General features: G+C 49.2%; 56 protein-coding genes and 2 tRNA genes (2 of these 58 running past the window's edge). 39 read left to right on the top strand and 19 right to left on the bottom strand.

Annotated features, from left to right (window positions below; genetic code table 11):
* Positions 1-99 carry the 3' end of a YaaC family protein gene (locus AXG56_RS14715; protein WP_026577624.1) on the top strand. Its footprint begins 618 nt before the window's first position, so only the last 99 of its 717 coding nucleotides appear in the window; its start codon lies off the left edge, out of view; the stop codon is at positions 97-99.
* A gap of 17 nt (positions 100-116) precedes the next feature.
* Here AXG56_RS14715 and AXG56_RS14710 read toward each other — a convergent pair whose 3' ends face one another.
* The 8 genes from AXG56_RS14710 to dnaA form a co-directional block, all read right to left on the bottom strand.
* Positions 117-1,214: an HD-GYP domain-containing protein gene (locus AXG56_RS14710; RefSeq protein ID WP_062515210.1), complete on the bottom strand. Its 1,098-nt coding sequence runs from the start codon at positions 1,212-1,214 to the stop codon at positions 117-119.
* Between the two features lie 74 nt (positions 1,215-1,288).
* A complete protein-coding gene (gyrA, locus tag AXG56_RS14705; protein ID WP_008636167.1) occupies positions 1,289-3,838 on the bottom strand; it encodes a DNA gyrase subunit A in 2,550 nt (849 codons plus the stop codon).
* 111 nt (positions 3,839-3,949) lie between these two features.
* The gene (gyrB, locus tag AXG56_RS14700) at positions 3,950-5,872 is read right to left on the bottom strand and encodes a DNA topoisomerase (ATP-hydrolyzing) subunit B (RefSeq protein WP_008636168.1); all 1,923 of its coding nucleotides are present in this window, start codon (positions 5,870-5,872) and stop codon (positions 3,950-3,952) included.
* A gap of 76 nt (positions 5,873-5,948) precedes the next feature.
* Positions 5,949-6,227, bottom strand: a complete 279-nt coding sequence (remB, locus tag AXG56_RS14695) for an extracellular matrix regulator RemB (protein ID WP_062515208.1) — start codon at positions 6,225-6,227, stop codon at positions 5,949-5,951.
* 9 nt (positions 6,228-6,236) lie between these two features.
* A complete protein-coding gene (recF, locus tag AXG56_RS14690) occupies positions 6,237-7,355 on the bottom strand; it encodes a DNA replication/repair protein RecF (protein ID WP_008636170.1) in 1,119 nt (372 codons plus the stop codon).
* 17 nt (positions 7,356-7,372) lie between these two features.
* Positions 7,373-7,594 carry a S4 domain-containing protein YaaA gene (yaaA, locus tag AXG56_RS14685; protein WP_008636171.1) on the bottom strand — a complete coding sequence of 74 codons (222 nt, stop codon included), beginning with the start codon at positions 7,592-7,594 and terminating at the stop codon, positions 7,373-7,375.
* A gap of 171 nt (positions 7,595-7,765) precedes the next feature.
* The gene (dnaN, locus tag AXG56_RS14680; RefSeq protein ID WP_008636172.1) at positions 7,766-8,905 is read right to left on the bottom strand and encodes a DNA polymerase III subunit beta; all 1,140 of its coding nucleotides are present in this window, start codon (positions 8,903-8,905) and stop codon (positions 7,766-7,768) included.
* A gap of 175 nt (positions 8,906-9,080) precedes the next feature.
* Positions 9,081-10,436, bottom strand: coding sequence for a chromosomal replication initiator protein DnaA (gene dnaA / locus AXG56_RS14675; protein ID WP_008636174.1), 1,356 nt, complete (start codon positions 10,434-10,436; stop codon positions 9,081-9,083).
* Positions 10,437-11,113: 677 nt separating this feature from the next.
* Here dnaA and rpmH point away from each other — a divergent pair.
* The 8 genes from rpmH (at position 11,114) to AXG56_RS14635 (ending at position 18,085) form a co-directional block, all read left to right on the top strand.
* Positions 11,114-11,248, top strand: coding sequence for a 50S ribosomal protein L34 (gene rpmH, locus AXG56_RS19195; RefSeq protein ID WP_081594803.1), 135 nt, complete (start codon positions 11,114-11,116; stop codon positions 11,246-11,248).
* A 138-nt stretch (positions 11,249-11,386) separates the two neighbouring features.
* The gene (gene rnpA, locus AXG56_RS14665; RefSeq protein WP_008636180.1) at positions 11,387-11,740 is read left to right on the top strand and encodes a ribonuclease P protein component; all 354 of its coding nucleotides are present in this window, start codon (positions 11,387-11,389) and stop codon (positions 11,738-11,740) included.
* 112 nt (positions 11,741-11,852) lie between these two features.
* Positions 11,853-12,614 carry a YidC family membrane integrase SpoIIIJ gene (gene spoIIIJ / locus AXG56_RS14660; RefSeq protein WP_008636181.1) on the top strand — a complete coding sequence of 254 codons (762 nt, stop codon included), beginning with the start codon at positions 11,853-11,855 and terminating at the stop codon, positions 12,612-12,614.
* Positions 12,611-13,225, top strand: coding sequence for an RNA-binding cell elongation regulator Jag/EloR (jag, locus tag AXG56_RS14655; RefSeq protein ID WP_008636183.1), 615 nt, complete (start codon positions 12,611-12,613; stop codon positions 13,223-13,225). The genes spoIIIJ and jag overlap by 4 nt, the downstream gene beginning before the upstream one ends.
* Before the next feature lie 253 nt (positions 13,226-13,478).
* Complete coding sequence (gene mnmE, locus AXG56_RS14650) at positions 13,479-14,855, top strand: tRNA uridine-5-carboxymethylaminomethyl(34) synthesis GTPase MnmE (RefSeq protein WP_026577627.1); 1,377 nt, start codon at positions 13,479-13,481, stop codon at positions 14,853-14,855.
* A gap of 57 nt (positions 14,856-14,912) precedes the next feature.
* The gene (gene mnmG / locus AXG56_RS14645; RefSeq protein WP_008638946.1) at positions 14,913-16,802 is read left to right on the top strand and encodes a tRNA uridine-5-carboxymethylaminomethyl(34) synthesis enzyme MnmG; all 1,890 of its coding nucleotides are present in this window, start codon (positions 14,913-14,915) and stop codon (positions 16,800-16,802) included.
* Between the two features lie 17 nt (positions 16,803-16,819).
* Positions 16,820-17,536 (top strand): 16S rRNA (guanine(527)-N(7))-methyltransferase RsmG, encoded by a 717-nt coding sequence (gene rsmG / locus AXG56_RS14640; RefSeq protein ID WP_062515206.1) that lies wholly within the window; start codon positions 16,820-16,822, stop codon positions 17,534-17,536.
* Between the two features lie 57 nt (positions 17,537-17,593).
* Positions 17,594-18,085 (top strand): metallophosphoesterase, encoded by a 492-nt coding sequence (locus AXG56_RS14635; protein ID WP_062515204.1) that lies wholly within the window; start codon positions 17,594-17,596, stop codon positions 18,083-18,085.
* 61 nt (positions 18,086-18,146) lie between these two features.
* Here the strand turns inward: AXG56_RS14635 and nei are convergent, their stop codons facing one another.
* The 4 genes from nei to AXG56_RS14615 form a co-directional block, all read right to left on the bottom strand.
* Positions 18,147-18,968: an endonuclease VIII gene (gene nei, locus AXG56_RS14630; RefSeq protein ID WP_062515202.1), complete on the bottom strand. Its 822-nt coding sequence runs from the start codon at positions 18,966-18,968 to the stop codon at positions 18,147-18,149.
* Positions 18,969-18,984: 16 nt separating this feature from the next.
* Positions 18,985-19,854: an SDR family oxidoreductase gene (locus AXG56_RS14625; RefSeq protein WP_062515200.1), complete on the bottom strand. Its 870-nt coding sequence runs from the start codon at positions 19,852-19,854 to the stop codon at positions 18,985-18,987.
* A 109-nt stretch (positions 19,855-19,963) separates the two neighbouring features.
* Positions 19,964-20,992, bottom strand: coding sequence for a spore photoproduct lyase (splB, locus tag AXG56_RS14620; protein ID WP_008638935.1), 1,029 nt, complete (start codon positions 20,990-20,992; stop codon positions 19,964-19,966).
* On the bottom strand, positions 20,986-21,240 hold the full coding sequence (locus AXG56_RS14615) for a transcriptional regulator SplA domain-containing protein (RefSeq protein ID WP_008638933.1): 255 nt from the start codon (positions 21,238-21,240) through the stop codon (positions 20,986-20,988). The genes splB and AXG56_RS14615 overlap by 7 nt, the downstream gene beginning before the upstream one ends.
* 197 nt (positions 21,241-21,437) lie before the next feature.
* Here AXG56_RS14615 and AXG56_RS14610 point away from each other — a divergent pair, with 197 nt between their 5' ends.
* The 8 genes from AXG56_RS14610 to AXG56_RS14575 all read left to right on the top strand — a co-directional run bounded on the left by AXG56_RS14610 (position 21,438) and on the right by AXG56_RS14575 (position 28,470).
* Complete coding sequence (locus AXG56_RS14610; protein ID WP_062515198.1) at positions 21,438-22,307, top strand: ABC transporter ATP-binding protein; 870 nt, start codon at positions 21,438-21,440, stop codon at positions 22,305-22,307.
* Positions 22,291-23,031: an ABC transporter permease gene (locus AXG56_RS14605; RefSeq protein ID WP_026577633.1), complete on the top strand. Its 741-nt coding sequence runs from the start codon at positions 22,291-22,293 to the stop codon at positions 23,029-23,031. The genes AXG56_RS14610 and AXG56_RS14605 overlap by 17 nt, the downstream gene beginning before the upstream one ends.
* 5 nt (positions 23,032-23,036) lie before the next feature.
* The gene (locus AXG56_RS14600; RefSeq protein ID WP_235601510.1) at positions 23,037-24,122 is read left to right on the top strand and encodes a sensor histidine kinase; all 1,086 of its coding nucleotides are present in this window, start codon (positions 23,037-23,039) and stop codon (positions 24,120-24,122) included.
* A 12-nt stretch (positions 24,123-24,134) separates the two neighbouring features.
* Entirely contained in the window at positions 24,135-24,743 is a 609-nt protein-coding gene (locus tag AXG56_RS14595; protein WP_026577635.1) for a response regulator transcription factor, read from the top strand.
* Positions 24,744-25,118: 375 nt separating this feature from the next.
* Complete coding sequence (gene noc / locus AXG56_RS14590; RefSeq protein WP_026577636.1) at positions 25,119-25,982, top strand: nucleoid occlusion protein; 864 nt, start codon at positions 25,119-25,121, stop codon at positions 25,980-25,982.
* A gap of 114 nt (positions 25,983-26,096) precedes the next feature.
* Positions 26,097-26,870 carry a ParA family protein gene (locus tag AXG56_RS14585; protein ID WP_026577637.1) on the top strand — a complete coding sequence of 258 codons (774 nt, stop codon included), beginning with the start codon at positions 26,097-26,099 and terminating at the stop codon, positions 26,868-26,870.
* On the top strand, positions 26,851-27,699 hold the full coding sequence (locus tag AXG56_RS14580; protein ID WP_026577638.1) for a ParB/RepB/Spo0J family partition protein: 849 nt from the start codon (positions 26,851-26,853) through the stop codon (positions 27,697-27,699). Before AXG56_RS14585 ends, AXG56_RS14580 begins: the two co-directional genes overlap by 20 nt.
* Before the next feature lie 66 nt (positions 27,700-27,765).
* A complete protein-coding gene (locus AXG56_RS14575; RefSeq protein WP_062515194.1) occupies positions 27,766-28,470 on the top strand; it encodes a DUF554 domain-containing protein in 705 nt (234 codons plus the stop codon).
* Between the two features lie 151 nt (positions 28,471-28,621).
* On the opposite strand, the gene yyaC is transcribed toward AXG56_RS14575, so the two are convergent.
* Complete coding sequence (yyaC, locus tag AXG56_RS14570; protein WP_008636576.1) at positions 28,622-29,248, bottom strand: spore protease YyaC; 627 nt, start codon at positions 29,246-29,248, stop codon at positions 28,622-28,624.
* Positions 29,249-29,337: 89 nt separating this feature from the next.
* On the opposite strand from yyaC, the gene AXG56_RS14565 reads away from it, so the two are divergent.
* The 7 genes from AXG56_RS14565 (at position 29,338) to rpsR (ending at position 34,039) form a co-directional block, all read left to right on the top strand.
* Positions 29,338-30,357, top strand: a complete 1,020-nt coding sequence (locus AXG56_RS14565) for a hypothetical protein (RefSeq protein WP_062515188.1) — start codon at positions 29,338-29,340, stop codon at positions 30,355-30,357.
* A 49-nt stretch (positions 30,358-30,406) separates the two neighbouring features.
* Positions 30,407-31,312, top strand: coding sequence for a mechanosensitive ion channel family protein (locus AXG56_RS14560; RefSeq protein WP_008636581.1), 906 nt, complete (start codon positions 30,407-30,409; stop codon positions 31,310-31,312).
* A gap of 15 nt (positions 31,313-31,327) precedes the next feature.
* Positions 31,328-31,522 carry a DUF951 domain-containing protein gene (locus AXG56_RS14555; protein ID WP_008636583.1) on the top strand — a complete coding sequence of 65 codons (195 nt, stop codon included), beginning with the start codon at positions 31,328-31,330 and terminating at the stop codon, positions 31,520-31,522.
* A 245-nt stretch (positions 31,523-31,767) separates the two neighbouring features.
* On the top strand, positions 31,768-32,865 hold the full coding sequence (gene ychF / locus AXG56_RS14550) for a redox-regulated ATPase YchF (protein WP_008636585.1): 1,098 nt from the start codon (positions 31,768-31,770) through the stop codon (positions 32,863-32,865).
* Positions 32,866-32,999: 134 nt separating this feature from the next.
* Positions 33,000-33,293, top strand: coding sequence for a 30S ribosomal protein S6 (gene rpsF / locus AXG56_RS14545; RefSeq protein WP_008636603.1), 294 nt, complete (start codon positions 33,000-33,002; stop codon positions 33,291-33,293).
* Between the two features lie 12 nt (positions 33,294-33,305).
* A complete protein-coding gene (gene ssb / locus AXG56_RS14540; protein WP_062515186.1) occupies positions 33,306-33,791 on the top strand; it encodes a single-stranded DNA-binding protein in 486 nt (161 codons plus the stop codon).
* A 20-nt stretch (positions 33,792-33,811) separates the two neighbouring features.
* Complete coding sequence (gene rpsR, locus AXG56_RS14535; protein ID WP_008636608.1) at positions 33,812-34,039, top strand: 30S ribosomal protein S18; 228 nt, start codon at positions 33,812-33,814, stop codon at positions 34,037-34,039.
* Positions 34,040-34,214: 175 nt separating this feature from the next.
* Here the strand turns inward: rpsR and AXG56_RS14530 are convergent, their stop codons facing one another.
* Positions 34,215-34,655 carry an Rrf2 family transcriptional regulator gene (locus AXG56_RS14530; RefSeq protein ID WP_062515185.1) on the bottom strand — a complete coding sequence of 147 codons (441 nt, stop codon included), beginning with the start codon at positions 34,653-34,655 and terminating at the stop codon, positions 34,215-34,217.
* A gap of 171 nt (positions 34,656-34,826) precedes the next feature.
* On the opposite strand from AXG56_RS14530, the gene hmpA reads away from it, so the two are divergent.
* Positions 34,827-36,044, top strand: coding sequence for an NO-inducible flavohemoprotein (gene hmpA / locus AXG56_RS14525; protein WP_062515183.1), 1,218 nt, complete (start codon positions 34,827-34,829; stop codon positions 36,042-36,044).
* Positions 36,045-36,108: 64 nt separating this feature from the next.
* Here the strand turns inward: hmpA and AXG56_RS14520 are convergent, their stop codons facing one another.
* On the bottom strand, positions 36,109-37,773 hold the full coding sequence (locus AXG56_RS14520) for a peptide ABC transporter substrate-binding protein (protein ID WP_008636614.1): 1,665 nt from the start codon (positions 37,771-37,773) through the stop codon (positions 36,109-36,111).
* A gap of 250 nt (positions 37,774-38,023) precedes the next feature.
* Between AXG56_RS14520 and AXG56_RS14515 the strand changes: the two genes are divergently transcribed.
* The 3 genes from AXG56_RS14515 to AXG56_RS14505 all read left to right on the top strand — a co-directional run bounded on the left by AXG56_RS14515 (position 38,024) and on the right by AXG56_RS14505 (position 42,459).
* Positions 38,024-39,208, top strand: coding sequence for an alanine--glyoxylate aminotransferase family protein (locus AXG56_RS14515; RefSeq protein WP_008636616.1), 1,185 nt, complete (start codon positions 38,024-38,026; stop codon positions 39,206-39,208).
* Positions 39,186-40,769, top strand: a complete 1,584-nt coding sequence (serA, locus tag AXG56_RS14510; RefSeq protein ID WP_008636618.1) for a phosphoglycerate dehydrogenase — start codon at positions 39,186-39,188, stop codon at positions 40,767-40,769. The genes AXG56_RS14515 and serA overlap by 23 nt, the downstream gene beginning before the upstream one ends.
* Positions 40,770-40,941: 172 nt before the next feature.
* Positions 40,942-42,459, top strand: coding sequence for an AbgT family transporter (locus tag AXG56_RS14505; RefSeq protein ID WP_008636619.1), 1,518 nt, complete (start codon positions 40,942-40,944; stop codon positions 42,457-42,459).
* Between the two features lie 253 nt (positions 42,460-42,712).
* Here the strand turns inward: AXG56_RS14505 and AXG56_RS14500 are convergent, their stop codons facing one another.
* On the bottom strand, positions 42,713-43,528 hold the full coding sequence (locus tag AXG56_RS14500; RefSeq protein ID WP_062515182.1) for a histidinol-phosphatase HisJ family protein: 816 nt from the start codon (positions 43,526-43,528) through the stop codon (positions 42,713-42,715).
* 155 nt (positions 43,529-43,683) lie between these two features.
* Between AXG56_RS14500 and AXG56_RS14495 the strand changes: the two genes are divergently transcribed.
* The 4 genes from AXG56_RS14495 to dnaB all read left to right on the top strand — a co-directional run bounded on the left by AXG56_RS14495 (position 43,684) and on the right by dnaB (position 48,578).
* Entirely contained in the window at positions 43,684-44,631 is a 948-nt protein-coding gene (locus AXG56_RS14495) for a YybS family protein (protein WP_026577643.1), read from the top strand.
* Positions 44,632-44,660: 29 nt separating this feature from the next.
* Entirely contained in the window at positions 44,661-46,634 is a 1,974-nt protein-coding gene (locus AXG56_RS14490; RefSeq protein WP_008635914.1) for a DHH family phosphoesterase, read from the top strand.
* Positions 46,631-47,077, top strand: a complete 447-nt coding sequence (gene rplI / locus AXG56_RS14485) for a 50S ribosomal protein L9 (protein WP_008635913.1) — start codon at positions 46,631-46,633, stop codon at positions 47,075-47,077. Before AXG56_RS14490 ends, rplI begins: the two co-directional genes overlap by 4 nt.
* Positions 47,078-47,216: 139 nt before the next feature.
* Positions 47,217-48,578 carry a replicative DNA helicase gene (gene dnaB, locus AXG56_RS14480; protein ID WP_008635912.1) on the top strand — a complete coding sequence of 454 codons (1,362 nt, stop codon included), beginning with the start codon at positions 47,217-47,219 and terminating at the stop codon, positions 48,576-48,578.
* Positions 48,579-48,679: 101 nt separating this feature from the next.
* Here the strand turns inward: dnaB and AXG56_RS14475 are convergent, their stop codons facing one another.
* Positions 48,680-49,534 (bottom strand): Cof-type HAD-IIB family hydrolase, encoded by an 855-nt coding sequence (locus AXG56_RS14475; protein WP_026577644.1) that lies wholly within the window; start codon positions 49,532-49,534, stop codon positions 48,680-48,682.
* Positions 49,525-50,307 carry a DeoR/GlpR family DNA-binding transcription regulator gene (locus AXG56_RS14470; RefSeq protein ID WP_062515181.1) on the bottom strand — a complete coding sequence of 261 codons (783 nt, stop codon included), beginning with the start codon at positions 50,305-50,307 and terminating at the stop codon, positions 49,525-49,527. Before AXG56_RS14470 ends, AXG56_RS14475 begins: the two co-directional genes overlap by 10 nt.
* Before the next feature lie 240 nt (positions 50,308-50,547).
* Between AXG56_RS14470 and AXG56_RS14465 the strand changes: the two genes are divergently transcribed.
* Both AXG56_RS14465 and AXG56_RS14460 read left to right on the top strand, forming a co-directional pair.
* On the top strand, positions 50,548-51,837 hold the full coding sequence (locus AXG56_RS14465) for an adenylosuccinate synthase (protein ID WP_026577646.1): 1,290 nt from the start codon (positions 50,548-50,550) through the stop codon (positions 51,835-51,837).
* A gap of 74 nt (positions 51,838-51,911) precedes the next feature.
* Positions 51,912-52,454, top strand: coding sequence for a TIGR00730 family Rossman fold protein (locus AXG56_RS14460; RefSeq protein ID WP_062515180.1), 543 nt, complete (start codon positions 51,912-51,914; stop codon positions 52,452-52,454).
* A gap of 30 nt (positions 52,455-52,484) precedes the next feature.
* Here AXG56_RS14460 and AXG56_RS14455 read toward each other — a convergent pair whose 3' ends face one another.
* Positions 52,485-52,967, bottom strand: a complete 483-nt coding sequence (locus AXG56_RS14455) for a hypothetical protein (protein WP_026577647.1) — start codon at positions 52,965-52,967, stop codon at positions 52,485-52,487.
* Between the two features lie 147 nt (positions 52,968-53,114).
* On the opposite strand from AXG56_RS14455, the gene AXG56_RS14450 reads away from it, so the two are divergent.
* The 5 genes from AXG56_RS14450 to walK form a co-directional block, all read left to right on the top strand.
* Positions 53,115-53,191, top strand: a tRNA-Asp gene (locus AXG56_RS14450).
* Between the two features lie 79 nt (positions 53,192-53,270).
* Positions 53,271-53,343, top strand: a tRNA-Phe gene (locus AXG56_RS14445).
* A gap of 317 nt (positions 53,344-53,660) precedes the next feature.
* The gene (locus AXG56_RS14440) at positions 53,661-54,959 is read left to right on the top strand and encodes a peptidoglycan DD-metalloendopeptidase family protein (protein WP_062515179.1); all 1,299 of its coding nucleotides are present in this window, start codon (positions 53,661-53,663) and stop codon (positions 54,957-54,959) included.
* 480 nt (positions 54,960-55,439) lie between these two features.
* Complete coding sequence (gene yycF, locus AXG56_RS14435) at positions 55,440-56,144, top strand: response regulator YycF (protein WP_008635039.1); 705 nt, start codon at positions 55,440-55,442, stop codon at positions 56,142-56,144.
* Positions 56,145-56,150: 6 nt separating this feature from the next.
* A protein-coding gene (walK, locus tag AXG56_RS14430; RefSeq protein WP_008635042.1) for a cell wall metabolism sensor histidine kinase WalK crosses the window boundary here: on the top strand, positions 56,151-57,671 show its 5' portion. It continues 306 nt past the right edge of the window; 1,521 of the gene's 1,827 nt are visible here — the first part of the coding sequence; it begins with the start codon at positions 56,151-56,153; its stop codon lies off the right edge, out of view.

Here is a 57,671-nt window from a genome sequence, read left to right as displayed (position 1 = left end):
GATTACGTCTTCATTCTGCATTTCCTCGAAACCGCTTCGGAAAGAATTCCGGAATTGATTTCTTTGTGGATGAAAGACCAGTGGTCATCGGTTCCATGACGTCACTGGTCTTTTCTTTATTCATAGACTTCTTCAATATATAAATCCAAGTGTTCTTTTAAATTTATAATGGAATCGTTACTTTGAACAATCGGTCTGACTGGATCCTGTTCATCTACAAAGAGAATATCCGCTTTACTGTTATCGGAAAGTCGTACCTTCGTACCAATTGAGTAGCCTGTCAGTTCTTTGGCTAAGGTTTGAATGACTTCCTGGTGATACCGTCCCATCTGCTTCTGCAGCATTTCCTCGAGTACTAGAAACGGAGAACGCCGTTCCCTGTAATGGCGCTCGGACGTCATGGCATGGTACATGTCACTGACGGCAAGGATTTGACTGAACATGTGAATCTTGTCGTGATGCAGGCCAAGTGGATATCCGGTCCCGTCCATCCGCTCATGGTGCTGGAGGATCGCAAGCTTGGACTCCTTGCTTAACGAAGCGATTTTCTCTGTCATTCGGTAGGATAAGGCGGGATGATTCTTCACCTGACTGTATTCCGTTTCGGTGAGTGCAGCTTCTTTACTGGTTATCCGTTTATCGATCCGGGCCATTCCTGCATCAGCTAGTGCCCCTGCAAGCCCTACCTGAATCCATTCTCCATAGCTGTATCCCATCTTTGAAGCCACATAGCCGGATAAGAGGCCGGTCGCCACTCCGTGATGATACATATAATCAACAGCTGTCGAATGATGATGAAGTGTAAAGATGTCCGGTTTTGATTCTACCGACTTCTCAAGCAGGGGCACCATGATCCGCCTTACTTCTTGAATATCGACGGCGGACCCGGCCTGCCAGGAATTGTACCATTCCTTATAGGATTGAACGGCATCCAAGTACTGCTCCTCGAAAGTATGCAGTATAACAGAAGAGGGAGAAGGCGTATTGGATATCGGTTGTTCTGTTTCTGTGTCTGTGTCTTGCTGAGGAATGAACGGTGTGCCGTCGGAACGCTTGTGGGATATTTCTATGTAAGGGATTTGAAACTTCTTCAAAACTTCGATATGAACCGGTTGAACGATGGTATTTTTCGGAATGATCGGTCGCTGTGTACGTCCTTTCACGTCTTGAACGATGATGCATCCCGGTGTCAACTGCCCTGGACTCACTCTCATACGTACTTCCACCTCTCTTGTAGAAATAAAAAAGCCGCCTGCCGCTAAGGAACGACAGGCGACGGTATTTAAGCTTACGACTCTTCTGTAGGATCGTTACCGGATTCAGATTCTGTTTCCGAAGCTTCCTGCTCCGCCTGCATTTCGGCTTCTGCTTCCATTGCTTCTTCCAACAGTTCTTCTTCCTCTTTCTCGGATTCAACCCGGGCGACAGTCGCCACTTCTTCTCCATCTCCAAGACGGATCAGGCGGACTCCTTGTGTGTTACGTCCTGTTTCGGAAATACTTTCCATCGGCATGCGGATCAAGACACCGCTTGCTGTGATGATCATGATATCCTCTTCACCGTTTACGGCTTTTGTTGATACAACATGACCGTTCTTATCTGTCAGATTACACGTGATGATTCCTTTACCACCACGGTTTGTAATTCTGTAATCACTCGCAGGGGTACGCTTTCCGTAGCCATTCGTCGTTACGGTCAATACCTGCAGGGAGTCATCAAGGATTTCCATGGAAACGACGTGGTCATCGTCACGGAGGGAAATTCCCTTCACACCAGCTGCTGTACGGCCCATTGGACGAATCTGGTCTTCATTGAACCGGATCAGATATCCGTTCCTTGTTCCGATCATGATATCCTTCGATCCATCCGTAAGACGAACGGAGATAAGTTCATCATCTTCCCGAAGACCGAGGGCGATCAGACCGCCTTTACGAATATTGGCGAACTGGGACAATGTCGTCCGTTTCGTAATCCCGTTTCTCGTTGTGAAGACGAGGTACCAGTCATCTACGAAATCTTCGACAGCGATGACGGCATTGATCCATTCATCCTGCTCGATATTCAGCATGTTGATGATCGGGATTCCTTTCGCAGTACGGCTGAATTCCGGTACTTCATACCCTTTTGCCTTGTAAACCTTCCCTTTGTTGGAGAAGAACAACAGCGTATTGTGAGTAGAAGTAGAAAGCAGGTGTTCCACGAAATCTTCTTCATGAGTGCCCATTCCCTGTACTCCGCGTCCTCCGCGGCGCTGGGAACGATACGTGGTTGCAGGAAGACGTTTCACGTATCCCTGGTGAGTCAATGTCACGATGACCGTCTCTTCCGGAATCAGGTCTTCATCTTCAATAAAGTCTGTACCGCCAAGGACGATTTCTGTACGGCGCTCATCATTGTAACGCTCTTTGATGTCGAGGAGCTCTCCACGAATTATCTCAAGAACCTTCTCGTCATCGGCCAGGATTGCCTTCAATTCGGCAATATGCTTGATAAGCTCCTGGTACTCTTCTTCGATCTTCTCTCTTTCAAGACCAGTCAAACGCTGAAGGCGCATATCAAGAATCGCCTGGGCTTGTTTCTCTGAAAGACCGAATCGTTCCATCAAGCCGTTTCTCGCAATGTCTGTCGTCTGCGATTCACGAATCAGCGCGATCACTTCATCCAGATGATCAAGTGCGATACGCAGCCCCGCCAAAATGTGGGCACGCGCTTCCGCTTTTTTCAGTTCGAATTCTGTACGTCGTCTGATAACGACCTTCTGGTGCTCTAAGTAATGCTCCAGACACTGCTTAAGGTTGAGGACCTTCGGATGGCCGTCAACGAGAGCAAGGATGTTGATGCCGAAAGTAGACTGCAGAGCTGTCATTTTATACAAATTATTCAAGAGGACGTTCGGATTCACATCTCTGCGAAGCTCGATAACGACACGCATTCCGTTCCGGTCAGACTCGTCACGAAGATCGGTGATACCGTCAATCTTCTTATCACGGGCAAGATCGGCGATCTTCTCTACAAGACGGGCTTTGTTCACCTGGTATGGAAGCTCTGTGACAAGCAGACGTGTTTTGCCGTTCGCCTGTTCTTCAATATCGACTTTGGCACGAACGGTAATCGAGCCTTTCCCAGTTTCATAGGCTTTACGGATACCGCTCAAGCCAAGGATCTTACCGGCAGTAGGGAAATCCGGGCCGTAAATATGATTTTCCATCAATTCCTGGATCGTAATATCCTCATCCTTACTCAAGGCAAGGACTGCGTCGATGACTTCCCCCAACTGGTGGGGAGGGATGTTTGTCGCCATACCGACAGCAATTCCCGCTCCTCCGTTCACGAGCAAGTTCGGGAATTTAGATGGCAGAACGGCTGGTTCACGCTCGGTACCATCATAGTTGTCATTGTAATCGATCGTATCCTTGTTGATATCACGAAGGATCTCCATCGAGATTTTGGACATTCGGGCCTCTGTGTAACGCATGGCGGCTGCGGCGTCCCCGTCCACAGAACCGAAGTTACCGTGACCGTCTACAAGCATGTAACGGTAGTTGAAATCCTGAGCCATACGGACCATCGTATCGTAAACAGCGGAATCTCCGTGCGGGTGATACTTACCGATAACTTCCCCTACGATACGAGCCGATTTCTTATAAGCTTTATCTGCGTGCATTCCAAGGTCATGCATGGCATACAATATTCTCCGGTGTACAGGCTTCAATCCATCCCTTACATCCGGAAGGGCACGGGCGACGATAACACTCATCGCATAGTCCAGGAAAGAGGTTCTCATTTCCTGACTGATATTGATTTCCTGCACGCGCGGGCGTTCGGGTTGATCGACCATTCTTTCTACCTCCTAGTTGCCTTTCAAAGAGAAGCAGCCGCAAAAGGCTGCTCCCTCCTCTTCCCTCCCATCCAAACTGGTGGAAAAGAAAAAGACTGCTGATCTATCTATTTACACATCAAGATTCTGTACATACTGGGCATTTTCCTGAATGAAGTTACGACGCGGTTCGACTTTGTCTCCCATCAGGATATCAAATGTTTCATCAGCGCCCATCGCATCTTCCAGATTCACCTGAAGCATCGAACGGGTTTCCGGATCCATCGTCGTCTCCCACAGCTGTTCCGGGTTCATCTCTCCAAGTCCCTTGTAACGCTGAATCCCTGGTTTCGGTGAAGCAGAAAGCTGGGCAAGCATGGAATCAAGCCCTTTGTCGCTGTAGGTATAGTACGTCGCTTTCCCCTGCTGGATCTTATACAGCGGCGGCTGGGCGATGTAAATATAGCCTTTTTCGATCAGAGGACGCATGTAACGATAGAAGAACGTCAGCAGCAATGTACGGATATGGGCACCGTCGACATCGGCATCCGTCATGATGACGATCTTATGGTAACGGGCTTTCTCTATGTCGAAATCTTCACCGATTCCCGTACCGAGCGCCGTAATGATTGTTCTGATTTCGTTGTTGGAAAGAATCTTATCCAGGCGAGCTTTCTCTACGTTGATGATCTTACCTCTCAATGGAAGAATAGCTTGGAAGTGCCTGTCACGGCCCTGCTTTGCTGAACCTCCGGCAGAGTCACCCTCAACGATGTACAGTTCTGATATTTTGGCATCTTTGGAAGAACAGTCTGCTAATTTACCAGGCAGGTTGGATACTTCCAATGCGCTCTTGCGGCGGGTCAATTCCCTGGCTTTCTTCGCTGCCATTCTTGCTCTTGAAGCCATCAGGCCCTTCTCGACAATCGTTTTCGCCATTTGCGGGTTTTCAAAAAGGAATCTGGAGAAATTCTCTGAGAACAAGGCGTCCGTCACGGTTCTCGCTTCACTGTTCCCAAGTTTCGTCTTCGTCTGTCCCTCAAACTGCGGATCCGGGTGTTTGAGCGAGATGATCGCTGTCAGTCCTTCCCGGACGTCGTCCCCGGTCAAGTTCGGATCGGTCTCCTTGAACATGTTGTTCTTGCGGGCGTAGTCGTTAATGACACGCGTCAGTCCTGTCTTGAACCCGGATTCATGTGTTCCACCTTCATAGGTATGGATGTTGTTCGCGTAGGAATAGATATTGCTTGCGAATCCATCGTTGTACTGCATTGCGATTTCGATGGATATTTCATCCTGCTCGCCTTCGATGAAAAAGGCATCATGCAGTACTTCACGCGTACGGTTCATGTGTTCGACGTAGGAAAGGATCCCACCTTCGAAATGATATTGGACCGGATCTTCATCCGTACGTTTATCATCGATCGTTATCGTCAATCCTTTATTCAGGAAAGCAAGCTCACGCAGACGGTTGGCCAGGATTTCGAACTTATACTCCTGCGTTTCTGAGAAGATCTCTTCATCAGGTTTGAATGTGATGCGTGTTCCAGTAATGTCTGTCTCACCGATCACTTTCAAATCATCCGCAGGTACACCGCGGTGGTAGGCCTGGTAATAAATGTTCCCATCCCGGTGAACGAATACTTCCAGCTTCGTTGATAAGGCGTTCACGACAGAAGCTCCCACCCCGTGCAGACCTCCGGACACTTTGTATCCTCCGCCGCCGAATTTACCGCCGGCGTGGAGAACGGTCAGGATCGTCTCTACGGCAGGACGACCGGTCTTTTCCTGAATACCTACAGGGATACCGCGCCCATTATCTGTAACCGTGATGCTGTTATCCTCTTCAATGGCAACTTCAATATGGTCACAGTAACCGGCCATCGCTTCGTCAATACTGTTATCGACAATCTCCCATACGAGGTGGTGAAGGCCCTTTTCGTTCGTCGATCCGATGTACATTCCCGGACGTTTCCGAACAGCCTCCAACCCTTCCAGTACCTGTATTTGACTCTCATCATACGCCTGTTGTTCTTCGATAATATCTTCCTTCATGGTACTCACCTACATTTCTCAAGTGGTTTTGCATTAAATCCTTTAGGACTGCTGACTGAATCTATCGCTTGTTTCTTTATGTTTCCTCCGAGTAATCCTCAAGCTTGCTTAAGGTCGTCATCATATTGGCACGTTTCTTCAACGTGAAAACAGACAGTGGACTGAAGTAGATCACATCGTTCGTTATGACGATAGACTTCGCTTGATGATCTTCTGTTTCAATAACCTGTCTGTTTTTTCGCTGATTGAAAATAAACTCCTCGATGATCGAAGAAGAAGAAATCAAGCTGTTATCGATGATCGCCACTACGTCTTCCGAATGAATCACATGGTCATCCCCGATGTGAATAAACATTCCTCCACCTCATTTCTCAACGTCTATCGTTCCTTCACGGACACGGAATATCGCAGCCTCCTCCAACGCCTCATGTTCGATCCCTTCAATGCTCGTCGTCGAAACGAACGTCTGCACTTTCCCTTGGATCGTATGAAGCAGGTGGGACTGACGGAAGTCATCCAGCTCGCTGAGCACGTCATCCAACAGAAGAATCGGGTATTCTCCCACTTCGCTGTGAATCAATTCGATTTCTGCGAGTTTCAAAGACAACGCCGTCGTCCGCTGCTGGCCTTGGGAGCCGTACGTCTGAACATCCTTCCCGTTAACATAGAACAAGAGATCGTCCCGGTGCGGACCGGCAAGCGTGGTGCCGCGTTCCACCTCTTTTGCTTCTATTTCCGCGAACTTTTCCGAATATGTCTTCTTTATTGTTTCCAAATTCATATCCTCTGATACTTTCACACTCGCATCATAGGAAATTTGTAATTGTTCCAGCTGTCGGCTGATCCCTTCATGGATCGGAGCCGCCCATGAACGAAGAAGCTGAAGGAACTTGAACCTCCGCTCGACGATCGTCGCTGCGTGTTCCATCAGCTGCTCTGTAAGGACGGCAAGCATCGTCCGGTCTGCCCCCGGCTTTCTCTGCAGGTCTTTCAATAAATGATTTCGCTGCTTGAGTATTTTTTGATACTGTCCGAGGTGATAAATATACCTTGGCTGGATCTGCCCGATTTCCATGTCGATAAACCGACGACGCACCTGAGGACTCCCTTTGACAAGATTGAGATCCTCAGGTGCAAACATGACGACATTCAAAGCGCCGATATAGTCACTCAAACGCTTTTGTTCCATATGATTCAACTTCGCTTTTTTCCCTTTATTGGAAATGATGATTTCAAGGGGAAAGCGTTGATTCCGTTTAGAAATACTACCTTTTATTTTACCATACTCTTGATCCCACTGTATCAATTCTTTATCTCTCGGCGTCCGGTGTGAACGAGTGAACGCTAAGACATAGATCGCTTCCATCAAATTGGTTTTACCCTGGGCATTTTCACCAATGATGACGTTGATCTTATGGTCGAAAGTCAGGGAGAGATCATCATAATTCCGGTACGACCTCAGGGACAGTTCCTTGATATGCATAAGTAAGGGGTATCCCGTTACCCTTCCTGGACAACGGTGTAGCTGCCGAATTGTTCTATTTCTACTGTATCTCCCAGGTACAGTTTGCGCCCACGGCGGTTTTCCGGTTCCCCGTTGACATACACCTCGAATTCTGCCAGAAAAATCTTCACCATTCCTCCGGATTCGACAATGTTCGCCAATTTCAGAAATTGACCGAGAGGAATGTATTCTGTCGTGATACCGATTTGTTCGCTCATTTTATCCACCCTATTCCATGAATTAACCTATTCTCCATTTTACTAAAGAAAAGTTTGTAAAGAAAGTACTTCCCGTTTCTTCCGGTTCCTATTTCAGGAAGGAAATAAAAAAAGGTGCCATTATGGAGTCCATAACCACACCTTTGTAAATACTATTCTGCCCCGGTCTGATCAGTATGTCCGTACCGGAAGGATCAGCTGGAGGATTTGATCATCGTCTACGGGACGGATCAAGAACGGACGCATCGCTCCGGTAAATTCGACCTTCACCTGATCATAATCCACCGCTTTTAAAGCGTCCATCATATATTTCGCACTGAACGAAATTTTCAAGTCTTCCCCTTCGACATCATTCGCCAAAACTTCTTCGACGACATTACCGACTTCCGGAGAATTCCCTGTAATTTCGAGATGATTGTTTTCTTTTGTCATCAGACGAACAACATTGTTGCGGTTCTCTTTCGCTAGAAGAGAGGCACGATCGACAGACTGAAGAAGTTCCTTCGTGTCGATTTGAACGATCGTTTTGCTGTGATCCGGAATGAGTCGGGATGTTTCCGGATAGTTCCCATCCAATAAACGGGACAAGAAGTACAGGTGCTTCGTCCGGAACAACACTTGGTTGTCTGTCACACTGATTTCAATGGTATCTTCCGAATCAGCCAGAATCTTGTTCAATTCCGTCAGGCTTTTCCCTGGAATGACAATGGGTGGAAGCGTCGTACCTGCCGGCTGCTCCAATGGAAGCTTACGAGATGCAAGACGGTGGCTGTCTGTTGCGATGAACTCAAGTTCCCCTTCTTCCATCCGTACATGTACCCCTGTCAAAATCGGACGCGTTTCGGAAGTGGACACAGCAAAGACTGTTTGACGAATCAAATTCTTCAACAGATCGATCGGCAGTTCAAAGCTGTCCTCTGTATGCAGCTGAGGGAGCTGTGGATATTCTTCCGGGTCTTGTCCGTTCAGATGAAATTCCGCACTTCCAGAGCGAATAGTTACGTTTCTTGAGTTATCACTTTCAATTTCCACCGTATTTTGTGGAAGCTTTCTTACGATGTCAGGGAAGTACTTCGCCTGAAGAACAATGCTCCCCGGTTCAATATTCTCTACATATACGATTCCGTCTTCTTCTTGTGGAATGAACGACTCAATTGAAATATCAGAGTTACTACCCGTCAATTTAATTCCTGCAGTACTCGCTTCTATTTTCATTCCTGTGAGTATCGGGATAGTTGTTCTTGAAGATATGGCCTTCATGACATTCTGGACACTCTCGATCAATTGATCCCTCTGGATTATAAATTTCATTGCATACACTCCTCCTAATGAGCATATATTTAATTATTATTATTAAAAAAAAGTAGTAATAGTACTAGTATGCGCTGTGGAAATGTGGATATCTTTATTAAACGCTTATGTGTCTAGGTTATCCACATGTGGACAGACTGTTGATGAACGTGCAACCGTTATTCACATTATCCACTTAATGAGACTTGAGCTGTTCCTTGATTTCTTCCAACTCTTTTTGGAGCTGCTGGTCATCTGCCACCATTCTGGAAATCTTCTCGTGGGCGTGAATGACTGTCGTATGGTCACGGCCTCCGAATTCTTCGCCGATTTTCGGCAGAGAGAAGTCCGTCAGCTCTCTTGATAGATACATAGCGATCTGTCGCGGGAATGCCACGGATTTCGTCCGCTTCTTCGCAGGGAAATCTTCTAATCTTACATTATATTTCTCGCCGACCATTTCCTGAATAGCTTCAATCGTAATTACTTTCGGTTTCGAGCTCGGGATGATATCCTTCAGCGCCTCTGCTGCCAGGGATGCATTAATGTCGCTGTTGATTAAAGAGGAATAAGCGACGACACGGATCAATGCTCCTTCCAGTTCACGGATGTTCGTATCGATCTGGTTTGCGATATAAAGCATCACTTCATTCGGTATGTCGAGCCCGTCTGCTTTCGCTTTCTTCCTTAAGATCGCAATTCTCGTCTCCAGGTCTGGAGGGGTGATATCGGTGATCAGGCCCCATTCAAAACGGGATCGCAGACGATCTTCCAATGTCGGAATCTCCTTCGGCGGCCGGTCACTGGAGATGACGATCTGCTTGCTTTCCTCATGGAGTGTATTGAACGTATGGAAGAACTCCTCCTGCGTCTGTTCTTTCCCCGCCAGGAATTGAATATCATCAATGAGAAGTACATCGACGCTGCGGTATTTATTACGGAAATTGACCGCTTTGTTATCACGGATCGAGTTGATGAACTCGTTCGTGAACTTTTCTGATGACAAATAAACCACTTTCGCATTCGGATTGTGGTCTAGTACATAGTGACCGATAGCGTGCATCAAGTGAGTCTTGCCAAGTCCTACCCCTCCATAGATGAACAGCGGATTATACGCTTTGGCCGGAGCTTCTGCTACAGCGAGCGACGCTGCATGGGCGAAACGGTTTCCGGAACCGATGACGAACGTGTCGAACGTGTATTTTGAGTTCAACATGCTCTGCGGAGACTCTTCATTGCCGTTATTCTTCACATTCGGAACCTTTTTAGAAGAGAGTTTTACATCTTCAAGCGAGTCGTCCTTCGATTCCGGAATGATGAATTTTGTATCTAATTCTGCTCCTGTCACTTCATATAACGTCTCCGTTATAAGACCTTCATATTGATTTTCAAGCCAGTCTCTGGCGAATTCATTCGGAGCAACAATAGTTAACGTATTTTCGTTCAAAGAGTCGGCTTTTGTCGCCTTCAGCCACGTCTCGAAGCTGGGCTTGCTGATTTTCTCTTTGATCTGATCCAACGTATTCGTCCATAATTCATCGATGTTCTCCAAAATGTTCACCCCTTTCTGTTTCATTGGAAAACAAAAAAACCTTTCGTTCTCTTTTTCGAACGTAGCAAAAGGATCGAAAGGCATTCGTATAAGATTTGTATAAAGTTTTTCGGGATCCAGTACTCTTTTGCATGTGGATATTTGAAAAGTTGATAGTAATAGGGTTCGAGCTTCTTATATTCACTATCCACATTCTTGTGAATAACTGCATAAACAAGTGTGTTAATAACTGTCCACACGTTATCCACAACCTGTGGAAAAGATTTTTCGTGTTTTTTAGCTATTCACGGTTGAGCACAAATATAATACCAGATAAAATAGTGTCTTGCAATGGTTCCACGGAACTTATCCACAATAGCTACACGTTGTAGATAAAAATAATCCACAGCACTATATTTTGTGATTTACTTGTCGATATTTGTTGTGGATAGTCTGATTTCCATGAAAAATTATACACAATACCTGTGAATGTTCGCCAGAAAAGTTGTTTTTTCGCTGTGAATTGGAAGAAGATTCTCCTGTTATAAGACAGCCTGTTATATAACGGGTGTCTGGATTTAAGGGAGAAGAAGTATGGAAATGGAAGTTGACAAAACAGGGGGGCATTGATTATACTAATCGGGACTGCCTTTTAGATGTATGTATTATTGGAATATTTCCCAGGAGGTGTATATATAATGAAACGCACATTTCAACCAAATAATCGTAAGCGTAAAAAAGTACACGGCTTCCGTTCACGCATGAGCACTGCAAATGGACGTAAAGTTCTTGCACGCCGTCGTCGTAAAGGAAGAAAAGTTTTATCAGCATAGGCCACTGAAAACAATCAGTGGTCTTTTTTTCAGTATAAGGGTCAGAAGAGGGGCGGATCTCTCGTCCCTCTTCTCTTTTAATTGCAGAGGAGGCGTCATCCCGGCGCTGCCTTTTTGTCTAGTTCTGGAGGGTGTTCGATGAAGAAAGCTTATCGGATTAAGAAAAATGAAGAGTTTCAGCAGGTTTTTCAAGGTGGGCAATCCTTCGCAAACCGACAGCTGGTCCTTTACTACAAAAAGAAGGCCGACCAATCCCATTTCCGGATCGGTTTATCTGTCAGCAAGAAGATCGGCCCGGCAGTCATGCGTAATCAAATCAAACGATATTTGAGACAAGCGTTCCTTGAACTGGAAGAACATATACATCCTCAATATGACTTGGTAGTGATCGCCCGCAAACCGACGAGTCAAATGGATTTCCACGAAATGAAGCGGAGTTTGACACACGTCCTTTCCCGGTCGAAGCTGCTTAATAAAAAAATTCAACGGTAAGAATATAGAATTATGAGGCGTACTAATGCTAAACTAATGTTGGCCGTATGTTTTACGTTTTCATAATTTTCTAATAGAACCTTGTAAGAGATTCATAAGGAGGAACGAAACGTTGCGGAATAAAATGATAGCGCTTCTAGCAATGGCTGGAGTGCTTACGTTCCTATCCGGGTGTACCCAGGTGAATCAGGATATCACTGCGGATAGTACAGGATTTTGGAATGAATATGTAGTTTGGCCTTTGTCACAGACCATCACGTTCTTCGCAGATGCGACCAGCGGAAGTTTCGGTTTGGCGATCATCATCGTCACCGTAATCATTCGGTTGATCCTCCTTCCTTTGAACATCAAGCAATTGAGAAGTTCGAAGGCGATGCAGGACATTCAGCCGGAATTGAAAGAATTAAGAGGGAAATATTCTTCTAAAGACCAGCAGACCCAACAAAAACTGCAGCAGGAAACGATGCAGCTTTTCCAAAAGCACGGCGTCAATCCTTTGGCAGGCTGTCTGCCGATCGTTGTACAGATGCCGATCTTGATCGGGTTCTATCATGCGATCATGCGGACTGCGGAAATTCAGACACACACATTCCTTTGGTTGGAGCTTGGTTCCCCGGATCCGTTCCTGGCTATTCTCACAGCTGCGACTACATTCTTGCAGCAGAAATTGATGATGGCAGGCGGCGCCGCAGCCCAAAACCCACAAATGCAAATGATGTTGTACATCATGCCGCTTATGATCGGTACATTCGCGTTCTTCTTCCCATCCGCGTTAGCGTTGTACTGGATCGTAGGTAACGTCGTGATGATTCTGCAAACCATTTTCATCCGTAAACCGATGATGAAAGATGCGACGGGAGGAGCAGGCGAGTGAAACAAGTAACTGCTACAGGTTCGACAGTTGATGAAGCGGTCCAATCAGCACTAGAGCAATTACGGACATCAAAGGATCAAGTAGATCTTGAAGTTATTGATGAAGGTAAGAAAGGATTTCTCGGTTTCGGTTCCAAACCAGCGATTGTGAAAGTATCGATTAAGAAAAATCCAGTGCAGGATGCAGAGACATTCATCTATGACGTAGCAGAACAAATGGGAGCTCCTGTTCAAATCCGTACAGACATTCGTCAACGGGATATTTATATGGAACTGCATGGGGACAAGATCGCTATGCTCATCGGCAAGCGCGGTCAGACATTGAATTCCCTTCAATATCTGGCCCAGCTGGTCGTCAATCGTGAATCGGACATCTTCTATACGGTCATGCTCGATGCCGAAGGGTATCGGGAGCGGAGGAAAGAGACGCTTCACCAATTGGCCCAGCGCCTTGCGGATAAGGCGGTTCGGACAAACCAGGAAGTCAAACTGGAGCCGATGCCTTCCTACGAGCGGAAAATCATCCATGCAGCACTGCAGAACCATAAGCGAGTGATAACGGACTCTGCCGGAAACGATCCGCGGAGACATGTCGTTATCAGGCCTTCATGATTCGAAAGCTAAGAATACTTCTGCCCCCGGCAGAGGTATTTTTTTGTTTCTGCTGCTTGTATTCCTGTCTCTGAATGAGGGAAATATGATAGAAACCGTTTATACACATGTGGATAACCCAAAAACAGCTGCGACGTGTTGATATCTTTTCAAAACGCGTGGGTGTGTGGTAAGGTAAGATGTTAGTGGTAACGAAAAATAACGATTGTGGATAACTATAGATGAACGATTTATTTTCAGGAGGTGAAGGCGTGTGGAAACGGATACGATAACGGCGATATCGACCCCTATGGGGGAAGGTGCGATTGCCATCGTCCGGTTGAGCGGGCCAGAAGCTGTATCGATTGCAGCGAAATTATTCAGAGGGAAAGATTTGAACGAAGCGGCATCCCACACGATGCATTACGGGAAAATCATCGATCCGGAAACGGGCGACGTGGCGGAAGAGGTTATGGTATCTGTCATGCGCGCGCCGAAGACATTTACAAGAGAAGATGTCGTTGAGATAAACTGTCACGGCGGCCTTGTCTCTGTAAATCGTCTGCTTGAAATCATCCTGGCAAGTGGTGCGAGACTTGCGGAGCCGGGAGAGTTTACGAAACGGGCGTTTTTGAACGGTCGAATTGATTTATCCCAGGCGGAAGCGGTGATGGACCTGATCCGTGCGAAGACGGACCGGGCGATGAACGTCGCATTAAAGCAGATGGACGGCCGTCTGTCGAAGCTGATTCAGGATCTGCGGCAGAAGCTTTTAGAAACGCTTGCCCATGTCGAAGTGAACATCGATTATCCAGAATATGACGACGTGGAAGAGATGTCCCATGAAATGATGAAAGAGAAGACGAAGGAAGTCCATGCGGAAGTGACGAGTCTTTTGGAAACAGCGCGCCAGGGGAAAATCCTGCGCGAAGGTCTCGGTACGGCGATCATCGGGCGCCCGAACGTCGGGAAGTCTTCCTTGATGAACGCACTTGTGCATGAAAACAAAGCCATCGTCACGGAGATCCCCGGGACGACACGGGACGTGATCGAGGAGTATGTCAACGTCCGCGGTGTACCACTCCGGCTCGTCGATACGGCGGGAATCCGGGAAACGGAAGACATTGTCGAGCGGATTGGAGTCGAACGATCCCGACAAGTATTGCAGGAAGCCGACCTCATTCTGTTTGTGTTAAACTATGGGGATGAATTCAATCAAGAAGATGAAGAGCTTCTGAAAGCCATTCAGGATATGAACGTCATCGTCATCGTCAATAAGATGGACTTAGAGAATCGGTTGGATCTGGAGCGGGTCAAGGAATTGGCTGGAGAGCATCCGGTTATTACGACAGCACTGATCCGTGAAGAAGGGATCGATCAGCTGGAGAAAGCGATCGCAGATACCTTCTTCGAGGGGGAGCTTGATGCCGGAGATATGACCTATGTGTCGAACGTTCGTCACGTACAGCTTTTGAAACAGGCGAAGCAGGCCCTGGAAGATGCCCGGGACGGCATGGAAATGGGTGTGCCGCTTGATGTTGTACAGATTGATGTAACGAGAACATGGGAGATCCTCGGAGAGATCGTCGGAGATACCGTCCATGACAGTTTGATCGACCAGTTGTTCTCTCAGTTCTGTTTAGGGAAGTAATTGTTGAGTAGGAAGTTTTTTTGAATAGATGTAGAACAAAAAAGGAGAGACACCCAAATGACATTTGATGCAGGGCATTATGATGTAATCGTAGTCGGCGCCGGTCATGCAGGAGTGGAAGCGGGGCTTGCTGCGGCACGCCGTGGTGCGAAAACCCTCATGCTTTCTTTGAACCTTGATCTGGTCGCTTTCATGCCATGTAACCCTTCCATCGGCGGACCTGCCAAAGGGATCGTCGTCAGAGAAATCGACGCCCTCGGCGGAGCGATGGGGAAAGTCATCGATAAAACGCATATTCAGATGCGTTTGTTGAACACACGAAAAGGACCGGCTGTCCGTGCACTGCGCGCTCAGGCGGACAAACCTCTGTATATTAAAGAAATGAAGCGCGTCCTTGAAACGCAGGATAATCTGACTTTGAAGCAGGCGATGGTCGAAAAGATCCTCGTGGAAGACGACGAAGTGAAAGGTGTCGTTACGGAAACCAATGCGGCGTATTACGCGCCGACGGTTGTCATCACGACGGGAACGTTCATGCGCGGACGCGTCATCATCGGCGACCTTTCCTATGAAAGCGGCCCGAACAACCAGCGCTCTACTGTATCGCTTTCCGAGCAGCTCGAAGAACTCGGAATCGACATGGTCCGTTTCAAGACGGGAACGCCGATGCGGGTCAACAGCAAGACGATCGACTATTCCAAGACGGAAATCCAGCCAGGCGAAGAAGAGCCGCGCTCCTTTTCCTATGAAACGACGGAATTCATCACGGATCAGATACCGTGCTGGTTGACGTATACGAACGAAGAAACACACAAAGTCATCAATGATAACCTCGGACTGTCTGCGATGTATTCCGGTGCGATCAAGGGGACAGGACCGCGCTATTGTCCGTCCATCGAGGACAAAATCGTTCGTTTCAATGACAAGCCGCGCCACCAGATCTTCCTTGAACCGGAAGGCCGTGAGACGGAAGAAGTTTATGTACAGGGAATGTCGACATCGATGCCGGAATCCGTCCAGCATGAAATGATGCGTACCGTTCCCGGACTTGAGAATGCTGAAATCATGCGGGCCGGTTATGCCATCGAGTATGATTCCGTCGTTCCGACCCAATTATGGCCGACGTTGGAGACGAAACAGATCTCCGGGTTGTTCACAGCTGGTCAGCTGAACGGAACTTCCGGGTATGAAGAAGCAGCCGGACAAGGGTTGATGGCTGGTATCAATGCCGCGGCCAAGGCGCTTGATCTCGAAACACTTGTACTCGATCGTTCTCAAGGCTATATCGGTGTCATGATCGACGACCTTGTCACGAAAGGAACAGGCGAACCGTACCGTCTGCTTACTTCCCGTGCGGAATTCCGTCTGATGCTGCGCCATGATAATGCGGATCTCCGCCTGACGGAAATCGGCTATCAGCTGGGACTCATCACGGAGGACCGCTACAAGCGTTTCCTTGAGAAGAAACGGTTGATTGAGGAAGAACAGAAGCGTTTGGATAAAGTCATCCTGAAAGAGACGGAGGAAGTCCAGGCTGTCATAGAAGAGGCGGGCGGATCCAAACTGAAGGATGCTATTCGTGCGACCGATCTTCTGAAGCGTCCGGAAATGAGCTACAGCCATCTGGAGCGTGTGACACCGAGTGATGTGAGGCTTCCGGAAGCGGTCAAAGAACAGGTCGAGATCCAGGTCAAATACAGCGGCTATATTAAGAAGGCGCTGGAACAGATCGAACGGATGAAGAAGATGGATAACAAGAAAATTCCTGAAAACATCGATTACGATGCGATCAACGGACTGGCTACCGAAGCGAAAGACCGCCTGAAAACGGTTCGTCCGCTTTCTGTAGGGCAGGCTTCCCGTGTGTCCGGGGTCAACCCTGCGGACGTATCGATTCTGCTTGTCTATATTGAGCAGGGTCAGATTGCACGCGTTTCAGGAGAATAAATCGAAGGGATGGACGTATGGATACCGCAACCTTTATACAAGCATTGAAAGAAAAAGGGATCGATCTTGACGAGAAACAGCAGCACCAGTTCCAGCGTTACTTCGAAATTCTTGTCGAATGGAACGAGAAGATGAACCTGACAGCCATTACCGATCAGGAAGGCGTTTATTTGAAACACTTCTATGACTCGCTGACCGCTGCATTCTATTACGATTTCAGCAAGCCGCTTCGCATCTGTGATGTCGGAGCGGGTGCCGGATTCCCGAGCCTGCCGCTGAAAATCGCTTTTCCGCATTTGAAAGTGACCATTGTGGATTCCTTGAAGAAACGGATCACTTTCCTGAATCACTTAGCTCATGAATTGGAGCTTGACGATGTCGCTTTTTATCATGACAGAGCCGAGAATTTCGGGAAAAACGCCAACTTCCGTGAAAGCTATGACCTGGTCATGGCAAGGGCTGTTGCACGCATGTCCGTACTCAGTGAACTGTGTATCCCGCTCGCGGCCAAAGGCGGTCGTTTCCTTGCTATGAAGGGGCCGAACCTGATGGATGAGATGGAAGATGCAAACATCGCCGTTCAAACTGTCGGTGGTGAAGTCATCGATGTGCACACGTTTGAGCTTCCACAAGAAGGAAGCGAACGGAACATTGCCATTATTGAAAAACGCCGGAAGACTCCGAAGAAGTATCCGCGTAAAGCAGGAACACCGAACAAAACACCGATTCAATGATGAGAAAGCCCCCTCTGTCTCCGGATAGAGGGGCTTTTTTGGTAGAGGAGGAGAAGCATGAAGATTGTGGTCACAGCAGATACACATATGCCGAAGAAAGCGAAAGAGCTGCCGGAGCGGTTAATGAAGGAGCTTCCTTCTGCCGATGCCGTCTTCCATCTCGGAGATTTTCAATCGCTGGATGTCTATGAAACATTGAAGGAAAAATCCGCGCTGTACGGCGTTTATGGAAACGTGGACGGCGGGGAGATCAGAGAATTGCTTCCGGAAAAGCAGGTAGTGACACTCGGGGGTGTGCGTTTCGGTCTCGTTCATGGACATGGGGAGAAGAAGACGACAGAACGCCGGGCTTTGGAGTCGTTTGAAGAGGGGGAGGTCGATGTCGTTCTCTTCGGCCACTCCCATATTCCGTATCTTCGTTACCATAAGAAGACGCTGCTGTTTAATCCGGGCTCGGCGACGGATAAACGCAGCCTTCCATTCTATTCTTTCGGAATACTGACGCTGTTGGAGGGCGGCATTCACGCAGAGCATATCTTTTATTCTTAAAAAAGGCCAGGCCGCACGTAACAGTGCGGCCTGGCCTTTTGCCGTCATACGGACTCTGAACTCATTCCTTTTGACAGGTCGGGCAGTAATAGCAGCGCCTGGAGCCGGCGCGGAATTTAACAATGGGGGTGCCGTCGATGCGGCACGGACGGCCTTCGCGGTTGAACACCCAGTGACGATAATCCTTCCGCTTCACACCTTCTTTTTTTAAGCGCTCTGCCAGGTCGAGGTCGTTTGTGATTCCCTTATGGCGGTAGGACTGCCACATCAAATCAATGGTCGCTTCGGCTGCTTTCCTTTTTTGTTCTTCGGTACTGTCGACAGGCCGTGTTTCCGGAGAAATACCGGCAGCAAACAGGATTTCACTGCGGAGGTAATTGCCGATTCCCGCGATGAACGCCTGATCCAAAAGGAGGGACGTCCACCGTCTGTTCCGAAACCGTTTCTCTTCAAAGCGAGCGGCTAATTCATCGGGGGTTACGGTCTCACTTAAGATGTCGGGGCCGACTTTAGCGATGAATGGATGCGCCGGTACTTCTTCATCGCGCAGCACTTCAATGTCCGATGCGCTGTATAACAATGCGGACTTCTTCTCATTATGGATGGCGAGCCGGAGCTGCCGGTTCGTTTTCGGGTAGTTGTAGGCGTTACGGATCATCCACTTCCCGTACAGCTGGTTGTGCGAGTAGATCGTATAGCCGTTGTTGAAGCGGATGAGCATCGCTTTCCCCTTTGTGTCCACTCTCCGGATGCCGGCCCCTCTCAGAATCTCTTCATACGGCTTCAGCTGTTCAAAAGCAAAGAAGACATCGATCACTTCTCGATCCATCAGTGCCTTTTCGACTTGGTCGGCGGCACGGCGGATTTCCGGTCCTTCTGGCATGGTTTCTATTCCTCTCTCAGCTTGATGTGTACATTCCTCCGTTGATATGGATGAACTGACCTGTGATGTAGGTGGAATCATCAGAAGCAAGCAGGACGTAGCTTCCGACGTGTTCGACCGGCTGCCCCGGGCGGCCCATCGGCGTACTGGTACCGAATTCTTCGACGTCTTCTTTCGGGAAAGTCGCTGGAATGAGCGGTGTCCAGATCGGTCCCGGAGCGACTCCGTTCACGCGTATTCCTGTGTCGACGAGCTGTTGGGCCATGGAACGGGTGAAGGCGACAACGGCCCCTTTCGTCGCTGTATAATCGACAAGCTGCGGGTTACCTGTATATGGATTAATGGAAGCGGTGTTGATGATCGCACTTCCTTGTTTCAAATGTGGAATCGCTGCTTTCGTCAAATGGAACATAGAAAAGATATTCGTGCGGAACGTGCTTTCCAGTTGTTCTGTAGTAATATCCAACAAATCGTCCTTCGGATGCTGTTCCGCAGCGTTGTTGACGAGAATATCCAGCTGTCCCAGCTTATCCACTGTTCGCTGAACCGCCTGCTTACAAACATCTTCATCACCGACATCGCCTGCAATCAGAATCGCCCGGCGACCTTCTGCTTCGACGAGCTGCTTCGTGTGCTCGGCATCCTCATGCTCCTCCAGATACGAAATGGCAACGTCTGCCCCCTCCTTTGCGTATCCAATAGCGACAGACCTTCCAATTCCGCTGTCCCCGCCGGTGATCAGGGCGACTTTTCCTTGTAGTTTATTTCCGCTTTGGTAATCTGTATCCGCTTGGAGCGGCAATGGCTGCATTTCACTCTCCATTCCGGGCTGGCTACCTTGTTCCTGTGCCGGCTGTCCATCTGTCTGTCGATTATATCGTGTCATGCTTCATCCTCCTCTGTGGAATGTTTTGTATGCTCATTCCACCTTTTTGGAAAAATAAAACACGGACGATGTTTTTCAGGCAGACAAAAAGGCGCACAAGGCGCCCTGATCAAGTAAAGTATTCGAGACTTGCTTCCGGGAAGTACTGATTAATATACCCGCCGAGCGTCTTCTTCATATCTTCCTGTTCGTCGGTCTGGTACACGTATTTCCCAATTCCGTATCGACCCCATTTGTACTTTCTTTTCTCCTCATCCATCTCAAGCTTTGTCATCGGATAATTTTTCTCAATGACGCGCTTGGCAGGCTTCGTAAAGCGGTGCTGGATCAGTTCGAACGTCAAATCCTTCGTGGCGTAGTCCGGGAGTTTGTCGTGTAGCTTCTCAAACAGCACCCGGTACCCTTCCTTCCAATCGTCGTACAGATAAATCGGTGCGATGATGAACCCGAGAGGATAGCCGGCCTTCGCTACTTTGGCAGCTGCCTCGATCCGCTCGTCCAGGCGGGACGTGCCGGGCTCTAAGTACTTGATGACATAGTCCGCGTTCATGCTGAAGCGGAAGCGTGTCCTGCCGTTATGCTTCGCGTCCAGCAGATGATCGACATGAGCGAACTTCGTCACGAACCGCAGCCTTCCGTGGTCGGATTCCCCGAAATATTCAATTGCCCGTTTGAGGGAATGGGTCAGGTGATCGATGCCGACGATATCCGACGTACAGGACGCTTCGAAACGGGTTTCCTCCGGCATTCGTTCCTTCATATACTGCTCGGCAGCATCAAAGACCTCCTCCACGTTCACATAGGTCCGAATATATGGTTTGCTCCCCATCGTCGTCTGCAGGTAGCAGTAATGGCAGTGCCCCATGCACCCGGTCGCTAGCGGGATCGCGTATTCAGCCGATGGTTTAGACGTATCGAATTTGAGCGTTTTCCTTACACCGACGACGAGCGTCGATTTCGCCATCCGGTATTTTTGGAAATCGTTCTCTCCGGGGAGGTTCCTGACCTGATTATGCGACGTCGTTTGACGAATTTCGATGCCCATGTTTTCGAATTTCTCTTTTAATTCCCGGCCTAAGGGGTAATCGAGCGCCCGCGGCTCGATATAGACCAGTTCCGGTACGAATGGTTTTACCACAGATCTCCCTCCGATTCCACACCGCCGAACGCATCATAGTAGGCCCGCTCCGCTTCCCCTTCGGATGCATAGACGGCTATGCTCTCATCCAGTGGAAAATACGTTTCATACAAAAATAATGCCAGGGAACCCGGGTTTTCCGGGTCGTTCACCACGGCCGCCTCCTGTACATTCGCTACATCATACGTATGCGGATTGCGGTAAACGACATAGACGACATCGCCTGCTTTATAACTGCTCCCATCCATCCAATCACCTGCTCTCTTAGTTGTTGTGCTCATTTTTCCACAAAACCCGCCAATTATTACAAGAGAGGATGCTTGTTTCATGTGAAACGAATAAAAGATGACAATTGTCATCTTTCATCATGACAATGCTTTCTAATTATTTCCTCCGCATCCTGATACGATAGATGTAACGAAAGACCTGGAAAGGAAGAGGCGGGATGTTGAAGCTATCGAATGTAACGAAGAAATATGGAAAAACGACGGCGCTGGATGACGTATCCATGGAACTTTCGGAGGGGGAATGTGTCCTGCTTCTCGGTGCGAACGGGGCTGGGAAAACGACGCTGCTCCAATGGATCATGGGCAATATCCGTGCAGAGAGCGGAAGGTTCGACTGGAGCGATGGAACCCGGCAGGTCGGTTATGTCCTGCAGGATGCTTCGCTGATGGATCGTGTCACGATAAAAGAACTCATCCAGTTCACAAGGAAGATGTATCAGGATCCGCTGTCGTATGAAGAGGTGCTCCAATTGTCCGGTTTGACGGAGCAAGCGAAGGTGAAGACAGACCATCTCAGTATCGGCCAGAAGCGGAAGCTGATCTTCGCTCTTGCTCTTGTCGGTCGTCCGAAGCTCTTGATCATGGATGAACCGACAGCGGGGATGGACGTGTCGGCAAGAAAGCATGTGTATGAACAGATCCGACAGTTGAAACAGCAGGGAATGACGATTCTGATGACGACACATTTGCTGCAGGAAGCATCCTTACTTGGAGATCGGGTGCTGTTTATGGAAAAGGGACGGCTCAAATCCGACCAAACCGTATCTGATATCGAACAGACGCACTCCTGGATCCGGTTCGACTTAAGCGGATCAACGCCGCAAGGCTTATTGGAAGGCGCCGGATTTCAGAGAAACGGCCTGACATTACGGTGGGAGCTCAAGACGGACCGATCGGACGAATGGATTACATGGCTCGTCCGGGAGGCGGTGCCCTTCCGGAATTTGACGGTAGAGAAGCATACAGTCGAACATTTTTATGAAGAATTGCTCGGAAAGGAAGGAATTCACAATGAAAACATGGTATAACGTTATGAAGATTGAGCTTTTACGTATGGGAAGAAATCCGTATTTCATTATATTCTCGATGTTGATGCCGCTTGTATTCTATGCGATATACACACAGACGGTCGATGATACAGTGATGATCGACGGAGCGGAGTGGAAAGCGTACTTTCTCGTCTCGATGACCTGCTTCAGCATGATGAGTGCCTCGGTGACGACAATGGGGATTCAGCTGCTTCATGACCGGAGACAGCCGTGGATGTCATGGGTGAAGTCGCTTCCGATGAAGCATTGGCAGTATTTTCTTGGAAGACTCTCTGCTTTGATGGTATTGAATCTGGCCGTCATTCTGTTTATGTTTATCATCGTTGCGAACTGGAAGGATATCGATTTGGGTTTCTATACGTGGGTTAAAATCGTTGCATGGGTGTGGCTTGCGATCCTTCCGTTCCTGGCACTTGGAACGTGGGTGTCTGTCTTCAAAACAGCGGAGACGGCGGCCGGGTTCGCTAACTTGATTACACTTGGACTCGCGATCATCGGTGGCCTGTGGATGCCGCTCCGCCAGCTTCCGGTCTTCGTCCGGGAGGTCGGTGCGTGGACGCCGGGGCACCTGTATGCGGACGGGGCATGGTCGATCCTTGCAGGAGAATCGATATCCGCTTTGACAATTATTGTGCTGGCCGGCTACTTCCTCTTTTTCCTCACGGGATCCTTGTGGACGTACCGCCGTTTTCAGGAAGGATGAATGTCATGAGATTGTTTCCGGAGAAATACGGGCGTGCCCCGTTGTTCTGGCTGATTTATATGCTTGTTCCGCTTATTGCATTGATAGCGACGGGTGGCTGGGAAGGAGGCTTCGGCCTTCTTCTTTTGCTTGTCTTCTTCCTTATGTTCCGGGATATGTACTGGCATCCTTCCCGGGCTTTCCTTGATGCTCTCGGTATGACGGCACTTCTTGCTGTGCTGCTCTTCTTCTTTCATGAGACATTCATTTATTTATCGATTTATACGACTTATTCGCTTTATTTCATCCATAAGCGCTGGAAGATCATTGTCGTGTATATGCTTGCTCCGCTTTTATTCTTTGAATTATATATGCTGACTCTGTATTCGTCGCGAGTCATCGATTTCTCCACTATTGTAGCTGCTATGATTCTTGTTGCGGCCATTCCGGTCGGGATCCGGAACGAGGTCAAATCGTGGAATATGAAAGAGCAGCTCTCGAAAGCGAATCGACGCATCGAAGAGCTCGTCAAGCAGCAGGAACGGGAACGAATCGGGCGCGATCTGCACGATACGGTCGGCCAGACGCTGTCGATGATTACATTGAAAAGCGACATTGCCAGGCGCTCTCTGCCTGATAAAATCGAACAGGCAGAGAGAGAAATCAAGGAAATCCACACGATTTCACGTACTGTTCTGAACCAGATCAGGGAGATCGTTTCTGATTTGAAGCAGCTGTCGTTCCGGGAAGAACTGATCCACGCAGAAAAGCTTTTGCGGGAAATGGAAATGGAAGCGGTCGTTGATGCTCCTGTTCCTGTCCATGGTTTGAATCCGCTCTATGAGAATATCCTCGCCTACAGTCTGCGGGAAAGCATCACCAACGTGATCCGTCACAGCTTCGCGAGCAGATGTACGATCCGCGTGGAAGATTTACCGGAAGAAGTGCGGATGACGATCAGCGATGACGGAATCGGGTTTAAGGGTGAGGCGGGAAACGGGTTGCTTGGGATGGAGGAGCGGCTGCATATGATCAGCGGCCGTATGAATATAGAATCCGCCAAACAGCGCGGGACCGTGTTGGTCGTTCATGTGCCCAAAGTTCAAAAATAAGGAGGAATGCGTATGCTTTCGATCATTATCGCAGAGGATCAGACGATGCTCCGCAGTGCGCTGCGGACGCTGCTTAGTATGGAAGCCGATTTCGAAGTGATCGGAGAGGCTGCCGATGGCAGAGAGGCGCTCCGATTGATGGAGACGAAGCGGCCGGATATCGCCCTGCTCGACATCGAAATGCCGCTGATGACGGGAGTCGAAGTCCTGAAAGAGGCGAAAGCTAATGGTCTGGAGACGAAGATCCTAATTCTGACGACGTTTTCCAAAAGGGGGTACTTGGAGGATGCCTGGAAAGAAAAGGTCGATGGGTATTTATTAAAGGATACCCCGAGTGAGGAACTGGCCGATTACATCCGGCAGGTGATGAACGGAAAGCAGGTCATCAGTCCGGAGTTGATCCATCAGATGTTTACGACGGAAGCGTCGCCTCTCAACGACCGGGAAGAGGAGATTCTCCGTTGTGTGGAGAAAGGCTGCAGCACGAAGCAGATCAGCGAATCTTTGTATTTATCAAGCGGCACCGTCCGGAATTATTTATCGGAAATCATGAGCAAGCTGGATGCGCAGAACAGGACGGAAGCAGCCTTCATCGCAAGACGAAAAGGATGGCTGGACTAAAGAAGCACATGTAGGGCGTTTTGCGCATTTTCGCCCGGAGGCATTCCAAGATTACGTTCCGGATGTTAAATTCATAGGGTTAAAGAAAATATATCGACGGTTTTTGCCATCATCAGCCAACGATGGGATGCGTGGAAACCGCGAAAAATAACCCTTTCCGTAGTGATCGATGGGAGAATTCGACAAAGGAGTCACACAATTCTTCCACCTTCTCGATACTTTTACGGAAGCAAATATGATAAAATGTAGGAAAGAAATGAAAAACGGCATACGTACGCGCAGCAGCCAACAAGCCTGCGGCGCTTTTTATATTTCAAAATACAGCAATCTATGATGAAATGCGTATGCTCGATCGTATAAAGGTGGTGTCTGATCGTGTTACATCCTTTTGGTCGTTTATTCGGGCTAGGGGACAAACCGGATTCGGATAAAGGCAGCAATGAAGAAGAAGGCTACAGTCCCGATGAAGTTGTGCAGGTTCCGGTCGAACGTGTACAGCCGAACCGTTACCAACCTCGAGCGATATTTAACAACGAGAAGATTAGCGAACTCGCCCAGACGATACATACGCATGGGATGATTCAGCCGATCGTTCTTCGTCGGTTAAACGAAGAAGATTATGAACTGATCGCCGGTGAACGCAGATGGCGGGCCGTCCAGTCGCTCGGCTGGGAAGAGGTTCCTGCGATCATCCGTGAGATGAATGATTCCCAGACGGCATCGGTGGCCCTTATTGAAAACCTGCAGCGGGAAGAGTTAACGGTCATTGAAGAAGCGGTAGCGTACGCACGTCTGATTGAACTGCAGGAACTGACACAGGAAGCGCTGGCTCAACGATTAGGTAAGAGTCAGTCGACGATTGCGAATAAGATGCGGTTGTTAAAGCTTCCGGAAGTCGTACAGCAGGCTGTCATGGATAAGCAGATTACGGAACGGCATGCGCGCGCCCTGATCGGATTGAAAGATCCGGAACTTCAGGAAAAGATGCTTGCCGAAATCATTGAGAAACAGTTGAACGTGAAACAGACGGAAGAACGGATCGCCAAATGGATGGATCCGAAACCGAAGAAGAAGAAACCGAGGATGAAAGGTGTCAACAAGGATATGCGGATCGCGATGAATACGATTCGACAGTCTTTGACGATGGTGACAGATACCGGCATCGATCTCGAAACGGACGAAGAAGATCATGATGACTATTATCAGATCACAATTAAAATACCGAAAAAGAAACCATGATCGTACGGGGACCCATCTTGACGCTTAGTGAAGATGGGATTTTTTTAAGTCCTTCTGCCTATGTCTGCTAATAAATGGTAAGATGAAAGAAAAGCGAAAGAGGCAGGTGACACCATGGGTAGAGTGATTTCCATCGCTAACCAGAAGGGCGGCGTCGGGAAAACGACGACGGCGGTCAATGTCAGTGCAGGGCTGGCGCATCTTGACTATAAGGTTCTGCTTGTCGATATCGATCCTCAAGGCAACGCTACAAGCGGTGTCGGTGTAGAAAAAGGCGACCTCGACCACTGTATTTACAATATACTTGTCGACGATCTGGATCCTGCACGGGTCAGGACATCCACGCTTGCTCCACGTCTTGATATCATCCCCGCCACGATTCAGCTTGCGGGTGCAGAGATTGAGTTGGTCCCGATTATTTCCCGGGAAGTAAGACTGAAAAAAGCGATCGACCGCGTAAAAGATGAGTATGATTATGTCATCATCGACTGCCCCCCTTCTTTAGGGTTGCTGACGTTGAATGCTTTGACGGCCTCCGATTCTGTCCTTATTCCGGTGCAGTGCGAATATTATGCGTTGGAAGGGCTGAGCCAATTGCTTAACACGATCCGTCTCGTCCAGAAGCATCTGAATAAGCGGCTTATGATCGAGGGGGTCCTTTTGACGATGTTGGATGCCCGTACCAACCTGGGTATAGAAGTGATTGAAGAAGTGAAGAAATATTTTCGGGAGAAAGTCTATCGGTCTATCATCCCGCGCAATGTCCGGCTGAGTGAAGCTCCGAGCCACGGACGTCCGGTGATCCTCTATGATGCCAAAGCCAAGGGAGCAGAAGTCTATCTAGAATTAGCGAAGGAAGTGATCATAAATGGAGAGAGGGTTAGGTAAAGGTCTTGACGCTTTAATTACCAACACAGAGAACATCGATGACAAACAACTAGAAACGATTGCGATTAAAGATTGCCGTCCCAACCCTTATCAGCCCAGGAAGTATTTCGATGATGAAAGCTTAAGCGGGTTGAAACAATCCATAGAAGAACACGGAATTCTTCAGCCTCTTGTCGTGAGGCAGAGTATTAAAGGCTACGAGATCGTGGTCGGAGAACGCCGGTATCGTGCAGCGAAACTTGCCGAACTGGAGACGATCCCTGCGATCATCCAGCCGTTGACGGATGAGCAGATGATGGAACTTGCCCTCTTGGAAAACCTGCAGCGGGAAGATTTGACGCCGATCGAGGAAGCGAAATCCTACGAGCAATTGATCAGAGAACTCGATGTCACACAGGAGATGCTTGCGAATCGTCTTGGGAAAAGCAGATCTCATATAGCGAATCTGATTCGTCTGCTCGCACTTCCCCGACAGGTGACGGCGAAGATTAATGACGGAACGTTGTCCATGGGGCACGGACGGGCTCTGCTGGGGTTGAAAGACAAAGATGTCCAGTTAAAGCTCGTTGATAGAATCGAACGGGAATCGTTGAATGTCCGTCAGGTAGAGCAGATCATTCAGGAAATAAACCGAAACGGCAGGAAACAAAAGCCGAAGCAGGAAGCACAGGATATTTTCCTGAGGGAGCAGGAGACTTCCTTGAAGGAACGTCTCGGTACCGGGGTGAAGATCCATAAAGGTAAGCGTAAAGGGAAGATTGAGATCGAATTCATGAATGAAGATGATTTAGAGCGGATTTTAGCATATTTTGATAAAGAAAAAGAGTGAAGGCAGGAAAAGGAGGTCACCCGGCCTCTTCTTTTTTTGTGAAAAAACAACATTGGAGAGAATGTCATGGTTTTACTTGGTACTTTAATCAATGGTTTATGTATTCTTGTCGGAACCTTGCTGGGATTGATCTTTACTAGGATTCCGGAACGTTTTAAAGAAACGGTCATGTCGGGAGTCGGACTGGCGGTGCTGCTCATCGGGATTCAAATGGCGCTGGAGTCGGATGATATCGTCATCGTCCTATTGAGTATTCTGAGCGGGGCACTGATCGGGGAAGGCCTGCAGCTGGAATCAAGGCTTGAATATATCGGACGCTGGATCGAACGGAAATTCGCAAATCCGGAACAAACGGTGAGCATCGCCCAAGGGTTCGTGTCGGCTTCGCTTATTTTCGTCATCGGAGCGATGGCCGTCGTCGGGGCTCTGGACAGCGGCCTGCGTAATGACCATGAAATATTGATTACGAAAGCGATTCTCGACGGGTTTATTTCTCTCGTCCTGACGTCGACACTCGGAATAGGGGTCTTGTTTTCCCTTTGTCCTGTCGTCCTGTACGAAGGATCGATTGCTCTTTTGGCGACACAAATTCAACGGTTTGTCCCTCAGGAGGTATTGGATACTTTCATCGTCGAGATGACGGCAACCGGCGGTTTGTTAATCGTGGCAATCGCTTTGAATATGCTGAAGCTGACGAAAATACGGGTAGCGAACCTGCTCCCTTCTCTAGGCACCGTCGGCCTGATTCTCGCGGTCGTTCACTGGTTCTAATACATATGTTCAAATCAACTTTTATCGGAATCGAGCGTTTTCGCCTATATATAAACGTCCCCCCTATACTGGAATGGTCCTTCCACCAATAGGTTCAAGCAAGACAAGGATGAAAAGCCCCAACCACATTGGTTGGGGCTTTTTTTTATGTTCAGCGGATTTCCTTTTTCATCGGGTTGATGTTCGTAGTGAACGGGTGATAGGGTGATGTTTCTAATTGGTTCTGTCTGCGCTTCGCGTCCGTCAGCTGAAGGGCTGCCGCTACTTTTGCTGCCATCTGCATGACAATGTGCAGCCGTGTATTCTGCAGGACGACGTGCTCCATGAATCCACTGACATTGACCATGCCGCTGATATGCATATGGCCGACCGGAGGCAGATCCTTCTTTAAGGCCGAACCGGGTGTCAGGGAACCTTTGCCGAGAACGACAGATCCGACAGACGCTGATTTACCAAGGCAGGCATCGACGGCCAGGATATAGGGGTGATGGTGGGTCTTGCTGATCCACGTCAGCCGCTCTTTTAAGTTGAGGGCATGGAGCGGTTCTTCGAGCGTACCGTAAATATGGAAGGTTTCCAGATTCTGATCATTCAGCATCGAGCCGACGAGCGGACCGAAGGCATCTCCTGTGGAGCGGTCGGTTCCGATACAGGCGATGACGATTTCCTGAGAGGACGGAAGCCAATCGTTCAGGTAGGTGGCTAACGTATCGCTCATGGCCGGATCGTCGGTGCTGACACGTTTCTCTTCTTTGGAAAACTTGTCCTTGAAATTCATAGCTTCTCCTCCAGACACATAGTAGTAACAGTATATAAGGTTGTCCGTCGTTCTATACGTGACAAATACATAGAGGTGGAGGAACCGTCATGATAAAAGCAGGTGTCAAGTGGATGTTCTTGATAGTAGGAACGATGATCGGTGCCGGGTATGCTTCCGGGAGGGAGCTCTGGCAATTTTTTGGACAAGACAGCAGCCTGGCCATCCTGCTGTTCGCTCTCATGTTCATCTTCTGTTGTGTGGCGATCATGGATATCAGCTTCAAGAAACAGTCCGGCCATTATCTGCCGGTTCTCCGGGCCATCGTCGGAAAGCATTTGACCGGGGTGTACGATTGGATGATCATCATCTATCTGTTCACGACGACTGTCATCATGCTGGCAGGATCGGGTGCAACGTGGCAGGCATTCCATTTCCCTTACAAGTTCGGGGTGCTCATTATCATCCTTCCACTCATTCTCTTGTTCGTGTGGGATGTAAAAGGGATCGTACTCGTCAACAGCTTCGTGCTTCCCCTTTTGATTGCGGGGTTGTTGTTCGTTCTGATTCTGTTCATCAGCGACCAGCATCTGTCTCTGTTCGGTCATGTGATGGAGAACAGTAATTGGATGGCGGCATTTCCATTCACCGCGCTGAATATCCTGCCGCTCATCGCCGTGCTCGGGGCGATCGGCAATCAAGTGAAGCGCAGAGGGGAAATATGGGTGGCAAGCGTCGGGAGCGGTGTCATTCTGGGTGTTGTATCCTATCTCTATAACAACAGCCTCATCCAAATTGCGGAGGACATCATTTTGTATGAGATACCTCTATTTGCGATTTTGAAACATTATCCGTATGCTATGATGCTCTTCATGTCCCTGATGCTGTGGATCGCCATCTTTACGACAGCGGCTTCCGGAACGCTCGGGCTCGTCACACGATTTCGTGAATACGTCCGGCAGCCGCTTTGGATTCTGGCGATGGGAGTGATTGCGGTAATGCTCCCATTCACATCGTTCGGCTTCTCCACGTTGATTGAATATTTGTACCCTCTATATGGCATTCTGAATTTATATGTGCTTGCCTCTCTTCTCTTATACCCGATTCTTTCCCGATTCAAAATTCGGTGAAAACCTGTTAAAATGAATGTCATATTCATGTCGTACAGGAGGGGACAGGGTGAGCAATCCCGCAACAGTTGTAGAAGATGCGAAAACGAAATGGGATGAGGTCGTTGAGTATGTAACCGGGCCGGATTTATGGATGACGATTGCACTCGGAGCGTTACAGATCGTTCTTATTCTGCTTGTCGCTTTTTTGGTCATTCGTATAGGAAGAAAAGTGGTGACGAGGTTCTTTACCAATCAACGGAGAGGGCCTTTCCAAATTACCCAGCGCCGGGAAGCGACGCTGAACAAATTGATTTTGAACACGTTGTCGTATGTGGTGTACTTCATCGCTTTCGTCATGATTCTGGATACGTTCTCGCTGAACGTCGGGGCATTGCTTGCCGGTGCCGGGGTCGCCGGTCTCGCCATCGGTTTTGGCGCACAGAACCTTGTCCGGGATATCATTTCCGGCTTCTTCATCATTTTCGAAGATCAGTTCTCTGTCGGGGATTATATCCAGACGTCCGGAGTGGAAGGCTTTGTAGAAGAAGTGGGTCTTCGTACTTGTAAAGTGAAAGCCTGGACGGGTGAAGTACATATTCTTCCGAACGGAAATGTGACACAGGTGACGAACTACTCGATTCACAACAGTATTGCTGTCGTCGATGTCGGTATCGCTTATGAACAAGACATTGACAGAGCGGAGAAAGTGATTCTCGAGCTGTTGGAAGAAATGCCGGAGCGCTATGATTCCATGATCGGAGTGCCGCAGCTTCTCGGTGTCCAGAACTTCGGAGCGTCCGACGTCGTTATGCGTATCATCAGTGAAGTGAACCCTATGGAGCACTGGGTAATTGCCCGTGCGATGCGTAAAGAAATAAAGGCACGCCTCGACGAAAGAGGAATCGAGATTCCGTTCCCCCGCATGGTCATGTACTCTCGTGACGAGAACGAAGAACGTAAGGAAGAAGAATAAGAGGAGGAAGTTCCCTTGGCGGAGAAAAATTATGAACTGAATGACGTCGTTCAAATGAAGAAGCCCCATCCATGCGGAGAAAACCGCTGGAAGATCATCCGGATGGGTGCGGATATCCGGATCAAATGTGAAGGCTGCGGCCACAGTGTGCTCGTCCCGCGCCGCAAGTTTGAAACGAAGCTGAAGAAAGTTTTGGAAACAGCAGAATGACGTGAAACCCTCCTTTGTATCAGGAGGGTTTCTTCTCGGTTCGGGACCGGTAGTGGATGATGAACTTTCATTTTCTGATATGAATTGTTCCCGACTGCTGATTTTCCTTTCACGAATATGGTAAGAATGAAGAGAGAATAACGCCTGATTACGGAATAGCACCGGTTGTTATTTTCAAGTACAAAATCTATAATTGAAATGACTAACATGCATGTATGTAAATCCTTAAGGAGTGAAAGTCTTATATGGCACTAACAGCAGGAATCGTAGGTTTGCCGAACGTAGGGAAATCTACGTTATTTAACGCAATAACACAAGCGGGAGCATTGTCCGCCAACTATCCGTTCGCTACCATCGACCCGAACGTCGGGATCGTAGAAGTTCCGGATGAGCGGCTGGACAAGCTGACAGAGCTTGTAAATCCGAAGAAGACCGTTCCGACAGCGTTTGAATTCACGGATATCGCCGGTATTGTCAAAGGCGCAAGTAAAGGTGAAGGACTTGGAAACCAATTCCTTTCCCACATTCGTCAGGTGGATGCCATTTGTCACGTCGTCCGCGCTTTCGAAGATGAGAACATCACCCACGTATCCGGCCAGGTCGATCCGATCACCGATATCGAAACGATCAACCTGGAGCTTATCCTTGCCGATCTTGAAACCGTCACGAAGCGTCTGGACCGCGTCGCGAAACTTGCCCGTCAGAAGGACAAGGATGCCGTAGCGGAGCAGGCGGTATTGGAGACGTTGAGAGAAGCATTGGAAGACGAAACGCCGGCCCGTGCCGTCGAATTCGGCACAGACCAGCAGAAGATCGTCAAAGGTCTGCACTTATTGACGGCGAAACCGATCCTTTATGTCGCGAATGTAAGCGAAGAGGAAATCGGGGAAGGCGACAACGATAAGGTCAAACAAATCCGCGAGTTCGCAGCGAAAGAAAACGCGGAAGTCATCGTTGTTTGTGCGAAAATCGAATCAGAGATCGCCGAACTGGACGGCGACGAAAAAGAAGAATTTCTGGAGGATCTCGGAATTGCAGAGTCCGGCCTCGATCAGCTGATCAAGGCGACTTACAACCTTCTGGGTCTTGCAACGTACTTCACAGCCGGGGAGCAGGAAGTCCGTGCCTGGACGTTCAAAGAAGGCATGACAGCCCCTCAAGCAGCAGGAATCATCCACACGGACTTTGAGCGCGGGTTCATCCGTGCCGAGACGGTGTCTTATGATGACCTGATGGAAGCGGGTTCGATGGGAGCAGCACGCGACCGTGGACGCGTTCGTCTGGAAGGAAAAGAGTATATCGTCCGTGACGGGGATGTCATCCATTTCCGTTTCAACGTGTAAGCGCACGAGCTTTCGCCGAAGGCTTGTAAATGAGGGACAAGTTTGTTACAATACTATATTGTGAGTAATTATTGATTACTCCTTGCCCCTTCGATAGAGAAGGAGCCGTCAAGTCCATAAGGAGGTGAAAACGGATGAACAGAAAATACGAAATCATGTATATCATCCGCCCAGACATCGAGGAGGAAGCTAAAACGGCTGTCAAAGATCGTTTCAGCGCAATCCTAACTGATAACGGTGCGGAGATCGAACAAGTTAAAGAAATCGGTAAGCGTCGTCTTGCCTATGAAATTAACGACCACCGTGATGGTATCTATGTAACGATTGATTTCGCTGGTACAAGCGAAGCAATCAACGAATTCGACCGTCAAGCGAAGTTCACGGATGATATTATCCGCCACATCGCTGTACGCGAAGATGACAAATAAGGAGTGGTTCTGATGTTAAATCGTGTCGTATTAGCCGGCAGATTGACGAAGGATCCTGATTTACGCTATACGCCGAACGGAGTAGCTGTCGCCAACTTCACTGTCGCTGTAAACCGTCCTTTTTCCAACAACCAGGGAGATCGCGACGCCGATTTCATCAACTGTGTCGTTTGGAGACGTCCAGCAGAAAACCTGGCTAACTTTATGAGTAAAGGAAGCCTTATAGGTGTTGATGGACGCATACAGACAAGAAGCTTCGACAACCAAGAAGGTAAGCGTGTATTCGTTACAGAAGTTGTTGCAGACAGCGTACAGTTCCTAGAATCCAAAGGTGCTTCCCAAGGCGGAGGAAACCGTGGAGGTTCAGGATTCCAACCAAATCAGAATCAACAACCATCAGGAAACAACTTCGGTTCTAACAACAACCAACGAAACGATGACCCATTCGCAGATAATGGGGAACCTATCGATATATCAGATGACGATCTACCATTCTAATGAGAAAGGAGTGAATGCACATGGCACGTCGTGGACGCGGTAAACGTAAAAAGGTGTGTTTCTTCACAGCTAACGGAATTACACACATCGACTATAAAGATGTTGATTTGCTGAAACGTTTCATCTCTGATCGTGGAAAAATTCTTCCTCGTCGAGTAACTGGAACTTCTGCTAAATACCAACGTAAATTGACAAAAGCGATCAAACGCTCTCGTCAAATGGCTCTACTTCCATACACTACTGAATAAGTGGATGGGTAGCGTCGGTGGAAACCCCGGAATCTTTCTTAGATTCCGGGGTTTCTTTTTCGTTTCCAGGGAAAGGGGTTTCTTCCCCAATTCTATTTCTCGAAAGCTCATAAAAAAACCACGACAGCCATTGTCGTGGTTTTTTTATGGAATCGTCAGGTCGTCCGCCTGCTGATTATCCGTTCAACCCCATATAGTCACGGAGTTCTTCTTTGTTTGTCAGCAGGTCTTCAAGTGTGTACTCTTCCAGTACGGCAAGGAATGCGCGTAATGCTTCGTGGAGGGCGTGCTTCAATTTGCAGGCGGGAGTGATGACACAATAATTGGTGGCGCAGTCGAAGCATTCCAGTAGATGAAAGTCGTCTTCCATCGCGCGGACGACATCGCCGACGTTGATGTCTTTCGGTTCCCGGGCCAGCCGGATGCCGCCGGAGCGGCCCCGGAGTGTTTCAATCAGCTGCATCTTATTGAGCTCATGTATGATTTTAGCCAAATGGTTTTCTGAGATGTGGAAGACTTCGGAGATCTCTTTCTTTCGTGCGAGCTCTCCGTTCCTTTTCGATGCTGTGAAAATCAATACCCTTAAGGCATAGTCCGTGTACTTCTTTAGTCGCATCGTCGTAACCCTCATTTTCTGTTTTTTTCATGATACCATACTCCGTTTATAAAGTCTTAGGAATGAGACGTTCTCACAATTGTCATAAAAGATGTATTTTAAATATTGCTTTAAATTTTCTTCGTTTTATAATAAAGATGTATTAAAAATATATCTTTTGGAGGCTTTATTATGGTGACAAAGGCTGAAAAACCACTAGATGAAAAGACAGTACGGACGATTAAAGCGACGGTTCCTGTCCTGGCGGAGCATGGCGGTACGATTGCAGGCGTTTTCTACCGGAACCTCTTTCAAGAGCATCCGGAACTGAGAAACGTCTTCAATCAGACGCACCAAAAGGTCGGCGAGCAGCCGAAGGCCCTGGCGAATGCTGTGTACATGGCGGCAGCACACATCGATGAGTTGGAAACGATTCTGCCGATGGTCAAGCAGGTCGCGGAAAAGCACCGCAGCCTGCATGTGAAACCGGAGCATTATCCTATTGTCGGCGAGCACCTGCTTGGCGCAATCCAAGAGGTGCTCGGTGACGGTGCGACAGAGGAGGTTCTAGGAGCCTGGGAGCGTGCTTACGGAGTCATTGCGAGTGTCTTCATCGATATCGAATCCGACCTCTATGAGCAGGCGGAGAATCAGCGTGGAGGCTGGAGCGGATATCGCACGTTCCGGATAGCGGAAAAGGTGAAGGAAAGTGACACGATCACTTCCTTCTACCTCCAACCCGTCGACGGTGGCGCCCTTCCACAGTTCAGGGCTGGTCAGTACGTGACGATCAAAGCGGACATCCCCGACCAGCCCGTCAGTCATTTGAGACAATACAGCTTATCCGATGCACCCGGAAACGATTATTTCCGCATCAGTGTGAAGCGAGATCGTGGCATAAACGGAAATCCTGCCGGAATTGTTTCCTGCTGGCTCCACGACAAGGTCGAAGCAGGCGATACGCTGCCGGTCAGTGCGCCTGCAGGTGATTTCACACTGGATGAAGAAGTGGAACGTCCGCTTGTGCTGATCAGTGGAGGCGTCGGTGTTACACCGCTTATGAGCATGTGGAAGGACGCGGTTCAACGTCAAAAGAATCGGGAGGTACATGTCATCCACGGAGCGAAGAACGGCGCCGTCCACGCCTTCCGTGACGACATGACGGCTCTTCCCGCTGCATCTACGCATATCGTCTATTCCGAACCTCGAGCAGAAGAGGGAACGTTCGATCAATCAGGATACGTAGATAGAGCGTTTTTACAGGAGAAGGTGCCATCCGGTGCCACTGTGTATATCTGCGGCCCGGAAGGCTTCATGACAGCGGTGCATGAAGCGCTTGCTGCGATTGGTGTGAAGCAGGAGCAGATTCACTATGAATTTTTCGGAACCAAAGGGGTGCTGGAGGTCTGAGCGATCTCCTATTTTGCCAAAGAAAAAAGCGGCCGGGGATTAAATTCCCGGCCGCTTTTTTTGTTTATTCTTCTACATAGGCCCACTTAAATTCAAATTCAGGACCTGTTGCTGTGGAGTAGACTCCTTTGATCGATGGACGGAAGAGCTGTGCCTTCGCATCCTGGTAGATCGGAGCTACGGCTGCATCTTCTTCCAGAAGGAGGCGTTCCGCTTCCATGAATGCTTCGAAACGCTTATCCGGATCCTGGGCGAATTCATTGTTCGCTTGTTCGATGAGGCTGTCATACTCTTCACTGGAATAACCCATGTTGTTGTTCTGTCCGTCTGTCAGATACATGTTCAAGTACGTGTTTGGATCGACATAGTCCGGTCCCCACGTCGCTGCCTCCATTTCGAATTCTGCTTCGTTGTCACGGCGGACACGCTCTTTGAACGGCACTTCCATCACTTTAATCGTCAGGCCTTCCAAATTCTCTTCCAATTGGCCTTTGTAATAGGCAAGGGTATCTTTCGATGTACCTGTGTCATCTCCAAGCAGCTCGATTTCCACTGTGTCGGTGCCGAGTGCTTCCAAGCCCTTCTGCCAATGTTCCTTCGCTTTCTCGACGTTTGTCTCTACGAGGTCGCCCTGCGCTTCCCGGAAGTCTTCTTCACTGTCCGGCATCGATACGAAGTTCGATGGTACATATCCTTTGGCCGGCACGGATCCGTCATTCAAGATGACGTCGACGAGTCCCTGGCGGTCGATAGCCATGGAGATCGCTTTACGGACATCGGCGTTGGCCAATGCTTCGTTGTTATCCTGGTTGAACTTGAAGAAATATAAGTATGGTTTCTCGACGACCTGGAACGCTTCGTCCGAGCTGTATTGATCGACGAATTCGGCATTCAATTCGGTTTGATCGATTTCGCCGGATTCATATAAGTTGACGCCTGTGGAAACTTCTTTCACTACTTTTGCGTGGATCTTGTCCAACTGGACGGTATCGGCATCCCAATAGGAATCGCTCTTCTCAATCGTCCAGCCTTCGCCGTGGCTCCAGTCCGTCATTTCGAAAGGACCGTTCGAAATTGTGTACTCGGCCTCGGTTGCAAACTTGTCTCCCTGTTCTTCTACATACTTTTGGTTCAAAGGCATGAAGGTGATGAACACGGTCATCGATTCAAAGTATGGAACAGGCTTTTCCAATTTGACTTCCAATGTCTTATCATCAACCGCTGTCGCGCCGAGTTCTTCCGGCTCCATCTCTCCGTTGCTGATTTCCTGGGCGTTATCAATGATGCCGCCTAGGAAATAAGGGCCGTATTCGGATGCTGTATCCGGATCGACCGCCCGCTGCCAGGCGTAGACGAAGTCATTTGCCGTTACAGGATCGCCGTTCGACCACTCGGCATCACGCAGTTTAAATGTCCAAGTAAGTCCGTCTTCACTTACTTCAGAGTCTTCTGCCATCCCATCGACGAGCTGGCTATTTTCATCCAAGCGGTACAACCCTTCATAGGTTTCACCGGCCCATTGGAAACCGACGGAATCGGTGATCAAGGACGGGTCCATGCTTGGGATTTCACTTTTTGCTGTTACTGTAATCTCTTGTTCTCCGGAAGCAGATCCTTCATCGGATGTACTGTCCCCGTCTGATTCTGATGATGTCTCGCTGCCTCCACTACACGCTGCGAGTACAAGGACGAATAAGAGTGAAAATAAAACCCACCACTGTTTTCTCAAAAAGAACTCCCCCGTTTTCAAAGTTTTTAGAAAATAATTACTTTTTGAATTATAACGATAATTTTCAGAAAAATCAAAGGGATATCAGGAAAATATGCACAAGAAATGTAGACATTATAACTGAATTTTCTAATTTGATTGACAACATCCTACCATTTGATAGGATTAGAGAATATCATTTCTTTTTCTAACGTGTTAAAGACATTTAATAGGAAAAGGGTAAGAGAAAATGAGGAGGTACAAGTGGAAAATGAAGCGTGAATGGGATTTGCTGCACACTCCGGGACCGACTCCGACACCACCAAGTGTGGAGAGAAGCATGAGCCAGCCGATGATTGGTCACCGTGGTGAAAAATGTAAGGAATTGATGAAGGAAATTGCTCCGAGGTTGAAGCCGGTCTTTGGCACTTCCGGAGATGTTTTGGTCATGACAGGAAGCGGAACGTCAGCACTTGAGGCCGCTGTCGTCAATACGACGAAGCCCGGGGAAGAGGTCATCGTCGTTGTCGCCGGTGCCTTCGGAGATCGTTTTGCCCAGATTTGCCGCACGTATGAATTGATCGTCCATCAGCTTGATGTTCCTTGGGGAGAAGCGGTGACACCGGATCAGGTGGAAGCGGCCCTTCAATCCTACCCGAAAGCGAAAGCCGTCTTCCTGACGCACAGTGAAACGTCGACAGGGGTCATGCATCCGGTCGAAAAAGTCGCCGAACGCGTTAAATCCGTAAGCTCTGCCCTTGTCATCGTTGACGGAGTCTCCTCTGTCGGTGGCGCCGGTCTCGATATGGATCGTTATGGAATCGATATCGTAGTATCCGGTTCCCAGAAAGCGTTGATGCTCCCGCCCGGACTTGCGTTCGCCGCTGTCGGAGAAGCAGCCTGGAAAGTGATTCACGAAAATCCACGCCCGCGCTTTTACCTGGACTTGAGATCTTATAAAAAACAGCTCGACGCAGGACAGACACCATTCACTCCGGCCTTGTCGCTGCTGTACGGATTAGAACAGGTGTTGAACCTGTTGGAAGAAGAAGGTTTGGAAAACGTGTATGCACGTCATACGTTAATGAAAGATATGACTCGGAACGCCTGTCTCGCTCTCGGTCTTCCGCTGCTTGTAAGCGAGGCGGAAGCTTCCACTACCGTGACATCGATCCGCCCGGATACCTTCGAGGCAGAGCAGTTGAGGAAGCTTGCCAACGAAGAATTCGGCTTGATCATGGCAGGAGGACAGAAGCATATGAAGGGCGAGATTTTCCGCATCGGCCATATGGGTTACTGTCGCCCGGCAAATGTCCTGCAGTATATCGGCATCATCGAAATCGTCCTGAAGCGTCTCGGACATGAATTCGAACCCGGTGCAGGCGTCGCAGCAGCACAGGAAGCATACTTGAAGCACACAAGGGAGGATCATCATGTACCGCGTATTAATCAGTGACCCACTTAGTGAAGACGGAATCAGACCATTATTGGATGCAGAAGATGTAGAAACGATCAATACTCCTTCTCTCTCCAAGGAAGAGCTGCTGGAGGCGGTCGGTTCTGCCGACGCCATGATCGTCCGCAGCCAGACACAGGTGACAAGGGAAGTCATCGAACATGCCCCTCACCTGAAAATCATCGGCCGTGCCGGTGTAGGCGTCGATAACATCGATATCGAGGCAGCGACGGAGAACGGTGTGGTCGTCGTCAATGCGCCGGATGGAAATACGATCTCTACGGCGGAACATACGATGGCGATGCTCATGTCGCTTGCCAGGAACATCCCGCAGGCGTATCACAGCTTGAAGCAGCAGCGCTGGGACCGGAAGAAATACGTCGGTGTCGAGCTGAAGGATAAAGTGCTCGGTATCGTCGGCTTCGGAAGAATCGGTCGGGAAGTTGCTTCCCGCGCCAAAGGCCACCGGATGAAAGTCGTTGCCTTCGACCCGTTCTTGAACGAGGAAAAGGCGGCGAAGGCAGGCGTAACGTGCGGAACGGTCGACGAAGTGATCGCGCAGGCGGACTTCCTTACCGTCCATACGCCCCTTATTGAGAAGACGAAACACTTGATCAATGAAGAGGCGATCAAGAAGATGAAAGACGGCGCGCGCATCTTGAACTGTGCCCGCGGCGGTATTGTGGAAGAGAATGCCCTCTATGAAGCTATTAAATCCGGCAAGATCGCTGGAGCAGCTCTCGACGTTTTCGAGGAAGAGCCGGCGACGGAGCATCCGCTGCTTACCCTTGATGAAGTCATCGCGACTCCGCACCTGGGTGCGAGCACGATCGAGGCGCAGGAGAATGTAGCGACAGACGTCAGCTATGACATCATCGAATCTCTGCGCGGAGGTACGGTGAAAAACCCTGTCAACATTCCATCCGTTTCTTCAGAAATGATGGAGAAGCTGTCTCCTTACTTCCTATTATCCGAGCGTCTTGGGGATTTCCTTTCCAAGATCGTCGACGGCACGCTTGAAAGTGTGAATGTCACGTACAGTGGAGAACTGCTGGATGTCGATACGATGCCGCTTACTCGTATCGCTGTGAAGGGTATTCTGAAGCGTCATATCGGCAGCCGTGTCAACGACGTCAACGCCTTTAAGACGGCATCAGATAAAGGAATTACGATCAACGAGCAGAAGTCGACATCTACAAAAGGCTTCACAAACTTGATCACGGTGGAAATCGAAACAGATAAAGAGAAGCGCAGCATCCGTGGAACGCTTCTGAACGGATTGGGACCACGCATCGTCCAGTTCGATCACTATCCGATCGACGTCGTTCCGGAAGGGCATCTCATCGTCATCCACCACAAAGACCAACCAGGTGCGATCGGCCGTGTCGGTAGCCTTCTTGCCCAGCATCAAGTCAACATCGCCACGATGCAGGTGGGACGGACGAATGAAGGTGGAGAAGCTGTCATGGTGCTGACGGTCGACAAAGAAGTGACGGAAGAATCCGTCGTCAAGCTGGCAGAGCTCTCTGATATCCAGAAGGTCCAGAGCCTTACTCTCTAAGCCATTATTATAGATATCTTTAAGAAAAAGCAGGCGTTTGCCTGCTTTTTCTTTATTTGTTGGAGAAGTGGGAAGATCGTGCGGCTGAAGAAGGAGCATGTGCTTTGACAAAAGGGAGGGTCCTTGGTACGTTTAAATCCGACTAAAACGATACACATTGGAGGGATAAAGGTTGGAAGAATCAAGAGAATCCATTTCCAAGTTCAGGAGAGGCTTGTTCCGGATCTTGGACGGGATTGAGTGGCTTGGGAATAAGCTGCCGTCCCCGCTCTTATTATTTGCCATATTAGCTTTGTTGGTTATTGTTCTATCAGGCATTTTCTCCGGCGTCGCCGTTACCAACCCGACGAGTGGAGAAGTCGTGGAAGTGAAGAATCTGCTCAGTCTGAGTGGACTGGAGTATATCTTCAATAGTGCCGTCGAAAACTTCATCGGTTTTCCGCCGCTCGGAGCCGTGCTTGTTACGATGCTTGGGATCGGCCTTGCTGAACAGACGGGACTGATCCATACGTCGCTGAAGGGGATCGTGTTCTCCTTCCCTAATAAGCTGTTGACGGCCGCGCTTGTGTTCGCAGGTGTGATGTCCAGTTTAGCGGTCAATGCCGGCTATGTCGTTCTTCCGCCGCTTGGAGCGGTTCTGTTCCTCGGACTGGGACGTCATCCGCTCGCCGGTCTTGCTGCTGCGTTCGCCGGGGTATCGGGGGGATTCGGCGCAAACCTTGCTCTGACTTCGACGGATGCGATCCTGCAGGAGTTGACGGCAGATGCTGCCCGTACCATCGATCCTGCTTATGCCGATACGATTACCGTGACGATGAACTATTTCTTCGCTGCCGTCTCCGTCCTTCTCGTGACGATCATCGGTACCTTCGTCACGGAAAAAATCATCGAGCCGCGCCTTGGGAAGTACAAGGGAGAGGCCGATGCAGAGATGGAAGAGTTGACAGATACAGAGAGAAAAGGGATGCGGCTTGCCGGTCTCGGTTTTCTTCTAACCTTCGCTTTGATGGTCTATTTGTCGCTCGGACCGCTGCGCGGGGACGGGGCTTATATTGAATCGCCCTTCTTCCAGGCCCTCGTCTTTGTCATTTTCCTTCTTTTTCTTGTACCGGGATTAATCTATGGAATCGTCGTTAAGGAGATCAAGAATGATAAGGATCTAACGAGGCTGCTGGGCAAGACGATGGCGAGTATGGGAGGATATATCGCGCTTGCATTTACAGCGGGTCAGTTCATCGCTTACTTCCAGGAGACGAATCTTGGGACGGTCATCGCCTTTCGGGGAGCTGATTTCCTTGATTCCACCGGGTTTGATGGAATTGCGCTCATTTTGACATTCATCGGTCTGACCATGGTCGTGAACTTCTTCATCGGCAGTTCTTCCGCGAAATGGACGATTCTGGCGCCTGTTTTCGTTCCGATCATGATGAATCTCGGGTATTCTCCTGAATTCACGACGCTGTTGTACCGAATCGGGGACTCGGTGACGAACATGGTGACACCGCTCCTGCTTTATTTCCCTGTCGTCATTGCCTTTGCACAGCGTTATGACAAGAAAATCGGTATCGGGACATTGATTTCGATGATGATCCCCTATTCCGTCGCTTTCCTGCTCGGATGGCTCGTGCTCCTGCTCATCTGGGTGCTGCTCGGAATCCCTGTAGGTCCGGGGGCTCCTGTTCAGTATTAATTTTTATCGGGACTGCTTGTGCCGCCGCTGATGGTTTCCGTGCAGGGCTGCGCTTTCCGCGGGCGGCCGGCGAGCCTCCTCAGAGCTCCGCTCTTCCGGGGTCTCTCCTGTCTCGCTTTTCCCGCAGGAGTCTCCGCCCTGCCCTCCAATCATCAGCTGGTGAGGGTGGAATATGAAAAAAACCGAACGTCTCCCGGCTTTTTGAGCTGGATGCGTTCGGTTTTTTTGTGTGCGTGTTTCACGTGAAACTGGGTCAGTCGATCGGGTGTACCGTCGCTTTTCTATTGGAGAAAACGTGTACACTATCGTAGCCGACCGACTTCGCGAGGTCGATTGCTTCCCCGTATCGGTACCCGATATGGTCCGGTTTATGAGCGTCCGAACAAAGGACGATCCCGACGCCGTGATCCTTACAAATCTGCAGCAGCACAGGGTCCGGATACATGATGCCGACCGGCTTCCGGAGACCGGCCGTGCTGATCTCGATGCATGTGTTGGTCGACGCCAGCGCTTTGGCTGCGCGTTCATACTGTTCTTTCAGAAACGCCTCATCATCCGGTCGATAGCCGAATACTTTGATGACATCGATATGGCCGACGAAATCGAACAGGCCGGATTCTGCCAGAGTGACGACCCGGTCGAAATACTGACGGTACACTTCTTTCAAATCACGCTTTTCGTACTCGTCCCGGAAAATGGCGAGATCGATTCCCCAATCATCGATCCAGTGAACGGATCCGATCACATAGTCGAAGGGATGGGCGTCGATGAAGTCTTTCATCTCTTTTTCTTTTCCCGGCATATAGTCCATTTCTATTCCCATTTTAATAGGAAGCCCGGCTTCCTCTGCCGCATTGAACATCTTCTGGTACGTATCGAATTCAAGGGTTCTGCGATTCTCCACCCACGGGTTAGACAGGATGGCGCTCGTTTCCTGGAAGAAATAAGCGTGCTCGGATATGCCGAGTTCTTCAATGCCTTCTTCTTTCGCTTTTTGTATGTAGGTTCTGAGGTAGTCGATATCTAAGTTGCCAGTTTCTGCCATATGAACATGATAGTCGGTACGCATGATCGTCCTCCTCTATTAATTTCATTTATCATACCAGACTGTGTTCATATGACCAAGTCCTGGAACGGATGGATGAGACGAGAAACAGGTACCCTTTGTATGTTAAAATAGGGAGGTTACTAAAAGCCCGTAGAAATAGAGGTGCTTCAAAAGAAATGAATAAATCACGAAGATTAACGGAAGGGGCTTTGATGGCCGGTATCTACTTGATATTGCTGCTGCTTTCTTTGTATATGCCGATTATTGGTCCTTTCATGATATTTGTCCTGCCCGTACCGTTCGCTTATTACGCGCATCGGCATGGGTGGAAACCCGGAGCCCTGGTGTTCCTGGTGGCTTTGATCTTTTCCTTGCTGTTTGCGACAGTGATATCGCCGGTCACGCTGCTTGCCGGCATCGGCGGCCTGTTCCTTGGTGGTGCCATGCATAAGAAGCGCGGATCCTATGAGACGCTGGCCATCGGTTCGGTCGGCTTCATCATCGGAATCGTTCTATTGTTCCTTGCTACTCAGTTTGTGTTCGACGTCAACTGGATCGATGACTTCAACAACAATCTGGAAGAAGGAGTCACTTCCGCAGAGAACCTTCTCTCCGGTGTGATGGACGAGGAGCAGGTCGAGCAGCAGATTGCCGCCATGCGGGAGCAGATCGCGTTTCTCCCTGACATCATGCCTAGTATTCTCGCTATGACAGGAATCGTCCTTGCGTTCCTGAATCAGTGGATTACGTACAAGGTGATCAACCGGGTGGAGAAGAAGTCGTACCGTTTCGTCTCCTTCAAGAACTTCCGGCTGCCGTCTGCTGTATTATGGTACTACTTGATTGCATTGATTTTGAATCTGATTGTCGGAGACGGAGGCGGGCTGCTTTATTTAGCCGCCATCAACATCTTCACGTTGACAGGGACGCTGATCGTCATCCAAGGCTTTTCTTTCGTATTTTTCTATGCCGGTGTGAAGAAATGGTCCAAGGCAATTCCGGTGGTGCTCATCGTTTTCACCTTGCTTCTTCCACAATTGATGCTGTATCTTGTAAGAATCTTAGGTATAATTGATTTAGGATTTCCATTGCGGGAACGCTTGGGAGAAACGAAGGATAAATAGCTCGGAGCAGATGGTGGGAGCTGAATGCAATGCCGAATTTCTTTAAAAAACCAACGATGAGCGGACACTTGTGGATCATTTATTTGATCTCTCTTGTGCTGCTTGGATTCATTTGGTATTACCAGTGGACATTGGGACTGATGATGACGCTGTTTTTAGCTGCGTCCATCTTTTACAGTGTCCGTACGGAACAGAATATGATCAGCGAAACAGAGGAATATATTTCGACGCTTTCCTACCGGGTCAAGAAGGTAGGGGAAGAGGCGTTACTCGAGATGCCGATCGGGATCATCCTCTTCAGTGAGAATTTCACGATTGAATGGGCGAATCCCTACATGAACAGGTTCACAGAGGAGGACTCGATCGTCGGTCAGTCTCTTAAGAAGCTGTCCGATCAAATCATCCCTGCCGTCAAGGAAGATGAGGATGAAGTGTGGCTTACGATCGGCAACTATAAGTTCCAGACGGTCATCAAGCGTGAGGAACGGCTGCTTTACTTGTTCGACAGGACGCGGCAGACCGAAATCCATAATCGCTATGAGAACGAACAGACGGTGCTGTCTGTCATCTTCCTGGATAACTATGAAGAGATCACTCAAGGGATGGACGATACAGCGAAGAGTCATATCAACTCCCAGGTGACGTCGATATTGAATAAATGGGCCGGCGATTACGGCATTTATTTGAAACGGACGTCTCAGGAGCGCTTCATGGCAGTCTTGAACCAGGAGATTCTGGCAACGCTTGAAAAGGCGAAGTTCGAAATTCTGGATGATGTCCGTGAGCTGATTACCGATCAGAACGTCCCGTTGACGCTCAGCTTCGGTATCGGTGTCGGACCGGTCAGCCTGCCGGAGCTTGGCGAACTGGCTCAGTCCAGTCTCGACCTTGCACTGGGGCGCGGCGGAGATCAGGTGGCGATCAAGGATGACTCCGGGAAAGTCCGCTTCTACGGCGGTAAAACGAATCCGATGGAGAAACGGACCCGTGTCCGGGCCCGCGTTATCTCCCATGCGATGAAGGAGCTCGTCCAGGAGAGTGAAAAGGTGCTCATCATGGGGCACAAGTCTCCGGATATGGATTCGGTCGGGGCATCGATCGGGATTCTGAAGATCGCTCAGGCGAATGATAAAGAAGCAGCGATTGTTCTTGATCCCGACGATATCGATACAGGTGTCCAACGGATGATTGAAGAGATCGAGAAGGATGAGGACTTGTGGCGTTACTTCCTGTCACCTCAGGATGCGCTTGAAATGGTGACGAACGATACGCTGCTTGTCATTGTCGATACGCACAAGCCGTCGATGGTCATCGAAGAGAAATTGTTATCGAAGACCGAACATGTCGTCGTCATCGATCACCACCGCCGGGCCGAAGAGTTCATCTCCGATCCGACGCTCGTGTACATGGAACCGTACGCATCTTCGACTGCAGAACTTGTGACGGAATTGCTGGAATACCAGCCGAAGAAGCTGAAACTGTCGATGCTTGAATCGACGGCGCTGCTGTCAGGAATCATCGTCGATACGAAGAGCTTCACGCTGAGAACCGGCTCGCGCACGTTCGACGCGGCGTCCTACCTTCGTTCTAAAGGAGCGGACACCGTCCTTGTGCAGAAGTTCATGAAAGAAGACCTTGATATTTATATACGGAGAAGCAAGCTGATCGAGCAGGCGAGCGTGTACAGGGATGGAATTGCCATCTCGACCGGGGACAAAGGCGAATCCTATGGACCGGTCATCATCGCTCAGGCCGCCGATACGCTGCTTACGATGAGCGGTATCGTCGCATCCTTCGTCATTTCCGAACGTAAAGACGGACGAATCGGCATCAGCGCCCGTTCGCTTGGGGACATCAACGTCCAGGTCATCATGGAGAAGATGAACGGCGGAGGGCATTTGACGAATGCGGCGACCCAATTGGAAGACACAACGATTGAAGATGCGAAAGCATTGTTGCAAGATATAATTGATGAGTATTTTGAAGGGGGAGACTTTGAATGAAAGTAATTTTTAAAGCCGATGTTAAGGGGAAAGGCAAGAAGGGCGAAATCAAGGATGTAAACGACGGTTACGCCCGCAACTATCTGCTTAAAAATAACTTGGCCGTTGAAGCGACGAAAGGAAACCTCCAGGCGCAGAAAGCGAAGGATGCGAAGCAAGAGCAGCGTGCGCAGGAAGAAGTGGAGGAAGCGAAGCAGTTGAAAGAGACGCTTTCCGGTATGGAAGTGAAGCTGACAGCGAAATCCGGAGACGGCGGCCGCTTGTTCGGTTCCATCACAAGCAAGCAGATTGCGGAACAGCTGAAGAAAGACCATGATATCAAAATCGACAAACGTAAAATCGAGCTGGATGACCCGATCCGGACGCTCGGATATACGAACGTACCTGTGAAGCTTCATCCGGAAGTGACAGGCACGATCCGTGTCCATGTAGAGGAGAAGTAAGCGGTTTGTCATCAAGCGCCCACTCCGGCTGTAGCCGTGGGCGCTTCTCTTTTCCCTGATCTTCCCGGACGTCGGTAAGCAACCTTGGAAGAGTACGGCAGCGGACGTTTTCGTTTTAGAGTCAGAGGAGGAAAAATTAGTGAGTGAAATGTGGAATGATCGTACCCCGCCCCACAATATTGAAGCGGAGCAGGCGGTTTTGGGTGCGATTTTTTTAGAGCCTGAAGCGATGTCGACAGCAGCGGAGTCTCTGCTCCCGGAAGATTTCTACCGGGCCAGCCATCAGCGTATATATGAAGCGATGCTCTTTCTGTCCGATCGGGGAGAGCCGATCGACCTCGTCACCGTGACGACGGCGCTTACGAACAATAAAGTGTTGGAAGAGGTAGGGGGAGTTTCCTATCTGACAGATATTGCGAATTCCGTACCGACCGCTGCCAACATCGCCTACTACACGAAAATTGTCGGTGAGAAAGCAACGCTTCGGAACTTGATCCGGACGGCGACGAATATCGTAACGACTGGATATTCCGAAGAAGAAAACCTGGATGATGTCCTGAATTCGGCGGAGAAGGATATCCTGGAAGTTTCCCAGCGGAAGGATTCCAGCGCCTTCAAGAACATTAAGGATGTTTTGATCGACGTTTATGACAACATCGAACAGCTCCACCATAACGACGGGAATACGACCGGAATTCCGACCGGCTACAGGGACCTCGATCAGATTACTTCCGGCTTCCAGCGGAACGATCTGATTATTATCGCCGCCCGTCCTTCCATGGGTAAGACCGCCTTTGCTTTGAACATCGCGCAGAACGTCGCGGTCCATACGGATGAGAACGTCGCGATCTTCAGTTTGGAAATGGGTGCCGATCAGCTCGTTTCCCGTATGCTCTGTGCAGAAGGAAACATTGATGCCCAGCGACTCCGGACCGGTACGCTGGAAACAGAAGACTGGAACAAGCTGACGATGGCGATGGGGAGTCTGTCGAACGCAGGGATCTTCATTGATGATACGCCGGGTGTGCGTGTCAGTGAAATCCGTTCGAAGTGCCGTCGTCTGAAGCAGGAACACGGACTTGGTATGATTCTGATCGACTACCTGCAGTTGATCCAGGGAAGTGTCAATTCGAAAGAGAACCGTCAGCAGGAGGTATCGGAAATCTCCCGTTCCCTGAAGGGGCTCGCCCGTGAATTGAACGTGCCGCTGATCGCTCTTTCCCAGCTGTCCCGTGGGGTGGAGTCGAGACAGGATAAGCGCCCGATGATGTCCGACCTTCGGGAATCCGGATCGATCGAGCAGGATGCCGATATCGTCGGCTTCCTTTACCGTGACGACTATTACGACAAAGAGTCGGAAAGTCAGAACATCATTGAAATCATTATCGCGAAACAGCGTAACGGACCGGTCGGTAACGTAGAACTTGCCTTCGTCAAGGAGTACAACAAGTTCGTCGACCTCGACCACCGCTACAGCAATGCTGACATTCCGCCGGCATAGAAAAAGCAGACGCCTCCTTGATGGATGCGTCTGCTTTCTTATATTTTCATCACGACCCATCACGCCTCCCGGGGAGTTACGCTGGGTAAGTGGATGAAACATCAGGATAACCAGTGGGCGATGGCGTGTGCGACGCCGTGCTCCTCATTGGTCTTCGTTGTGAAATCTCCCGTTTCTATAATGAGGTCCTTCGCGTTCCCCATAGCGGCACAGTGACCGGCCATTTTCATCATCGATAAGTCATTCGGACTGTCGCCGACCGCCGCTGTCTTTTCCATAGATAAGCCGAGATGGGAGGCAAGCTTTTGTAAGGCGAGCCCTTTCGATGCATCCTTGTGCTCCAGTTCGAAGTTATGATCGGCCGAACTGACAAGGGTCATGGTCGGTTTTCCCCGGTAGCGTTCTTTCCCGAGGCTGCGTTTGGCATCGTCGAAAGAGAAGGCGAGGATGTTGTAGACCGGAGCATCCGAAGCGACAATGTCCCGGTGGTCTTTGATGAAGCGGAAGCCGTTCTGACCGAATTGTTTCTCTATGGCATGCTCGAGTTCACCGATGTGCACGTCCGGATTTGCGCTTTTGATCCGGTCGATTTCGACTTGCAGCAGGCTTCGTCCTTCCTGTTGTGTCCAAATCCATTCATCGCTGCACGCTTCATAATAGAAGCCGTTCGCTTCCAACCAAGGAAGAACGTCACGTACATCCTCCGTCAGCATCGGCGTGGCATGAAAGAGTCTGCCTTCCGGATCATGGATCGTTGCACCGTTTGCACCGATCACCCATGTCCGAAGCCCTGTTTCTCTAAACAGCTCCCGAACATCGAACTCCGCTCTCCCTGTCGCGATCACTACTTCTACACCCTTTTCCTGCGCCTCTTTGATGGCGCGGACATTTTCTTCACTTATCTGACTGCTGCTGTTCAACAACGTTCCGTCTAAATCAATAGCGATCATGTCCATGGATTCTGCTTCCCTTCTTCTGTCACGATCAGCTCCACGTCATTATCTTTCAACATCTTCTGAAAGCGGTCATTCGGGAGTTTATCCGTGACGATAATATCGACATCTTCAAGCCCTGCAAACGAAAAGAATTCCGTGATTCCGAACTTCGTATGGTCGGCGAGCACGATCACTTCCTTCGCCTGTTTCATCATGGTCCTCTTTACCATGCCGTCTTCCTCAATGCCGATTGTCAGGCCTTGATCGGATATGCCGACGACCCCGATAAATGCTTTATCGACATGGTAGCTTTGCAGACGCTCAATAACGGAGGCGCCGTACAGAAATTGGTGTTCTTTCTGCAGATGCCCGCCGAGCAGGTGGATGGAAATATTACCGACATTGGACAGAATGCTCGCCTGGTGGATCGAATTGGTGATGACGGTCAATTCCATCGGAGTCATCTGATTGGCACACGCCTGGACGGTCGTTGACGTATCGAGTATCAGTTTGTCGCCCGGCTGCATGAGAGAGACGGCTTCCCGGCCGATGCGTTCCTTCTCATAAGAAACCGTTTTCAAACGATTCGTATAATCTTGGATGGCGGCGTGGGAGGTCGGCAGGATCGCTCCGCCACGTGTCCTTACAATCGCTTTCCTGTCTTCCAGCTTAACGAGATCGCGCCTGGCCGTATCGCGGGAAATGTCGAACATCTCACACATCTGCTCGATGGATATCCTCCGCTTCTCCTTCAAGTATTGGATCACTGCAATCAGTCGTTCTTCTTGATACATCACGAAACCTCCTTCCATTTACATCCTTTTGTAAGTAATTATAAGTGTGTGTATAATTAAAATCAATGATAAATAAGTCATGGTAAGTAGTCGGAATTATCGTTCAAATGATTCATAATCGAACGTTGGATGTTCTAATTTCTTTTAATGTTCGGAAATAGCGTTGACTTCCTTTTTGCAAATTGATAAACTGACGATGGATATGAATTACAACAAACAATTATTTGGCGGAGGTGCCTTATGTCTTCAGTAGTAGTTGTCGGAACCCAGTGGGGGGACGAAGGAAAAGGCAAGATAACCGATTTTCTTTCACAGAATGCGGAAGTTGTCGCTCGCTATCAGGGTGGAAACAACGCAGGACATACGATTAAATTTGACGGAGTCACGTATAAACTTCATTTGATCCCATCAGGAATCTTCTTTGATGATAAAATTTGTGTGCTTGGAAACGGAATGGTCATCGATCCAAAAGCGATCCTTGAGGAATTGAAGTACCTTCATGACCGCGGCATCAGTACGGACAATCTTCGGATCAGCAACCGTGCCCACGTCATCCTTCCTTACCACTTGAAGCTGGATGCGCTTCAGGAAGAAGAGAAAGGCGTGAACAAGATCGGAACGACGAAGAAAGGGATCGGCCCTGCTTATATGGATAAAGCGGCGCGTACCGGTATCCGTATCGCAGACCTTCTTGATAAAGAAACGTTCCGTGAGAAGCTCGAGCAGAACCTGGCGGAGAAGAACCGTCTTTTCGAGAAAGTATATGAAACGACGCCGTTCACGGTCGATGAAATCATGGAAGAGTATTATGATTACGGTCAGCAGATCGCTTCTTACGTATGCGATACGTCTGTCGTATTGAACGACAGCCTGGATGAAGGCCGCCGTGTGCTGTTTGAAGGTGCGCAAGGGGTTATGCTTGATATCGATCAGGGTACATACCCGTTCGTAACGTCTTCCAACCCGATTGCCGGTGGTGTGACGATCGGTTCCGGTGTCGGACCGTCCAAGATCAAGCATGTCGTAGGTGTGTCGAAAGCGTACACGACTCGTGTCGGTGACGGTCCGTTCCCGACAGAGCTTCACGATGAAATCGGGGATCAAATCCGCGAAGTCGGCCGTGAATACGGTACGACGACCGGACGTCCGCGCCGTGTCGGCTGGTTCGACAGTGTCGTAGTCCGCCACGCACGCCGTGTGAGCGGAATCACTGATCTATCCTTGAACTCCATCGATGTTTTGACGGGGATCAAGAACCTTAAGATCTGTACGGCCTATAAGTATAAAGGTGAAATTATGGAGGAGTTCCCGGCGAGCCTTAAGGTCCTTGCTGAGTGTGAGCCTGTATATGAAGAAATGCCTGGTTGGGAGGAAGACATCACAGGAGTGAAATCTCTTGGTGAGCTTCCGGCTAACGCGCGCCACTACATCGAGCGTGTGTCTCAACTGACTGGTATCCCGTTGTCTGTCTTCTCTGTCGGTCCGGATCGTTCTCAGACGAACGTCGTCCGCAGCGTGTACAGCGAATAACCGATTGGACGAACGCCTGGCTGTTTCAGTCAGGCGTTTTTTGTTTATGATAGAAAGAAAAGGGGTGTGTGGGATTGAAACGAGTGTGTGTATTTGCCGGGTCCAGTTTGGGAACGGATCCGGTTTATAAAGAGGAAGTGCGGAAGCTTGGGGAAGCGCTCGGGAAGAAAGGAATCGAGCTTGTTTACGGAGGAGCGAAGAGCGGTCTGATGGGCGTGATGGCAGATGAGGTGCTGGCAAACGGCGGTCGGGTGACGGGGGTTATGCCGACGCGGCTGTTTACGAAAGAAATTGCCCATCCGGATGTGACCGAGATGATCGAAGTGGACACGATGCATGAACGGAAGGCGAAAATGAGTGAATTGGCGGATGGCTATATCGCATTGCCCGGAGGATTCGGTACGTGGGAGGAGTTATTCGAGGTTATCAGCTGGGCTCAGATCGGCATTCACACGAAGCCGCTTGCCCTTTTTAATATCAACGGGTATTACACGCCGCTTATGAATCTCGTGGAACATGCCATCGAAGCGGGCTTCGTCCCGGAGGATAACCGCCGGTTCCTGATGCAGGAGAAAGATCCCGTGCAGCTGTTGGAAGAACTGGAATTAAAAATGTAAAAGAAAACCGAGCTGCTGGCAGCTCGGTTGTTAAATGTGGATGGTTTCTATGAAGGAAAGGCCGAAATATCGGTAAGACACTTCGATCCGGTCAATGGATGTATCCTGACTGATACTCAGACCGTAAATCGTCGATGGATTCGAGTCGGTTGCGGCTGCTACTTTCTTGGAAGAAAGCGGCGACGTATCCGGTCCGAGGACGATGGTTTCATAATCCTGCATGTCGTAGGATTCATCGACGAGCGCGTACGTATCTGTAAGTATAAAGCCTTTGTCGGAATCACTGATCTGCATTTTTACATTCGAAGGTGTTTCCTTATTGTTGGTGGCGACGTTCGTAATCTGGATGTCACCGATCCAATTCTGGTTGCCGACAGCGACAATAACGGTCTGTTTGTCCTCTGTCGTACCGATGGAACCATGGGCCAACGGGGGATTGAGCTTTAAGAAACCGATGAAAGAAATCAATAATAGAATGAGGACGAAAGCGACATATCGAAAGATTCTCTTCAACTAGGACCTCCTTTCTCCCTTGTTCACATGTGTATGATAGTGGGACTGGTATCATGATGGAAACTTGCTCTCTACTAAATTAACTATTGCGTTGTCTTTTATGTATGTGGTAAGATAGTTATCGTTGCAGTAAACAAGTGGTTTTTCGGTCCGGTAGTTCAGTTGGTTAGAATGCCTGCCTGTCACGCAGGAGGTCGCGGGTTCGAGTCCCGTCCGGACCGCCATTTTTATTATAACATCTATGTAATGTCGAACACATGAATAATGTGTTACCTGATGATTACAAATTGAATTCTAATATATGGCTCGGTAGCTCAGTCGGTAGAGCAACGGACTGAAAATCCGTGTGTCGGCGGTTCGATTCCGTCCCGAGCCACTACCAGAACGTCTGCGTATTCTACGCAGGCGTTTTTTGATATTTTATTCTTTGGAAAAAGTTGAAGATTAATAGATAATATTCTAGTGTTACCACATTTAAACTTTAAATATATTGTACTTAAATAGAGTAAATATACACGAATTGTATGTATTTAAACCGTATCTTTCGTAATTTTGCCAAGAAAATTATATCTTCTTTACAATTCGGAATTGTTGTTTTATCAAGCCCTCTGCTGTGATAGATTAAATGAGGATTTTACAGGATTGTTATAAATTCTTATAAATTTATTAATTATACTCAGGAGGACTTGGTAGATGTGGAAGAAAGTTGCTGTCACGGCGGTCGCGGTCACGAGTCTTAGTGTAGGTACAGTTTATGCAGAACGTTCTTTGGACACGGTATACCACGTTTATGTGGATGATAAACCTGTCGGGACGGTCACAGATAAATCGAAGGTCGAGTCGTATTTGGATCAGAAACTTGAAGAAGCGGACGTCCCGGAGGAATGGGATACGAAGTTGGATAAAGACGTTTCCTACAAAGCGGAGCGGGTTTTCTCTGCCGATCCGGAAGAGAAGCAGGTGCTGGATGCGCTTGATGAAGAAGTGCGTGTGACGGTGAACACGGTGCAGGTCAACATTGACGGCCGCCCGGTGGCACACGTTCCGGATGAAGCGGAAGCGGATCAAGTCGTAGAGAAATATAAGGAAGAATACGTTCAGCCGGAAGTGCTCCAGCAGTTGGAGGAAGGCGAACCGGCGGATCCAAAGCCTGGGGAAACGAAGGTGCTGGATGTAAGCCTTGGGGAGAAGGTATCCTATGACGAGCAGGCAGTCCCGGTCCGTTTCGTCGATACGGTGGATGAGGCGGTCGATCGTATAAAAGAAGGGGACACGTTCGATTCCCATCTGACAAAGGAAGAATGGACGACAGCTTATCCGGATGTCGATACACTGCTTACGGATAACCCTGCCCCTTCCCTTGATGTCATCGTCCGGAAGATGCGGGTGAAGGAAGAGGAAGTGGACTATCCGGTCGAAGTCAAACGATCGGACGATCTCTATAAAGGAGAAAAAGAAGTGAAGCAGGAAGGACAGCCTGGTGAAAAAGAAATTCACACCAAGTTCGTCTTTACAAACGGAGAGAAGCAGGAAGAAGAGGTCGTAAAGGAAGAGACGACGAAAGAGCCTGTGAAGAAAGTGATCATCGAAGGTACGAAGGCTGTTCCGTCCAGAGGAGACGGTACATTCATCTGGCCCGCTGTCGGTGGTGTAATCACAAGTAAGCAGGGAGAAAGATGGGGCCGTTATCATAAAGGAATCGATATCGCCGGTGTGAAGGATAAGACGATCAAAGCTGCGGACAATGGGAAAGTCGTGGAAGCAGGCTTCAAGAAGAGTTTCGGAAACAAAGTCGTCATCGACCATGGCAACGGATATGAAACGATCTATGCACATCTCGAGTCGATCGATGTGAAACGGGGCGATGTCGTGAAACAGGGCGGCAAAATCGGGAAAATGGGTACGACCGGCCACTCCACCGGTGTCCATCTCCATTTTGAAATTCATAAAGACGGAGCATTAAAGAATCCTTTGGACTATGTATCCAAATAGATGGATTTGCTATGATTTTCATAGCGGATCTCTGGCTTTTTAATCGTTTTAATCGTTTGATAACAGACGGGTTGGATAGACGAGCAATATGGAGAGAAGATTTGTTCTTTTGGCCAAGCGTTTGTCTTATAAGCGAATCAAGGAGAAACTTTTTAAGAAGAGGGTGGAGGGAAATGGGCAGACTCCAGCGGGATTAGCGGAACAGGTGAGACCCCGGAAGAGCGCAGCGATGAGGAGGCTCACCGGACGCCCCGTGGAAAGCGTCCCATTTCCCGGAACCCGCCCTCTCCACAAGAAATACCCACCTCCATGCAGGAATCCGCTATGATTATTCATAGCGGATTTTTTGTTTGTTTTGGTATAAAACTAAGGGGGACAGGAAGGATCCGTGGAAGCTTTGGAGTCAAATAAGACATTTAGCTTCAAATGAGTTAAAATGAGGGAAAGAAAGAGAAGTCGAAGAAAAGGATGTGACGCAAGGTGGCACAGAAGATTCTAGTAGTAGACGATGAGAAACCGATTGCAGATATATTGAAGTTCAATTTAGAGAAGGAAGGATATGAGGTAGTGTGCGCTCATGATGGGGATGAAGCCATCGCCAAAGCGGACGAAGAGCAGCCGGAGCTGATCCTCCTTGATATCATGCTTCCGAACAAAGACGGAAATGAAGTGTGCAGAGAAGTAAGGAAGCGTCACAATATGCCGATCATCATGCTGACGGCGAAGGATGCAGAAATCGACAAAGTCCTCGGCCTTGAAATGGGTGCGGATGATTACGTGACGAAACCGTTCAGCAACCGGGAATTGATCGCCCGTGTCAAAGCGAATCTCCGCCGTCATCAGCAGGAGCCGGAAGACAGCTCCCAGCAGACGAAGGATATTACGATCGGCCGTTTGTCGATTCATCCTGATGCATACACAGTGACGCGTGACGGCAATTATATCGAGCTTACCCATCGTGAATTCGAACTGCTTCATTATCTGGCCCGCCATATCGGACAGGTCATGACGAGGGAGCATCTGTTGGAAACGGTTTGGGGTTACGACTATTATGGTGACGTCCGGACCGTCGATGTTACGGTACGCCGTCTTCGTGAGAAAATCGAAGAGAATCCAAGTAATCCGATTTGGATCGTCACCCGCCGCGGAGTAGGGTACTATTTGAGAAACCCGGAGCAGGAGTAACGTCTGATGAAGAAAGTCGGCTTTTTTCAGTCGGTTCGGCTGAAATTGATTCTAGTCTACATTTTATTACTTTTACTAGGCATCCAAGTAATTGGGGCCTATTTTGTTAAGCGCTTGGAAGATCAGTTGACGAACAACTTCGAGAGTTCCGTAGAATCGCAGCTGAACTCTCTTACCTTCAGCCTGCAGAATGCCTTCAGCGTCGAGCGTGATGAGGATACGCCATCGCTCGCCTCCGATGTCAACAGTCTGCTCTATTCCCTGGATGATGAGAACATAAGGAAGCTGTGGGTCGTCGACAACAGCCCGAATGTCATCGCCGCCTTTGGTTCGGAAGATGGAATCATCGGCAAAAAGGTGACGGATACGAGAATTACGAAAGTGTTTATTCTGGGAGAGGCGACCGAGCCGAGGAATGTAAGGGACAGCGAGACGAACGAACGGCTCTATGTCGGTTCGAGACCGATTACGAACGAAGCGGGGAATGAGATCGTCGGCGTCCTCCACTACGAGGTATCGACGAACGAGATTTACGAGCAGATGCAGGATATCAACAGCATCTTCGCCAAAGGGACGGTCTTGGCAATCGCCGTTACCGCTTTGCTCGGGATTTTGGTCGCCCGCGCGATTACGAGACCGCTGACGGAAATGGAAGAACAGGCGCAGATCATGGCGACTGGTGACTTTTCACAGAAGGTCGACGTCAAAGGAAACGACGAAATCGGCCAGCTCGGTCATACGTTCAATGAGCTGAACGATAAGCTGAAGCTCTCCCAGGCGACGACGGAAGGAGAGCGGAGAAAGCTGAGTTCGGTCCTTTCCAACATGTCGGATGGTGTCATCGCGACAGACCGGCTTGGTGCAATCATCCTTATGAATGCTCCAGCTTCGAAGCTGATCGGCCGTTCGTTCGAGGACGTTCAAGGACAGTCGCTGATCGATGTGCTTGATTTGAACGATCAGATTGAAGAGATGTCCGAAGTGGAGGAGCAGGGTTCGATGATCATCGATTTGAGCGATGAACAGCAGCAGCTGCTCTTGAAGGCGAACTTCTCTGTCGTCGAGGATGAGAACGACGAAATGGATGGATTCATCACCGTGATCAGTGACGTCACCGAGCAGGAGAAGGTCGAGCAGGAGCGCCGGGAGTTCGTCTCGAACGTATCCCATGAGCTGCGGACGCCGCTTACGACGATGCGCAGCTATATCGAGGCGTTGAATGATGGGGCCTGGCAGGATCCGGAGATCGCTCCGCGCTTCCTTGACGTCACACAGAATGAAACCGACCGGATGATCCGTCTCGTCAACGACCTTTTGCAGCTGACGAAAATGGATCATAAAGAAACGCCGCTGATGAAAGAGCGTGTCGAATTCGGCGGCTTCTTCCACCATGTCATCGATCGGTTCGAGATGAACAAAGATGAGAAAATGACGTTCGTCCGGAATTTATCGGGCAAAGACATGTATGTATGGATCGACAAAGATAAGATTACCCAGGTGCTGGATAACGTCATATCCAATGCCATT

The organism is Halobacillus sp. KGW1, from assembly GCF_001592845.1.
Classification (GTDB): Bacteria; Bacillota; Bacilli; order Bacillales; family Halobacillaceae; genus Halobacillus.
The sequence above is the reverse complement of the archived record's forward strand: the minus strand, read 5'-3'. Positions and strand labels throughout refer to the sequence as shown.

What these genes read in the sequence shown, in the direction of transcription:
- AXG56_RS14625 (WP_062515200.1), bottom strand. Translation starts at nt 19,854, where the DNA reads ATGACACGATATAATCGACAGACAGATGGACAGCCGGCACAGGAACAA.
- AXG56_RS14635 (WP_062515204.1), top strand. Translation starts at nt 17,594, where the DNA reads ATGAAGATTGTGGTCACAGCAGATACACATATGCCGAAGAAAGCGAAA.
- dnaN (WP_008636172.1), bottom strand. Translation starts at nt 8,905, where the DNA reads ATGAAATTTATAATCCAGAGGGATCAATTGATCGAGAGTGTCCAGAAT.
- AXG56_RS14530 (WP_062515185.1), bottom strand. Translation starts at nt 34,655, where the DNA reads ATGCGACTAAAGAAGTACACGGACTATGCCTTAAGGGTATTGATTTTC.
- hmpA (WP_062515183.1), top strand. Translation starts at nt 34,827, where the DNA reads ATGGTGACAAAGGCTGAAAAACCACTAGATGAAAAGACAGTACGGACG.
- nei (WP_062515202.1), bottom strand. Translation starts at nt 18,968, where the DNA reads ATGCCAGAAGGACCGGAAATCCGCCGTGCCGCCGACCAAGTCGAAAAG.
- AXG56_RS14605 (WP_026577633.1), top strand. Translation starts at nt 22,291, where the DNA reads ATGAAAACATGGTATAACGTTATGAAGATTGAGCTTTTACGTATGGGA.
- AXG56_RS14595 (WP_026577635.1), top strand. Translation starts at nt 24,135, where the DNA reads ATGCTTTCGATCATTATCGCAGAGGATCAGACGATGCTCCGCAGTGCG.
- ychF (WP_008636585.1), top strand. Translation starts at nt 31,768, where the DNA reads ATGGCACTAACAGCAGGAATCGTAGGTTTGCCGAACGTAGGGAAATCT.
- AXG56_RS14465 (WP_026577646.1), top strand. Translation starts at nt 50,548, where the DNA reads ATGTCTTCAGTAGTAGTTGTCGGAACCCAGTGGGGGGACGAAGGAAAA.
- rsmG (WP_062515206.1), top strand. Translation starts at nt 16,820, where the DNA reads ATGGATACCGCAACCTTTATACAAGCATTGAAAGAAAAAGGGATCGAT.
- AXG56_RS14475 (WP_026577644.1), bottom strand. Translation starts at nt 49,534, where the DNA reads ATGGACATGATCGCTATTGATTTAGACGGAACGTTGTTGAACAGCAGC.
- mnmG (WP_008638946.1), top strand. Translation starts at nt 14,913, where the DNA reads ATGACATTTGATGCAGGGCATTATGATGTAATCGTAGTCGGCGCCGGT.
- gyrA (WP_008636167.1), bottom strand. Translation starts at nt 3,838, where the DNA reads ATGGTCGATCAACCCGAACGCCCGCGCGTGCAGGAAATCAATATCAGT.
- remB (WP_062515208.1), bottom strand. Translation starts at nt 6,227, where the DNA reads ATGTTTATTCACATCGGGGATGACCATGTGATTCATTCGGAAGACGTA.
- AXG56_RS14500 (WP_062515182.1), bottom strand. Translation starts at nt 43,528, where the DNA reads ATGCGTACCGACTATCATGTTCATATGGCAGAAACTGGCAACTTAGAT.
- AXG56_RS14610 (WP_062515198.1), top strand. Translation starts at nt 21,438, where the DNA reads ATGTTGAAGCTATCGAATGTAACGAAGAAATATGGAAAAACGACGGCG.
- gyrB (WP_008636168.1), bottom strand. Translation starts at nt 5,872, where the DNA reads ATGAAGGAAGATATTATCGAAGAACAACAGGCGTATGATGAGAGTCAA.
- AXG56_RS14515 (WP_008636616.1), top strand. Translation starts at nt 38,024, where the DNA reads ATGAAGCGTGAATGGGATTTGCTGCACACTCCGGGACCGACTCCGACA.
- AXG56_RS14600 (WP_235601510.1), top strand. Translation starts at nt 23,037, where the DNA reads ATGAGATTGTTTCCGGAGAAATACGGGCGTGCCCCGTTGTTCTGGCTG.
- yyaC (WP_008636576.1), bottom strand. Translation starts at nt 29,248, where the DNA reads ATGAATTTCAAGGACAAGTTTTCCAAAGAAGAGAAACGTGTCAGCACC.
- AXG56_RS14615 (WP_008638933.1), bottom strand. Translation starts at nt 21,240, where the DNA reads ATGGATGGGAGCAGTTATAAAGCAGGCGATGTCGTCTATGTCGTTTAC.
- AXG56_RS14565 (WP_062515188.1), top strand. Translation starts at nt 29,338, where the DNA reads ATGATAAAAGCAGGTGTCAAGTGGATGTTCTTGATAGTAGGAACGATG.
- AXG56_RS14440 (WP_062515179.1), top strand. Translation starts at nt 53,661, where the DNA reads ATGTGGAAGAAAGTTGCTGTCACGGCGGTCGCGGTCACGAGTCTTAGT.
- rpmH (WP_081594803.1), top strand. Translation starts at nt 11,114, where the DNA reads ATGAAACGCACATTTCAACCAAATAATCGTAAGCGTAAAAAAGTACAC.
- yaaA (WP_008636171.1), bottom strand. Translation starts at nt 7,594, where the DNA reads ATGAGCGAACAAATCGGTATCACGACAGAATACATTCCTCTCGGTCAA.
- recF (WP_008636170.1), bottom strand. Translation starts at nt 7,355, where the DNA reads ATGCATATCAAGGAACTGTCCCTGAGGTCGTACCGGAATTATGATGAT.
- AXG56_RS14710 (WP_062515210.1), bottom strand. Translation starts at nt 1,214, where the DNA reads ATGAGAGTGAGTCCAGGGCAGTTGACACCGGGATGCATCATCGTTCAA.
- rpsF (WP_008636603.1), top strand. Translation starts at nt 33,000, where the DNA reads ATGAACAGAAAATACGAAATCATGTATATCATCCGCCCAGACATCGAG.
- AXG56_RS14490 (WP_008635914.1), top strand. Translation starts at nt 44,661, where the DNA reads ATGCCGAATTTCTTTAAAAAACCAACGATGAGCGGACACTTGTGGATC.
- serA (WP_008636618.1), top strand. Translation starts at nt 39,186, where the DNA reads ATGTACCGCGTATTAATCAGTGACCCACTTAGTGAAGACGGAATCAGA.
- rpsR (WP_008636608.1), top strand. Translation starts at nt 33,812, where the DNA reads ATGGCACGTCGTGGACGCGGTAAACGTAAAAAGGTGTGTTTCTTCACA.
- AXG56_RS14580 (WP_026577638.1), top strand. Translation starts at nt 26,851, where the DNA reads ATGGAGAGAGGGTTAGGTAAAGGTCTTGACGCTTTAATTACCAACACA.
- AXG56_RS14470 (WP_062515181.1), bottom strand. Translation starts at nt 50,307, where the DNA reads ATGTATCAAGAAGAACGACTGATTGCAGTGATCCAATACTTGAAGGAG.
- AXG56_RS14585 (WP_026577637.1), top strand. Translation starts at nt 26,097, where the DNA reads ATGGGTAGAGTGATTTCCATCGCTAACCAGAAGGGCGGCGTCGGGAAA.
- AXG56_RS14575 (WP_062515194.1), top strand. Translation starts at nt 27,766, where the DNA reads ATGGTTTTACTTGGTACTTTAATCAATGGTTTATGTATTCTTGTCGGA.
- ssb (WP_062515186.1), top strand. Translation starts at nt 33,306, where the DNA reads ATGTTAAATCGTGTCGTATTAGCCGGCAGATTGACGAAGGATCCTGAT.
- AXG56_RS14495 (WP_026577643.1), top strand. Translation starts at nt 43,684, where the DNA reads ATGAATAAATCACGAAGATTAACGGAAGGGGCTTTGATGGCCGGTATC.
- rnpA (WP_008636180.1), top strand. Translation starts at nt 11,387, where the DNA reads ATGAAGAAAGCTTATCGGATTAAGAAAAATGAAGAGTTTCAGCAGGTT.
- rplI (WP_008635913.1), top strand. Translation starts at nt 46,631, where the DNA reads ATGAAAGTAATTTTTAAAGCCGATGTTAAGGGGAAAGGCAAGAAGGGC.